This window comes from Undibacterium sp. GrIS 1.2, assembly GCF_040544435.1.
In the GTDB taxonomy this organism is placed as follows: domain Bacteria; phylum Pseudomonadota; class Gammaproteobacteria; order Burkholderiales; family Burkholderiaceae_D; genus Undibacterium.
On sequence record NZ_JBEONP010000011.1, the window covers coordinates 56920 to 114278 of the forward strand.

Annotated in this window: 49 protein-coding genes (1 of these 49 running past the window's edge); 21 read left to right on the forward strand and 28 right to left on the reverse strand. The window is 47.2% G+C overall.

The features are described from left to right. Positions 1–483 carry the 3' portion of a 2-oxo-4-hydroxy-4-carboxy-5-ureidoimidazoline decarboxylase gene (gene uraD, locus AAKU61_RS06730; protein WP_354330710.1) on the forward strand. Its footprint begins 36 nt before the window's first position, so the window shows 483 of its 519 coding nt (coding positions 37–519); the start codon falls outside the window, past its left edge; it ends in the stop codon at positions 481–483. Positions 484–560: 77 nt separating this feature from the next. On the opposite strand, the gene AAKU61_RS06735 is transcribed toward uraD, so the two are convergent. Both AAKU61_RS06735 and AAKU61_RS06740 read right to left on the reverse strand, forming a co-directional pair. After that, positions 561–1049, reverse strand: a complete 489-nt coding sequence (locus tag AAKU61_RS06735) for a hypothetical protein (RefSeq protein WP_354330712.1) — start codon at positions 1047–1049, stop codon at positions 561–563. A gap of 142 nt (positions 1050–1191) precedes the next feature. Next, complete coding sequence (locus AAKU61_RS06740) at positions 1192–1695, reverse strand: SRPBCC family protein (protein WP_354330714.1); 504 nt, start codon at positions 1693–1695, stop codon at positions 1192–1194. A gap of 243 nt (positions 1696–1938) precedes the next feature. Between AAKU61_RS06740 and AAKU61_RS06745 the strand changes: the two genes are divergently transcribed. Continuing rightward, complete coding sequence (locus tag AAKU61_RS06745) at positions 1939–2667, forward strand: hypothetical protein (RefSeq protein WP_354330716.1); 729 nt, start codon at positions 1939–1941, stop codon at positions 2665–2667. Positions 2668–2741: 74 nt separating this feature from the next. On the opposite strand, the gene AAKU61_RS06750 is transcribed toward AAKU61_RS06745, so the two are convergent. The 10 genes from AAKU61_RS06750 to AAKU61_RS06795 all read right to left on the reverse strand — a co-directional run bounded on the left by AAKU61_RS06750 (position 2742) and on the right by AAKU61_RS06795 (position 11608). Continuing rightward, on the reverse strand, positions 2742–3521 hold the full coding sequence (locus tag AAKU61_RS06750) for a hypothetical protein (RefSeq protein WP_354330718.1): 780 nt from the start codon (positions 3519–3521) through the stop codon (positions 2742–2744). A 494-nt stretch (positions 3522–4015) separates the two neighbouring features. After that, a complete protein-coding gene (locus AAKU61_RS06755) occupies positions 4016–4219 on the reverse strand; it encodes a hypothetical protein (RefSeq protein ID WP_354330720.1) in 204 nt (67 codons plus the stop codon). Then, positions 4216–4398, reverse strand: a complete 183-nt coding sequence (locus AAKU61_RS06760) for a hypothetical protein (RefSeq protein WP_354330722.1) — start codon at positions 4396–4398, stop codon at positions 4216–4218. The genes AAKU61_RS06755 and AAKU61_RS06760 overlap by 4 nt, the downstream gene beginning before the upstream one ends. 72 nt (positions 4399–4470) lie before the next feature. Further along, positions 4471–5118, reverse strand: a complete 648-nt coding sequence (locus AAKU61_RS06765) for a hypothetical protein (protein ID WP_354330724.1) — start codon at positions 5116–5118, stop codon at positions 4471–4473. Then, positions 5087–5758 (reverse strand): hypothetical protein, encoded by a 672-nt coding sequence (locus tag AAKU61_RS06770; RefSeq protein ID WP_354330726.1) that lies wholly within the window; start codon positions 5756–5758, stop codon positions 5087–5089. Before AAKU61_RS06770 ends, AAKU61_RS06765 begins: the two co-directional genes overlap by 32 nt. A gap of 160 nt (positions 5759–5918) precedes the next feature. Continuing rightward, entirely contained in the window at positions 5919–6395 is a 477-nt protein-coding gene (locus tag AAKU61_RS06775; protein WP_354330727.1) for a 3'-5' exonuclease family protein, read from the reverse strand. Positions 6396–6397: 2 nt separating this feature from the next. After that, complete coding sequence (locus AAKU61_RS06780; RefSeq protein ID WP_354330729.1) at positions 6398–6625, reverse strand: antitoxin VbhA family protein; 228 nt, start codon at positions 6623–6625, stop codon at positions 6398–6400. A gap of 26 nt (positions 6626–6651) precedes the next feature. Beyond that, entirely contained in the window at positions 6652–9258 is a 2607-nt protein-coding gene (locus tag AAKU61_RS06785) for a DEAD/DEAH box helicase family protein (protein ID WP_354330731.1), read from the reverse strand. Continuing rightward, a complete protein-coding gene (locus tag AAKU61_RS06790; RefSeq protein WP_354330805.1) occupies positions 9255–11318 on the reverse strand; it encodes a DNA methyltransferase in 2064 nt (687 codons plus the stop codon). The genes AAKU61_RS06785 and AAKU61_RS06790 overlap by 4 nt, the downstream gene beginning before the upstream one ends. A 68-nt stretch (positions 11319–11386) precedes the next feature. Then, positions 11387–11608, reverse strand: coding sequence for a DUF6471 domain-containing protein (locus AAKU61_RS06795; protein ID WP_354330733.1), 222 nt, complete (start codon positions 11606–11608; stop codon positions 11387–11389). Positions 11609–11720: 112 nt separating this feature from the next. Here AAKU61_RS06795 and AAKU61_RS06800 point away from each other — a divergent pair, with 112 nt between their 5' ends. Further along, positions 11721–12743, forward strand: coding sequence for an IS1595 family transposase (locus AAKU61_RS06800; protein WP_354330735.1), 1023 nt, complete (start codon positions 11721–11723; stop codon positions 12741–12743). A 10-nt stretch (positions 12744–12753) separates the two neighbouring features. Here AAKU61_RS06800 and AAKU61_RS06805 read toward each other — a convergent pair whose 3' ends face one another. Further along, positions 12754–13188, reverse strand: a complete 435-nt coding sequence (locus AAKU61_RS06805; RefSeq protein WP_354330736.1) for a hypothetical protein — start codon at positions 13186–13188, stop codon at positions 12754–12756. 46 nt (positions 13189–13234) lie between these two features. Next, positions 13235–13975, reverse strand: a complete 741-nt coding sequence (locus AAKU61_RS06810) for a hypothetical protein (protein ID WP_354330738.1) — start codon at positions 13973–13975, stop codon at positions 13235–13237. Between the two features lie 259 nt (positions 13976–14234). On the opposite strand from AAKU61_RS06810, the gene AAKU61_RS06815 reads away from it, so the two are divergent. Both AAKU61_RS06815 and AAKU61_RS06820 read left to right on the forward strand, forming a co-directional pair. Then, positions 14235–14741 (forward strand): (2Fe-2S)-binding protein, encoded by a 507-nt coding sequence (locus tag AAKU61_RS06815; RefSeq protein ID WP_354330740.1) that lies wholly within the window; start codon positions 14235–14237, stop codon positions 14739–14741. Beyond that, positions 14738–17041, forward strand: coding sequence for a xanthine dehydrogenase family protein molybdopterin-binding subunit (locus AAKU61_RS06820; protein WP_354330741.1), 2304 nt, complete (start codon positions 14738–14740; stop codon positions 17039–17041). The genes AAKU61_RS06815 and AAKU61_RS06820 overlap by 4 nt, the downstream gene beginning before the upstream one ends. A gap of 264 nt (positions 17042–17305) precedes the next feature. Here the strand turns inward: AAKU61_RS06820 and AAKU61_RS06825 are convergent, their stop codons facing one another. Beyond that, a complete protein-coding gene (locus AAKU61_RS06825) occupies positions 17306–18418 on the reverse strand; it encodes an NADH:flavin oxidoreductase/NADH oxidase (protein ID WP_354330742.1) in 1113 nt (370 codons plus the stop codon). A gap of 320 nt (positions 18419–18738) precedes the next feature. Here AAKU61_RS06825 and AAKU61_RS06830 point away from each other — a divergent pair, with 320 nt between their 5' ends. Together AAKU61_RS06830 and AAKU61_RS06835 are read left to right on the forward strand one after the other, a co-directional pair. Beyond that, positions 18739–19791: a catalase family peroxidase gene (locus AAKU61_RS06830; RefSeq protein ID WP_354330743.1), complete on the forward strand. Its 1053-nt coding sequence runs from the start codon at positions 18739–18741 to the stop codon at positions 19789–19791. Positions 19792–20071: 280 nt separating this feature from the next. Further along, on the forward strand, positions 20072–20551 hold the full coding sequence (locus tag AAKU61_RS06835) for a hypothetical protein (RefSeq protein ID WP_354330745.1): 480 nt from the start codon (positions 20072–20074) through the stop codon (positions 20549–20551). A 128-nt stretch (positions 20552–20679) separates the two neighbouring features. Here AAKU61_RS06835 and AAKU61_RS06840 read toward each other — a convergent pair whose 3' ends face one another. Together AAKU61_RS06840 and pobA are read right to left on the reverse strand one after the other, a co-directional pair. Then, entirely contained in the window at positions 20680–20967 is a 288-nt protein-coding gene (locus AAKU61_RS06840; protein WP_354330747.1) for a hypothetical protein, read from the reverse strand. Between the two features lie 223 nt (positions 20968–21190). Continuing rightward, the gene (pobA, locus tag AAKU61_RS06845) at positions 21191–22372 is read right to left on the reverse strand and encodes a 4-hydroxybenzoate 3-monooxygenase (protein WP_354330749.1); all 1182 of its coding nucleotides are present in this window, start codon (positions 22370–22372) and stop codon (positions 21191–21193) included. A 177-nt stretch (positions 22373–22549) separates the two neighbouring features. Between pobA and AAKU61_RS06850 the strand changes: the two genes are divergently transcribed. The 5 genes from AAKU61_RS06850 to pcaCD all read left to right on the forward strand — a co-directional run bounded on the left by AAKU61_RS06850 (position 22550) and on the right by pcaCD (position 28273). Continuing rightward, the gene (locus AAKU61_RS06850; RefSeq protein WP_354330751.1) at positions 22550–23575 is read left to right on the forward strand and encodes a helix-turn-helix domain-containing protein; all 1026 of its coding nucleotides are present in this window, start codon (positions 22550–22552) and stop codon (positions 23573–23575) included. A 282-nt stretch (positions 23576–23857) separates the two neighbouring features. Next, a complete protein-coding gene (gene pcaH, locus AAKU61_RS06855; protein WP_354330752.1) occupies positions 23858–24550 on the forward strand; it encodes a protocatechuate 3,4-dioxygenase subunit beta in 693 nt (230 codons plus the stop codon). 77 nt (positions 24551–24627) lie between these two features. Further along, positions 24628–25155 carry a peptidase associated/transthyretin-like domain-containing protein gene (locus AAKU61_RS06860; protein ID WP_354330807.1) on the forward strand — a complete coding sequence of 176 codons (528 nt, stop codon included), beginning with the start codon at positions 24628–24630 and terminating at the stop codon, positions 25153–25155. A 385-nt stretch (positions 25156–25540) separates the two neighbouring features. Then, positions 25541–26917, forward strand: coding sequence for a 3-carboxy-cis,cis-muconate cycloisomerase (gene pcaB / locus AAKU61_RS06865; protein WP_354330754.1), 1377 nt, complete (start codon positions 25541–25543; stop codon positions 26915–26917). 99 nt (positions 26918–27016) lie between these two features. Further along, complete coding sequence (pcaCD, locus tag AAKU61_RS06870; protein ID WP_354330756.1) at positions 27017–28273, forward strand: bifunctional 4-carboxymuconolactone decarboxylase/3-oxoadipate enol-lactonase PcaCD; 1257 nt, start codon at positions 27017–27019, stop codon at positions 28271–28273. Positions 28274–28366: 93 nt separating this feature from the next. Here the strand turns inward: pcaCD and AAKU61_RS06875 are convergent, their stop codons facing one another. From AAKU61_RS06875 to AAKU61_RS06920, 10 genes are all read right to left on the reverse strand, one after another. Beyond that, a complete protein-coding gene (locus tag AAKU61_RS06875; protein WP_354330758.1) occupies positions 28367–28993 on the reverse strand; it encodes a glutathione S-transferase family protein in 627 nt (208 codons plus the stop codon). A 32-nt stretch (positions 28994–29025) separates the two neighbouring features. After that, positions 29026–30288, reverse strand: coding sequence for a branched-chain amino acid ABC transporter substrate-binding protein (locus tag AAKU61_RS06880; RefSeq protein ID WP_354330760.1), 1263 nt, complete (start codon positions 30286–30288; stop codon positions 29026–29028). Positions 30289–30783: 495 nt separating this feature from the next. Beyond that, a complete protein-coding gene (locus tag AAKU61_RS06885; RefSeq protein ID WP_354330762.1) occupies positions 30784–31092 on the reverse strand; it encodes a hypothetical protein in 309 nt (102 codons plus the stop codon). 52 nt (positions 31093–31144) lie between these two features. Then, entirely contained in the window at positions 31145–31528 is a 384-nt protein-coding gene (locus AAKU61_RS06890) for a DUF7668 domain-containing protein (protein ID WP_354330764.1), read from the reverse strand. A 424-nt stretch (positions 31529–31952) separates the two neighbouring features. Beyond that, positions 31953–32903 carry a ketopantoate reductase family protein gene (locus AAKU61_RS06895; RefSeq protein WP_354330766.1) on the reverse strand — a complete coding sequence of 317 codons (951 nt, stop codon included), beginning with the start codon at positions 32901–32903 and terminating at the stop codon, positions 31953–31955. Positions 32904–32971: 68 nt separating this feature from the next. After that, positions 32972–34534: an efflux transporter outer membrane subunit gene (locus AAKU61_RS06900; protein ID WP_354330768.1), complete on the reverse strand. Its 1563-nt coding sequence runs from the start codon at positions 34532–34534 to the stop codon at positions 32972–32974. After that, the gene (locus tag AAKU61_RS06905) at positions 34531–37764 is read right to left on the reverse strand and encodes an efflux RND transporter permease subunit (protein ID WP_354330770.1); all 3234 of its coding nucleotides are present in this window, start codon (positions 37762–37764) and stop codon (positions 34531–34533) included. The genes AAKU61_RS06900 and AAKU61_RS06905 overlap by 4 nt, the downstream gene beginning before the upstream one ends. Continuing rightward, positions 37761–40910 (reverse strand): MdtB/MuxB family multidrug efflux RND transporter permease subunit, encoded by a 3150-nt coding sequence (locus AAKU61_RS06910; RefSeq protein ID WP_354330771.1) that lies wholly within the window; start codon positions 40908–40910, stop codon positions 37761–37763. Before AAKU61_RS06910 ends, AAKU61_RS06905 begins: the two co-directional genes overlap by 4 nt. Continuing rightward, positions 40907–42355, reverse strand: coding sequence for an MdtA/MuxA family multidrug efflux RND transporter periplasmic adaptor subunit (locus tag AAKU61_RS06915; protein ID WP_354330773.1), 1449 nt, complete (start codon positions 42353–42355; stop codon positions 40907–40909). The genes AAKU61_RS06910 and AAKU61_RS06915 overlap by 4 nt, the downstream gene beginning before the upstream one ends. A gap of 564 nt (positions 42356–42919) precedes the next feature. After that, on the reverse strand, positions 42920–44497 hold the full coding sequence (locus AAKU61_RS06920) for a methyl-accepting chemotaxis protein (protein ID WP_354330775.1): 1578 nt from the start codon (positions 44495–44497) through the stop codon (positions 42920–42922). A gap of 469 nt (positions 44498–44966) precedes the next feature. On the opposite strand from AAKU61_RS06920, the gene AAKU61_RS06925 reads away from it, so the two are divergent. The 3 genes from AAKU61_RS06925 (at position 44967) to AAKU61_RS06935 (ending at position 49463) form a co-directional block, all read left to right on the forward strand. Beyond that, positions 44967–46226: an ATP-grasp domain-containing protein gene (locus AAKU61_RS06925; protein WP_354330777.1), complete on the forward strand. Its 1260-nt coding sequence runs from the start codon at positions 44967–44969 to the stop codon at positions 46224–46226. Between the two features lie 417 nt (positions 46227–46643). After that, on the forward strand, positions 46644–48755 hold the full coding sequence (locus AAKU61_RS06930; RefSeq protein ID WP_354330779.1) for an alkaline phosphatase family protein: 2112 nt from the start codon (positions 46644–46646) through the stop codon (positions 48753–48755). Between the two features lie 21 nt (positions 48756–48776). Next, positions 48777–49463: a hypothetical protein gene (locus AAKU61_RS06935; RefSeq protein WP_354330781.1), complete on the forward strand. Its 687-nt coding sequence runs from the start codon at positions 48777–48779 to the stop codon at positions 49461–49463. 95 nt (positions 49464–49558) lie between these two features. On the opposite strand, the gene AAKU61_RS06940 is transcribed toward AAKU61_RS06935, so the two are convergent. Then, positions 49559–50617 carry a stealth family protein gene (locus tag AAKU61_RS06940; protein WP_354330782.1) on the reverse strand — a complete coding sequence of 353 codons (1059 nt, stop codon included), beginning with the start codon at positions 50615–50617 and terminating at the stop codon, positions 49559–49561. Between the two features lie 543 nt (positions 50618–51160). On the opposite strand from AAKU61_RS06940, the gene AAKU61_RS06945 reads away from it, so the two are divergent. From AAKU61_RS06945 to AAKU61_RS06970, 6 genes are all read left to right on the forward strand, one after another. Next, the gene (locus AAKU61_RS06945) at positions 51161–51853 is read left to right on the forward strand and encodes an IS6 family transposase (RefSeq protein WP_354330784.1); all 693 of its coding nucleotides are present in this window, start codon (positions 51161–51163) and stop codon (positions 51851–51853) included. A 656-nt stretch (positions 51854–52509) separates the two neighbouring features. Further along, complete coding sequence (locus AAKU61_RS06950; protein ID WP_354330786.1) at positions 52510–54282, forward strand: TnsD family Tn7-like transposition protein; 1773 nt, start codon at positions 52510–52512, stop codon at positions 54280–54282. 120 nt (positions 54283–54402) lie between these two features. Beyond that, positions 54403–55377 (forward strand): HAD domain-containing protein, encoded by a 975-nt coding sequence (locus AAKU61_RS06955; protein ID WP_354330788.1) that lies wholly within the window; start codon positions 54403–54405, stop codon positions 55375–55377. 1016 nt (positions 55378–56393) lie between these two features. Further along, on the forward strand, positions 56394–56636 hold the full coding sequence (locus tag AAKU61_RS06960; RefSeq protein ID WP_354330790.1) for a hypothetical protein: 243 nt from the start codon (positions 56394–56396) through the stop codon (positions 56634–56636). A 90-nt stretch (positions 56637–56726) separates the two neighbouring features. Further along, positions 56727–57032 (forward strand): hypothetical protein, encoded by a 306-nt coding sequence (locus AAKU61_RS06965; RefSeq protein ID WP_354330792.1) that lies wholly within the window; start codon positions 56727–56729, stop codon positions 57030–57032. A 90-nt stretch (positions 57033–57122) separates the two neighbouring features. Beyond that, positions 57123–57302, forward strand: coding sequence for a hypothetical protein (locus tag AAKU61_RS06970; RefSeq protein WP_354330794.1), 180 nt, complete (start codon positions 57123–57125; stop codon positions 57300–57302). The last annotated feature ends 57 nt before the right edge of the window (positions 57303–57359 follow it).

Here is a 57359-nt window from a genome sequence, read left to right on the forward strand (position 1 = left end):
ATGGACCGCGCCGAATTTATCCGGCTGCTCGGCGGTATCTTTGAGCACTCGCCCTGGGTGGCAGAGAGAGCTGAGCCGCATCGCCCGTTTGCCTCAATCAATGATTTGCAAAGCGGCATGGCAGACGCTGTACGCAGCGCGGAGTTCGGTATGCAATTAGCCTTGATTCGCGCCCATCCAGAGCTGGCTGGCAAAGCTGCAGTGCGAGGCGAACTCACTGCAGAATCAACCCGGGAGCAAAGCGGCGCGGGCTTAAATCAATGCAGTGCTGAAGAATTTGACCAGCTGCAAACATTGAATAACGCGTACAACGGAAAATTTGGTTTCCCGTTTGTGATCGCAGTGCGGGGACACGACCGGCAAAGTATCATCGCGCATTTTACGCGTCGCTTAGCCTCAGATCAGACCACCGAAATGCAAGAATGTCTGGAGCAGATTATTCGTATCGGTGGTTTTCGTTTAGCGGATATGGTGGCTGCTTAGGCAGTCGATTAGGTAGTTGTGCGCAGTTGATTATACAGTTGATTAATTGCGCCCTCAGGCTCAAGCTGAGCGTCTGATTAATCAGGCTTACGAAATTCGTTTTCTATCCAGGTTGTTGCGCTGGCTTTGGTCAACTTAAATGTCGGCGCAACACGCACTTTGGCGAGTTCAGTATTGTCCGCATCATGTGCGCTCAGCATCGCGTAGGGATCGTCGTCATTCGGCACGATATCCAGACTAATTTTAAAGTCAGCCGTGTCGGTGCTGACCATCAGACTCTTGTGCAAAATGGCATGTAATTGTTGCTCGTGACGGCGAATGACTTCGGATGCAGTTTTTACCAACGTCCCAAATGCATTCGCATCCAGTGGCTTAGGATTTTTTTTATCGCGTCCCATAGTCCAAGGGCCTACCAGCGCAGGTTCTGGTTCACCATCTTTGATCATCGCCACCGCCCAACCTTCGTCATCCTCATTCTTGATTACGCGCGCAGTCCAGCCCTTATCACGCCACAGCCGCGGCTCTTGGGTTTTGCTATCGCTATCTTGGTTTATTTCGTCAGACATAGTAGGTATCGGTCGTATTTGAAGCATAGGTGAATGGCATTTGAACCATCGCATTTAATCCATTCGATTTAAAACAGCGGACATGCCGGTGAATCAAAGCTAGGGAGCGTATGCTAGCCGATTTTGCTTCGTCGCGTGAAGCTTAAATCCGCTTCATCGCAGCCACCAGCTGATCCAGCGCTTTGCCCCATCCTTCGTGGAATCCCATTGCCTCGTGCGCCTTGCGATCTTGTTCATCCTTGTGAAGGGCGATAGCGGTGTACTTTGTCCCGGTGCCGTGTGGCTCAAGCAGGATGATGGCGGTCATCGCCGGGCTGGGCGCTGAGACCAGTGGTCGAAACCCCGGTCCGATAGCGCTGGTCCATACCAGCTTTTTGTTTTCGATTATTTCGAGGTAACAACCCACATTAGGGAATGACTGACCTTCGGGAGATTGCATCTCTGTTTTGAAGGCACCACCGGGACGCAGATCAATTTCACATGCAATGGTTTTCCACGGCACCGGTGTGAACCATTGCGTAATCATCGCCGGGTCGGTCCATGCGCGCCAGACCAGTTCGGGCGGTATGTCAATAACACGTTCCAGTATCAGATCAAGTGCCGGATCAAGTTTAGGATGGGATAAATATTGGGAAGGGGAGTTCATGATCCTGGTGCTCCTGTTTAGATGACTATTGGGGTGGGGGGTATCGACTTTTGTTATGATAATTTTGTATTTTGATTGTACAGCTAGAAGTTCTGGATTTTAGTAGTCCAATCATTCTGCGGCTTACAGGCCAAAAAGACTTGGAGAGGCGCACTTTAACTGGACATCTATAATTTAAATTTGCCATGATTTTTACAGTATGCTGTTTACTTGATTTACACAAACAACCATCCGGGCGTCCTCATGTTGAAGCGTTTAGCAATGGCACTAAGTATTTTGATGACTTGTGGAACGGTAATGGCGGAGCCGGGTTACTACTTCGTGTCGGTGTACGACAACAAAGATCAGAAGTCAGTTGATTTCCGTTATTGGACGACGAACTTTCCCGGACGGGGACAAACGATCTGGCCCGAGCTGGGTTTTGGTTATGGCGTGACGTCACGCTGGTACACCGAGGTTTATGCCAGCTATATCGGCAGATCAAGATCCGATTTAAAGCTCGATAGCTGGAACTGGCAAAACGATTATCTGCTGACGCAAGGGCAGTATCCGGTTGATGTTGCCCTGCATACCAATTTGACTCGCGGGCATGATACTGACGAAGGCTACACATTAGAGCTGGGCCCCGCAATGCAAACCGATTTTGGGCGCTTGCAAGTAAACGGAAATGTGTTTTTAGAGCGGACTTACCGTTCGGTGGATGGCGGCGCAACGCAGATGAAATATCAGTGGCAAACCAAATACCGCTGGAAGCCGATGTTGGAATTAGGCGTGCAGGGCTTTGGTGAATTAGGCGACTGGGACCATTGGGCATCCCGCGATCAGCAATCCCATCGCGCTGGACCAGCGCTATTTGGCAGCGTGCCCGTGGGTAGAGAATCCAGCATTAAATATCAGGCCGCATATTTGATCGGATCGATTTACGGACGTCACGGTTATATGTTCACATCTCGCATCCAGTACATATTTTGAGGCACCGAGGGCGTATCGGATTACATACTTCTTGGAATCGTAATACCGCAGGACTGGTTTGGAGCCAGTCGGATTTAAAACGGCACACTCACAATCGCCTTTAGCAGCCAACGGTCGGACACTGTCGTTAGACCGCGCCCGATACCCAAATTCAGATCCCAGCCTTTGATACTGGTATCGATGACGGCATAGATGGTCTGGCTCTGTTGATTGAGCTGCCCAAGATGCCGGACTGCGCCTATTTCGTTATAGCTCTCTACACCAATATCAAAACCCTGATCGGTTTTATATGCAATTTTAGAATCGATTTCTAGGCTGGTCGGGCTGGGCGCTGGACCTGAAATTTTCCAGTCGATGTTCGCATTTGCCGCTAGTGTCCACCGATCTTTACGATAACCAAAAATACCTTTTAGCTCTGCATTCCAGGGATTCTGGTCGATATGTTGATTCACTCGACCGACTTCCAGATTTGCACCGTAGAAAAAAGGGGATGTTGCATCTTTATCGACCAGATACTTCATGCGGAGTTTTTCGCCATCGACATTCGAGCCGCCATGGGCGTCCCGCGATGTCAAAATATATGCACCTAATTCCCAATTTTTAGTCAGTCCGTAAGAAAATTCTGGCGTCAGTCTAAACACATGGCGTGGCGGCTGTGCGCCTGAATAATCGGGTGTGCCATTTCCCGAGATCACATAGTTGTTATGCAGATCCAATCCAAACTCGTGCGGATTATTGATCTCATCCATATAGACCTGGATTTCTTCCGGTGCAGCGTTGGCTGTCGGGGGAACAGCAGCCAAAAAAGCGCTGCTAAGCAGGGGGAGTAACAAGCTGTAGTGACTGAGTCTCATCGAACTTTTCCAGGTTGCAATCGTAAAGATATTCTTACTATGTAGAGCATTATTTGATGGCTGGCATCTATTGTAGAGGTAGATTGGAGAAGAGTTTTGCTGGCCTTTTTGCAATCTTTTTCGCATTGTTCTTCCCTTGATAACAAGCTTTTTTGCGTCTACATAGTATTTCGAAGAAGGTCTGTATCTTCGTTGTTGACATAGTAGTTAGCCGTCGTATGAAAATATTCCGATGAAGATTATTGTTCGTCTCTACTGTGGCGCATGTGTTGCTGCTTGGTCGGTCCACGTATAGTTATCAATCAGCATCTGATTAAAATCACTTCTCAGTTGTTTGTCTGCACTAATTACTGAAGAAATCGGATTTATGCGGAATTATGTAGCAACCGCACAAGCTTAATAATCAATGACTTAGGATGTTTTTCTGCGCTAGAGTCACCACCATGCGCTGCGCCGCTCAATATCGCCAGAACAAAAACCAGCTTATTTTTGAATTAAAAAAGACGTTCTGCAATTGCTTTGCGAACTTCCTCGGTCGTCGCCATTTCCTTCACCCCCTGCTGCATTCGATTGGTCCACGCTTCGATTTCTGAATCAAGGGGATTGACTTGCGGCCTGTCCATAGGTGTATTCAGAAATCCGCCCGAAGTCACGTTGTTGGTTGAGGTGCCTTGTGAGGCGGTGTTTGATCTTTTCATGACGGATGATTGGGTAACTGTTTTTTGGACTCTATCTGATCCACACGCCGCTTCACTTCTTTTAGCGACTCTTCAAAACTGCCAGTAAATGCTTGATTCCATCGTTTTATTGATATTCCCAAAACTAATGAATCGTCAGTCAAAACGCCAGGTGATTGAAATCTGCGTATTGTAGTCATGGTATTTCCTCACAATATTGTTAACCCGGATTCTGGCCTTTGCTCTGGTCGAGGTTTTGCATTCATTTAGCGCTAGGGTACATCCGGTAATGGCGGACAAGTTAATTGCGTGTCATACCCTAAATAGTAATAGCCTGACCATATCAAATTACTCTTGTATGCCAAGCCACTCCATACGGTAAATTGTACTCCTTCGGCAGTAGAGCAATAATTGAAGGTGTTTTTCCGCCCGTTGCCGCTCAAGTCCAATAATTGTTTTTCGCTAATGGCAATATCTTTACCACTTTTGATGATGCCAATTCCAAGTTCAATAGTTTTTTTTGAAGAGACTGTATAAAAATTTGTGCCGCCTTTGAGGTTGATTACTCTACGGTCGGCAAGCAAGGCATGGCACTCGCTACCGTCAGTTGTTTTTTGAATGATTTTTGCATGAATTATTTTTTGCTTATTTTCCAAGCCGACGATGATCAGTGTCGTGCCGCTGACGATGTCGGCGTTTTTAACCGCAAAACAATGACCATCCAGCCAGCCAATTAAATTCTCCTGGATGATTTTATTCTTTACTTCTTGGGCATGTATTGTTGCGGTGCTGCCAGCAGCATATACGATGAATAATAGAGCCCGAAAAAATATACGGACTAGGGTTTTCTTTTTGGCGGCGACGAAAATATTCACAATGACATTCACTTTATAGTCCATCAAACGACCAATGTGGCGCATCGTTTTTCAGCTTCTTTACGCCGTAGGAAGCACCTATCGAATGCAAAACTGTATTTGCATTTGCGTTGGCCATATACGTCACCGAAACTTCTGTGTTGTCTTTTTTCTTGACTTTGATTTGCCCTGTCCAGGTAATGTCAACATCAATTGCCTTGCCTTCGATATGATTGCTGGTTAACGATGGTGCGAGAATACTTTTTGGCGGAACAGCCAAGCCGAAACCGGCTACCATTTCATGCGCTCCGGCCTTGCTCTTTTTAAGGTCGCCATGATCCCATTCTATATCGACATCCTGCATCTTGGTTGCGTCGGATGGCTTACATTTGCCCAGATATATTTTCCAGCACCAATGAAAAAGGTAGGCTCGCTTAGCGCTTCGCTGCGTCGTTGAAACATCCAGCGATGCACCGGCATCGGTCAAGGCTTTAAAGAATGCATTAACATTGGTTTTAAATGAGGCCTCCAGATCGATGATGTTGGTACTGTTTTTAGCATTATCGTCGGCCCAAGTAACCCAATATTTTCCACTTTTTGTCTTCTCTCCGGTGGATGACGACGATGTCATCCCCAGAAAGCAATAATCCCGGCGTGACAAGTACGGCGGTAGCATGGTCAGCGGTCCCGGCAAGGGAGAGCGCATTTGACACATTGTGCCTTCGTCTATGTCTTCACTTGTTGTGGAACAGAGCGGACCTGGGATTCGATATCCAACCATGTGGGTAATTCTCCGTTTATTTGATGAATGGATGATTGAATTTTACTGTAAGCGAAGGCTGTTGCACACCCAATAAGCGCTACTCTCACTGCGTTGTATCCATCTCGGCTTTTTTTCTATTAAATGCGTGGCAGTTGGCTTTGGCATCATGCAGTGCATGATGATCCTTGATGCGATTGTCGATAAAGTACATCTGTAATGCAACTTGATCGAGATACCTGTAAATGTTTTTGCCGCGCAGCCATGCCGGAATTTTGTAGTCCATCGCGTGACAAAACAAGCGCCAGTCACCTACATAATCAAAACAAATGATCGGCGCTTGCTGGGCTAACTGCTCAAGCCACACCCTCAAGCGGACTTGCAATTCGACCACCGAACATTGCGCCTCCGGCACCTTGCCAAGCTGTGGCAAGACCGTCGCCAATACAAAATCATTACACTTGCTTTGATCAACTGGCAGTTCGGCATAAAATTCATGCTGGCCGCACTCAGACACCAAGCCGATACTGATCAATTCCGCATTCTTGAAATCAGTGAATTCGGTGTCGATAAAAATTAGCATGGTCAGTGCGCGTCTTTCGGTGTTTTAATATCCTGACCTTCCGTGCGCTGTGCGTTACGTGCGAATGCCGCATTCCAATCCAGCATGTCCTCTATCGTGATGTCGCCCACGATGAACTTGCGCTGTAGTTCCAGCAGTTGGGCATTCGGCACGAAGCCAGACAACCGCATGTTAGCGTTCGCCTGATCGACGCTATGCTGGCGCTGTTCCTTGGTTGTTGGGTTAATCATGCGAGTCGCAGTACGGTAACCACGCTTTATATAAGTTCCTCAAACGCCTCTTCAAACTCAGGTACACGTTCAATGCTGTTATAGAACGGCATGCCCCACACAACGTATGTCTTGTTTGAAAATAACTGTTCCAAATCATAATTGGCTTTGATGCTGGTAAGGAATCGTTCTTTCCATTCATCAGCTTTAAGCAAGTGCGCGCCCTTTGGCTCAATAAATACTTGGTAATGCATAGTATCAACTTTTTCTTTACCGATTAGGTATAGAATAAAATCTGGCTCCATGGCTCTACCATCGTCAATAGCATAAATTTTGAAATGTTTTTCGTTACGTATCAGGTATGCCTCAGAATATTTTCTTTTAAGCTCCTTGTAGCGCTTGTCAATGTATTGAATCAGTAGCTTCTCTTCGGATGTGCCGAAACAATCATCAAAAGCAAACCATGCTCTGGTAGTAAGATCGAGGTGATATGCAGTTTCAGCGGCATCGTTCATTGAGCGACCAAATTCCTTGTCTCCGCCATCATCAAGCATGAAATTCAATGTCTTATCAGTGAAGACGGATCGCATCATTTGGGGAGTAAATTTCTTACTGCCTTTGTATTCCACTTTATCAGATGCAATTACATCAGCGATTGAGGTCAATATCTGTATTGTTGAGTCCAGTTTTTCATCCGGGCTGAGATTTTCTACTTGCTCTGCTAAGCCCGACACTTCTACCTTGACTTGCCCAAGGTAGTGTTCTGACGTGATGAATTCACGGATAGATTTCAGATTCGGTAAATATTGCTTGAGGTTAGAAAATTCGTAGAACTCCAATCGTTGTATCGCCTTACGAACAATCGTTTCTCCAAAATCTGCAATGTGATAATCCCTGCTCGTTTTATCGGCACCCTTGTCTCCACCTTGGATTTCAAAGGCAACAGTGCTTTTAGTGTAGCCAGTACGTAGAGAAATTTTATGCGTCTGTTTTATGATGCTGCTATCAAGTCCTTTGATGTCTTCCCGGTTGTATTTAATCCGTTCATTCAAAAAAATATGTCCAGCTTTGTATAGTGAGGTATTCAAGAAAGACTTTTTTAAACGGACTTTTCGCTCTCTAGTTTCCTTCGCCTTCATGCCGATTTCTTGAAGTGCTGTATTGAGTTCCTGAATGTACTTTGGGTTGTAAGCACTATGATAGAAAAGCTCTTCACAAATTCGAAGTTCATTCTCTAAGTCTGAATCGAATTTCCGTTCATACAATGGCTGTTCTGAGGAAAGTTGGAAGGGGCAGTATCGCGCGCCACGTCCGATCAACTGAGCTTCGCTCATGGTTGTCTTGCCGACTTTTCCATCTTTGCTATCCCGAGTATCGTAGAGCCTTACGATGTCGAAGAGGTTGAGGACATCCCATCCTTCGTTAAGCTTGTCTACGGCAAAGACGGCACGATACTCATTGCTTTCCAGGGAGTTCACTGCGATTTGCTTGGCTTCGCTTTCTTCTTTGCTGTTGACTGATATAAGTTTCTCATCAGAGAAATCCTCTTGCAATTCTGCAATCAGGTTTATCAAGCTGATGTTGTTGGCATCAAGGTAGTCAAATATTTTAAGGATCGTTGGCTCACTGCTTCGTTTTTTGATGGCCGCAAGCGTCGCCGGTTTAAGCTTCTTGATACCATCCTTGAACTCTTCAAAGAAAGCCTTACTGAGGTTGATGGTCTTCGACTTAAAGAGAATCACTGGTTTGATGTGCTGCTTGTTTTTTTCAAAAATCTTTCTGCGATACTGACTGAGCAGAACTGCTTGAATCGCACGATCAAACGGCGGCAGGTCTGCCTGCAATACTTTAACTTCCTTGGAATAGCCGTCTTTTCGAAAGTTTTTGAGTGGGTAATGAAAAAGTAATTTAGGTTTGTATTTCGCACTCAGATTTTCATCGCTAAAATCCACGGTTGCAGTGAACTCCAACAAGACATTCTGTGGGTTAGCACGAAAAATTCGTTCAACGGTGCCTTCCCATGACATCACCTCAAACAATACGTCTTGATCGGTTTCTTTCCCCTTCTTGGTATCGGCATTGATGTGGTGTGCCTCGTCAGAAATCAGCACGATTTTTTGATCTTCGAAATCGTCATAAGTGATGCTGTTCTCTCTCGGAACATTCAAAGACAGGTGCAGACCTTGTATGGTTGAGAATACGATGTTGATGTCATCCGTGTTTACGGATTGGAAGTTTTGCACTTCTCGAATATCAACCCGCTTGTCACCAAAACTAATAGTGTCGTCAAACAGATATTTTTTTGATTGGGTATTGAGAAAATTGTCTTTTGTTTTTTCTATGATGTTGCTGTTGTTGACGAAGAACAGAAAATTCCTGTATCCCTTTTCATAAAGGTAGGAAATCAGCCCCGCCATCATCAATGTCTTGCCGCTGCCAGTCGCCATGTGCAACAACAATTGATGGTTCTGCCGTGGCTTTCCATCGAAGGCTTCCTGCCAGTAGTTCACGAAAAACTTGAAAGCTTTTTCTTGGTATGGGCGTACCGGGAATGCAGGATTCAGGTTGCTAGTGATAGATGCGGGCAACTGGGTATTCTCAATATATCGTTTCCCAAGTTCCTCAGTGAGCATCTGGTAAAGTTCAATGGTCATGCTTTCCCCAACTTGAAGAACTGACTGTTGAACGCTTTATCCGACTTGCTGATTCCGTAGGATTTATCATCAATTTCACTGAGGGGAACGTATAGTAGATTTTTGTCCATTACATCCATGAGAAATTGCTTTTTGTGTCTTATGGACAGGGCTTGAAAGTCATCTTTTTTGTCGTCGATCAATTTGACGTTTACTTTGTAAGACAAGAAGGCCTTGTCCTGCATGTCTAGCCATATTGCGATAAGTTCGTCGTCAGTGTCGGCAGCTTGCACGCTTTCCACATAAGTCTGATTGGCTTTGGCAAGTTCGCAATAAAGAAATTCACCTCCGCCCTGCCACTCAACTAACTTTGAAATACCGGTATTGTCCCCATCCACTACATTCATTAAGCGTTTCTTGGTAATGGTGTCGATGTAATCCATTTGCTCGATACCGATATATCGCCGCCCCATTTTGTGAGCAACCGCACATGTGGAACCAGATCCCACAAAAAAATCAACCACAAGATCATTTGGCCGGGTTGCCAGTTCCAGTATTTTTGAAAGCCACACTTCAGGCTTCTTGCCATTTCGGAAATCGACACCGCCTTCATGACGACAGTTGCCAAAACTTTCGGCCATCTGATAAAAATTAGGAATCGGCAGAAATTTTGTTTTGCTTCCGCCGTCACCTCGTCTATGTTTTGGCATACCTTGATAATATTTCCCCTTCGTCGCATTCGGGCGTTTCGGACCTGTGAAGTATCGATGGGACAATCCATCGTCTCCAATTCCTGGTACTTTATAGAGCGATCCGAGACCATCCATTTCGGATCGGCCCTCAAGGTAATCACGAAAGAAACGTCCTGAGCTATTACCATCAAGAATTTTGCCGCTTGCCCAGATCTCTTTTAAACCATCTTCGGAGGCGAGTGCTTTATGAATTTCATATGTCCCCTGCTTAAAGACATGAACCTTCCGTCCGCCAAGTTCAATCTCTTTAGGCTTGCCTGTCTCCACAATCTCCCAACAAAAATCAGCCTTGGAATATTCTTCCTGCTGCTTATTGAGTGTGCTCAGCGCGGAACGCCCGTACACAAGTGTTGTCTCAATAAGTTTTTGAAAATTCATATCTTCGACAAGAGTTTTGCCTTCAAAACGCACTTGAACATACATGTTGATAATCGCATTTTCCTTGCCGAAAACCTCGTCACATAAAACCTTCAGGTACGGAGCCTCTGTGTCATCAATCTGAACAAAAATAAGCCCGTCCATACGCAATAAATGCTTTGCAATTTCTAGGCGGTTTTTCATAAACGTCAGCCATGTTGAATGATTAAAGCTGTCGTTATACTTGAAGCTATCTGTATCTGTGTTGTATGGGGGATCGATATAAATTAATTTTACTTTCCCCTCATGCGTTTTCTTGATTGTATGGAGAGCCAGTAGGTTGTTACCTTTGATTAGCAAGTTGTCTTCGCCTGAGATACTGCCTACTGATACTTCACCATCTTCGCTGTATCGCTTCCAATTTAAGAGAGCTTTGGGCGAAAGAAGTCTGTCTATCTGATCAGGTGCAAGCACCTCATTCCAGAAGACTTCATTTCTTTTGGAATCATCTTTGTCTTGTCCACCTTCAAGCACGCAATCCTTATAAGGCCAAGCAAGAACAACCTCTTTCGAATTGCTTAGGTATTCGTCGTCAGAAACCAAACCAATTTTATTTTTGAATGCGGTATAGCTATCTGGTAAAAATTGTTTGTTGCTGACTAACCGCTGAAATTTAATTTTGTCAAAAACAAAAATGTCGCCGACAACTGAAAAAAAGTGGTGCCTCAGGTTTTCACTATCGAGCAATAGTTTTAGGAGTAGGGGATCAAGATTCAGAGCAAGCTCTGTGATTTTATTTTTACTGAGTCGTCCTTCAGAAACTAAACGATCATCAGGCAATAAAACCTCAAGCAGTTCTTCAATCAGATTGAGATTGTTTTTCGGCTTGGCTTGGCTTGGCTTGGCTTGGCTTGGCTTGGCTTGGCTTGGCTTGGCTTGGCTTGGCTTGGCTTTCAAATTATTTTTCGGCATTTTCACTTTTCAAGTTTTATTTCACTTAGATGCGATTTTATTTATATATGAGTAAATCAGCACGCTGTTTAGTCGTTAAGCCGGATAGTATTGCACCCCAAGACATCAAGGCACTGAATTAAAAATACCGCAGAAAATTTACCGCGACTGATCTTATTTGCGATGTTCTCCGGCGTTTCTGCAACGCCTATCTCAGCCAATTTGTCAGTCAGCTCCTGATATGTCACTTCACGGCGTTTGAGTTCTGCCTTGAGCAGACCCTTCACTCGGCTTTCCCAATCCTGCTCCATCGTAGTTTCCCATATTTAATGATTTATATCATCATACACGATAGATTTGTATTGACAAAATAAATCAAATAGATCATCATATACAGTATGTTAATCACTATGGATGATGTTTATGACCCAACATTTTCTTCTTTCAGCAAAAGCCCGCACCCTGTCGGTACGCCGCGTCTTCGAGATGAACGACGAGCAGACATTTAAGGTATTTAAGAAATTGCGCTGGGGCGACAGCAAAGCCGTCACTTGCCCTGCCTGCGGTGTCGTCCATGAACACTATTTCATCGCCACCCGCCGCCAGTGGCGTTGTGTGGACTGCAATCACACATTTAGCGTGACCAGCGGCACGATCTTTGCATTTCACAAGTTGCCACTCAAGATGTACCTGGCGGCGATTGCAATCTACACCAATGCGGTCAAAGGTATTTCAGCTTTGCAAATGGGAAGAGATTTAGATGTGCAATACAAAACTGCCTTCGTGCTGACCCATAAAATCCGTGAGTCCTTGATGGAACAGCGCGACACTTCGCCACTCACAGGCGAGATCCACATGGACGGTGCCTACGTCAACGGGCATGTTCGCCCAAAGAATAAGAAGGAAGATCGAGTTGATCGCCGCCTGGTCGAGAATCAAAAGCCCGACAAGCGCTGTGTGTTCGTGATGCGTCAGAAGGTCAGCATCATTGGCGATACGATCCAGGGCGCAAACAAAACCATTTCATTTGTGATTAAGGCAGAGAACCAAGCTGATGTCGGTAAGCTGGCTGATTTGTATGTACAGAAGGGTTCTGTGATTTGCGCAGATGAATCCACGGCCTACGATGGCCTGCATGCTAAATTTGATACGCGCCGTGTCAACCATGCCGTTGAATACCGTAGCGATGCCGGAACCACGAACAATCTGGCAGAATCTTATTTCTCGCGTTTCCGCCGCATGCAGTACGGTCAATGCCACAAGTTCGGTAATCTGTACCTGAACAACTATGCGAATGAGGCGGCGTACCGCGAAGACACTCGCCGCATGAGTAATGGCGATATTTTCGATGACATTTGCACGAAGTGTGCTGCGACACCGACCAGCCGGGACTGGTGCGGATATTGGCAGGGCAATAAGCGCGTAGCCGAACTGTTGGCGGCTTGAATCAACCGGTTCAGATAATCACCCATTTCATCGCGCCGTGTTCGTCATTGGCCTCTACCTGTTCAAGCAATTGACCGTCCTGGCGATGCAGTACGGCGATGACGTTCTTTTGAATTCGTGCGATTAACTCTGCACTGGATGCAATACCTTTGCGTTTGAGTAGGCGGTCGGTGATTTCACGGCTATTCAACGGCTTGCCAGCTTCGCGCATGGCGTCTAGCACCATACGCTGCGCTTCTCCCTTCGCGAAATACTGATTGCGCTTGTTCGTGCGCTTGGCTTTGACGGTGCGCAGGTCAAATTCTGGCGCGAATAGCTTGATGCTGCCATCGAGGTGCGATAATGCGCCTTGCAACCGGATGATTTCTGTTTTGAATGAGGCGATTTGTCCAGCGACTTCGGCCCGCTTGGAGACTAGCCCGGATACAACCATTGATTCTGCCATTTGACGCTCCTAGAAAATGATGATTTACTAGAGCGATTGTAGGTTTTTAACTCAGGAAAAGCTTTGTGCGGTTGCTACATAATTCCGGATTTATGCGTATATTTGTATCTGTGCGAAGACGGATTCCATCATGGATCAGATAATTTAGATGACAAGTATCAGCAGGTACATAATCACAATAAAGTATAAAAGGATGTCCATCTGGTGTTGTATAGATAGCCTCATCGGCCTTATAAATTCCTGTTATTAATGCACGCCGTGGAGAAAGGTCAAAAACGTGGCAAACTAAAAAGTCTTTTGTTTCTCGTCCGCAAATCGACTCTCCCCCGCGTTTATTAGTTACTATCTTTTCTAGCTCCCGCTCATAGTTAAGCGCGTAAGAATTATCAACATCTTGGTACAACCCTCCAAGCCCGGAAACACCTACAGAGGAAATTTGGATGGGGAAATCAAAACACCCTTCTGGTTCGCTCGGGTTGGGCGGAACAGGTAAGTCAGCGGCATTTTCTTTTTGTATTAAATGTATGAATTGAAAACTAAAAAGATCCTCTATTTTGATTCCTAAAACAGTGCGATCAAACGCCAGATAAATTTTTCCATCGCCACCTCCGCTGCAAGTCTTAGGATCATATGAAACTTTTTGATATGCAGCTTTTCTTTTTTGATCTTCCAAATAAGCTACGCGTTTTTGTTCAGCTTGTTTTTCCTTTTCGGCGTTATAAACCCACAAAACCCCGAACAAAATAAGAATGACAAGCACCACCCGTTTGCTATTTTTTTTCAACATATTGTAGATTTAGTTCTTCAAGTGAGAACACGGTTAGTAGCGTATGTTTAGTTGTTACGCAGTTAAAAATCGTGAGAATAGCTTGATTGCCTAGCCGTCACCACAAAGAATTAAGGTTCTCAGATATATCACTATTCTGAGGAAGTGATGAGTAAGCCGGTTGCCAATGTAACCGATTGTATCGCTGGTATGGAGTGCCGCAGAAATAAAAGATAGATTGCGTTAGGATACCTATTTCCCTCCTCAAGCCGCCACTGCCATGAGCAAATATACCCTGAACATCAACGGCCAAGCCCGACCTGTCGAGCTGGAACCTGACACACCCTTATTATGGGCTTTACGCGATAGTCTGGATTTGCCGGGCACCAAATATGGTTGCGGCATGGGACTATGCGGCGCGTGTACGGTACATATTGACGGCGTGCCGACACGATCTTGTGTGACACCGGTGTCGACGCTAGGACATAAAAAAGTCACCACGATCGAAGGCTTGGATGCCAAAGCCATGCACCCTTTACAGCAGGCATGGCAAGAGCTGGATGTGCCGCAATGTGGTTACTGTCAGGCGGGACAAATCATGACCGCTGCGGCCTTGCTGAAACAGCATCCGCAACCTAGCGATGCAGACATTGATAGTGCGATGACAGGCAATTTATGTCGCTGCGCTACCTACGTCAGAATCAGAGCGGGCATTCACCGCGCGGCAGAGATATCTGCTAACTCTTCTACTGCATCAGTGGCCAAAAAAGAGAAAGTCAGCAAATGAAAACCGCGACATCACAGCCAATCACAAATACTGCCAACCCAGACGATCTGGAACTGAACGGACGTCGTCGGTTTTTACGTAATTCCATGATCGCCAGCGGCGGTCTGATGCTGGGGTTTTACTGGAATCAGTCCAACAGCGCAGAAGGCAAAGTTGCCAAGCCTGATGCACTCGCATCGGCAGATTCAGCGGCGGATTTTGTCCCTAATGCATTCATCCGCATCGCGCCCGATGGTGTGGTGACATTGATTTCTAAACAGCCGGAGATCGGTCAGGGGATTAAGACTTCCTTACCGATGGTAATCGCTGAAGAGTTGGAAGTGAATTGGAAAGATGTGCGCATTGTGCAGGGCGATCTGAACCCGGCGTATGGCAGTCAAGGTGCAGGTGGTTCTACCTCCACTCCGACTAATTACACGGAATTCCATCGGTTAGGTGCGACCGCTCGCACCATGCTGGTGTCCGCCGCGGCGCTGACCTGGGGCGTACCTGCCAGTGAATGCACGGCGGAAAATAGTATGGTCACGCATGGTCCCAGCAAACGCCAGCTTGGCTATGGCGCACTGGTGGCGAAGGCCGCCACGCTGCCAGTACCCGATGCGAAGCAAGTGGTTTTAAAAGACCCGGCAAAATTTAAATTATTAGGCACCCGGATTGGCGGTGTCGATAACGGTGCCGTGGTCAGCGGCAAGCCTTTGTTCGGGATTGATGTCAAGTTGCCTGGCATGGTGTACGCCGTGTTTGTAAAGTGTCCCGTGTTTGGTGGCAAAGTCGTCAGCGCCAATCTGGATGCTGTCAAATTATTGCCCGGTATCCGCGATGTGTTTGTGGTGGAAGGCAGCGGCAGCGTCAACGCCTTGTTACCTGGCGTTGCGATTATTGCGACATCCACCTGGGCTGCGTTCAGCGCACGCAAGCAGCTAAAAGTGGTGTGGGATGAAGGTAAGTTCGCCAGCCAAAGTTGGGACGGTTTTGTCGCCGAATCCAAAACACTCTCTAAGCAAGCTGGCGCAAGCACTCTACGCAAAGACGGCGATACACCTGCAGCCTTAAAAGTGGCGGCGAAAACGGTGGAAGCAGCGTATCAATACCCGTTTATCTCGCATGCCAGCATGGAGCCGCAAAATTGCACTGCGTGGTTTAAGCCTGCTGACGGTAGTTTGGAATTATGGGCGCCGACCCAAAATCCGGCATCGGGCCAAAATTTGGTGGCGACTACGCTGAATATTCCCAAAGAAAAAATTAGCTTACACCTCACCCGCAGTGGCGGTGGGTTTGGACGTCGCCTGAGTTCGGACTATGTGGTCGAAGCCGCTGCGATTGCACTCAAAGTGCGAGCCCCGGTCAAACTGACCTGGTCGCGTGAGGATGATTTGCAGCATGATCATTTTCGCGCTGGCGGTTTCCATTTTTTACGTGGTGGGCTGGATGCAAAAGGCAAGCTGGTCGCCTGGCACAATCACTTTGTGACTTTTGCCAATCGTGTCACTCGGGACGGTGCCAGCGTATTGCAACCTGGTAGCGGTGGTAGTTTGAGCGGTGATGAGTTCCCCGGGCGCTGGGTAGAAAACTGTCTTTTGGAACAAACCGCGATTGAATGCGGTATTCCCATGGGACCGTGGCGCGCACCCGGCAGCAATGTGTTTGCCTGGGTTTTCCACAGTTTTATTGACGAGCTGGCGCATGCTGCTGGCCGTGATCCGGTCGCGTTTCGTTTAGAGATTTTGGGAGATAAAGAAATTGTCCCCGGTACTGGCGAGCGCGGTCAGCCGTATAACGTAGGACGCATGAAGCGCGTGCTGCAAGAAGTCGCGGACAAATCCGGCTGGGGCAAAAAAACCTTTGCACGTGGTCAGGGGCAGGGCATCGCCTTCCACTTCAGCCATCGCGGTTACATCGCAGAAGTTGCTGAAGTAACGGTATCAAAACAAGGCGAATTGAAAGTTGACCGGGTTGTTGTCGTGTCAGATATTGGTGCACAAATCGTCAACCTGAGCGGTGCAGAAAGTCAGGTACAAGGCTCAGTGATTGACGGTTTGAGCACGCTGATGTATCCCGAACTGAACATCGAAAAAGGTCGCATTGTACAAAGCAATTTCCACGAATATCCCTTACTAAGGATCGCCACAACGCCGCCAAAAATTGAGGTTCATTTTTTAAAAACCGACTTCCCAGTCACCGGTTTAGGTGAGCCCGCTTTTCCACCATTAGCTCCGGCAGTGTGCAATGCAATTTTTGCCGCTACTGGCAAGCGAGTACGTCAATTGCCTTTGAGTCGGGTGGATTTGAGCTGGAGTTAAGCATAACTTGATATGAATACTCTGGTAGGGTATTTTTAATCGTCCAGAGAATCATTGGGTAATCAGGGTTTTTTTGGATATTCAAGGGGGAGTATATTGATTCTTGCTGTCTTGCAGGCAGTTTTTGTTAGTCGTTAAGCCTGTACTTTGCTAGCTTCACGCTTCCTCTCCCGCTAGCGGGAGAGGAAAGTAATACTAAATTCTTGCGTAACGCAGGAGATATTTTTTGCGGTGTTACTAGCTGTTCCTAGCTATTCTAAACTGTTAACGCGATCCAATTTTGACATCGCCAAACAAGCTATTCAGCCCCCTTGGTTGTGAGCGCCAGTATTGTTTTGGCGCTTCTACTTGGGCGCCTAATTCTGCTGCAGCATGCCAAGGCCAGTGTGGGTCAAACAGCATGCCGCGTGCTAATGCCACCATGTCTGCCTGACCTTCGGCTACAATCGCTTCGGCATTTTTTGCGTCAGTAATCAGGCCGACTGCGATGGTAGGCAGGCCGGTTTCTTTGCGCATTTTTTCTGCCATCGGTACTTGGTAATTGTCACCCAGCGGGATTTTTTGTAATGGTGAGATACCTCCGCTGGAGACATGTACAAAGTCGCATCCCAGCTTTTTCAGCGCATTGCCAAACACCACGCTCTGATCGATATCCCAACCGCCTTCAAGCCAATCTGTGCCGGAGATTCTGATCCCAACTGGCATGCTCGCTGGCACCGCTGCGCGAATGGCTGCAAACACTTCCAGCGGGAAACGCATTCTGTTTTCTAGCGTGCCACCGTATTCGTCAGTACGATGGTTAGCAACAGGCGATAAAAATTCGTGCAGCAAATAGCCATGTGCCGCATGCACCTCAATTGCATCCAGCCCCAGATTGTGTGAGCGCTTGGCGGCGGCAACAAAATTTTGGATGATACGTTGCATGCCTGCTTTATCTAGCGCAATTGGCAATGCTTCTCCTACATTTTGCGGGATTGCCGACGGTGCAAAAGTCGCCCAGCCACCGTCCGCCTCGGATATCAACTGGCCACCATCCCACGGTGTATGACTAGAGGCTTTGCGACCTGCGTGCGCGAGCTGGATCGCTACCGGCATATTGGAATAGGTACGAATGGCATGAATCACTTTTTTCAGCGCTGCCTCATTGCTATCGGACCACAAACCCAAATCTTCTGGCGTAATGCGACCTTCGGGTTCGACTGCCGTCGCTTCGATAATCAGCAAGCCTGCACCAGATAAAGCCATGCTACCCAAATGGATCATATGCCAGTCGGTGGCGTCACCATTCTTCGCTGAGTATTGGCACATCGGTGCAATCACGATACGATTTTTTAATGTTAAGGAACCGACAGAAAAAGCGGAAAAAAGTTGGGACATGGAGTGACTCCGTCTAGATAGTTTGCAGTGCAGGATGTTGATGTAACTCATCAGCGGAGTTAGGTAAATTTCCGTTCGCATCGCCATTGATGCTGACAAGCTTATTTGAGTATCGCGCAAATTATAAAGTGATATTGCAAAGTGCATTGGACGCACGACTTTTAGCTGCTCAGCGCAATTCTGGAATCTAGTCCAAAATAATGCGAACATTAAATCTCAAGCTCCACACAGAAGTTTTGTGCCCAATTTTTAACTCCATACTTGCCGTTCCCGCCAGCCAAATTTATACCCACTTTCATTAATCAAGAAAAGGAAAAATCATGCCAGCATTATTGAGATCGACTTCATTTTCTATCACCGCAATGACGCTTGCTGTAATAGCACTGACTACGTTAAGCAGTTACACCAGCGCGAACGCACAAACAGCCGCCGCACCTGATGCATCCTCAAATAAACCGGTAACAGAACAAATCGTCGATTCTCTAACCAAGCTGGCAGGAGGTCCGCATGCGGGTTATCGCGCCAACCATGCAAAAGGGATTGTCACTATTGGTGAATTTGTGCCAGCGCCAAGCGCCGCCAGCATCACCAAAGCGGCGCACTTACAACGCACCGCCAGCAAAGTCACAGTGCGTTTTTCTAATGCGTCTGGCGTACCAAATATTCCGGATGCCAATGGCAACGGCTTCCCTAAAGGTATGGCAATCCGGTTTGATTTGCCCAAGGGTGTCAGCACAGATATGGTGGTGATTTCTACTAATGGTTTTCCTGTCGGTACGCCGGAGGATTTTTTGACTTTCCTTAAGGCGATAGAGGCCAGCGGACCCGGTGTTGCCAAGCCAACGCTAGTAGAAAATTTCTTGGCAACACACCCTGCAACGCTTAAGTTTGTCACCATGCCTAAGCCCGCTCCGGTCAGCTTTGCGACCCAGGCTTTTTACGGTGTCAATGCATTTAAATTTACCAATGCAAAAGGGGAAAGTCATTTCGGTCGTTACCGAATAGAACCACTTGCAGGGCAACAATTTTTGAGTGCGGAAGAGACAGAAAAAGCGACACCAAATTACTTGATGGATGAGCTGCCAGTCAGGTTAAAAAAAGAGCCAGTCAAGTTCCGTATTTCTGTTCAGCTGGCAGAAAAAGATGATGCCATTAATGACGGTACTCAAGTCTGGCCAGACACCAGAAAAATCGTCGAGTTAGGTACGCTGACTTTGCGTTCGGTACACGCAGATGGAAGCAAATTTGAAAAAGGCACGATGTTCAATCCACTCACTTTACTGGATGGGATTGCACCATCTGATGATCCGATTTTGTTGGCAAGACCTGCGGCTTACGCTGTTAGTTTTGGCCGACGTTTGAGTAATCCATAAGTAATTCATAATCCGCAACCAAGATTATGAATCGGATATGAAAATGACTAGCTATTTCGCTAGCGTAGCCTTGTTTTAAGTACTAGATTAGGTTTCTAACCTATAGGTTTTACGATAAACAGAAACACCCGCCGCAGAGAAGTAAAGTTGGTATTTGCGTTGTCTACGGCGAGTTATTTTCTTAAATTTACGTAAATTATCGTAAAGAATTGTTTTATCTGTTAGAAGCTTGTACTGACCTGCTGTCGAGATGAAATTCACCTGAAACTTGGAGAGCATCATGAGTAAAGTGCGCGTAGTCACAGCCTTTTTTTCTGGTTTGTTTTTGTATAACGTTTTCGTCTATTTGGGCGGCATGCTATCTGCTATCCAGATTCCCAACGGCTATTTTGATTTTTTTGGAAGTCAGCATAAGGTGTTGGCATTGTTCGTACTTGAGGCCACGACGTTTGCTTTCCCATGCTTCCTTCTTTCTGCAATCTGGTCTTGGATCACACTTCGTACGCTATCTCCGGTACGTGACGTCGCGAAATGGTGTTTTGGCGGTATTCTTTTTGGCTGGCTATATTGGCAAGCAAAGTTTATTTTTATCGTTTTGCCAGAGCCAAATTTAAGCTCAGTAGTAGAACTTCTTGCCGCATCGCTGGTGACACCGGTTTGGACAGTGCTGAATGTGTTAGCCGTACCTTTGGGTTTTATCGCCGCTGTATTGCTCGCGATAAAAAACGGCAATTTGGGTCCAAAACCTATGCAAGCATGAATGTCGGTTGCAAATAAAAATGCCAAACTGTTTTCACAATTTGGCATTTTTAAAATAGTTAAATTTGACAGCTGATTCGCACTAGCTATGAATCAAGATCAATTTCCTTACCGCGACGAGCAGATGGCTTATTGAGGAACTGCCATCAAATGTCTGGTATTTTTGCCGCTGCCTGTGACAGAGCTGTTTGTCTGTGATTTAGTTGCAATTTCTAGACCAGGAGGTGGCAATCTCCGGCTAAATTGTTCTGCTACAGATTTGTCTGCAACAGATTTGTCTGCAACAGATTTGTCTGCAACAGATTTGTCTGCAACAGAATTCAATGCCTTCGCAAACGCATCTTGAGAAGAAACATATAACCGCAATGCAAATGCGGCGATGACGAAAGCGATTGGCAAGTATTCAATGATAGACATAACGGGCTCCGTTGGTTTGCAGTAATGATGCAGTGCAGCATATCGCGGAGCCAGTTATAACGCTAATTTCATTTCGCCATATCGACTATTCAAAATTTGAATATCTTGGCTTATATCTCGACTTATCTTTTAGCTTGTATTCCGGTTAGTGTCTCTTGATGTTGAGCTACGTTAGACCGCTTGCCAGTACTACTTACTCATAGCAGTTGTTCAAAGTGCTTTCTCAAAGTACTTTCTCATAGGGCAGGCCAACATAATTTTCTGCGATCGTGGTGCGCCCTGCTAATGAACTGGTGTAATACTCCAGCTCTGCCGATTGCATTTTCTGTGCAAAAGGGTCATCGGAGAACTTATGCAGCACCGACGTCATCCACCAGGAAAAGCGCTCGGCTTTCCAGATGCGACGCAGGCAGAGTTCTGAGTATTTTCCAAGGATATCGACCCGACCGTCGTGATATGTTTTACGCAGGCAGTGGTACAAAGTGTACACATCGCTGGCGGCCAGATTAAGTCCTTTTGCGCCCGTTGGCGGAACAATATGAGCAGCGTCACCGACTAAAAACAAGCGTCCGAAAGTCATTGGCTCGGCGACAAAACTGCGCAGCGGCGCGATACTTTTTTCGATCGAATCGCCAGTCACCAGATCTGTTGCGACATGGGCAGGTAAGCGAGTTTTTAACTCATCCCAAAATCGCTGATCCGACCAGTCCTCTACTTTGTCATCCAGCGGGCATTGCACGTAGTAGCGGCTTAATACGGCGGAACGCATGCTGCACAAGGCAAAGCCGCGTTCATGGTTGGCGTAAATTAATTCATTAGCAACTGGTGGTGTGGCAGATAAAATACCCAGCCAGCCAAAAGGGTAGATGCGTTCAAAGGTTTTGATTGCATCCACTGGAACAGATTTGCGCGATACGCCATGGAAGCCATCGCAGCCTGCAATATAGCCGCAGCTTAGTTCGATGTGTTCTCCGTCTTTGGTAAATGTGACGCGTGGCTTATCGGTATAAAAATCATGTAACTGCACATCGCTGGCTTCGTAAATACTCAGTGCCCCTGCATCTGACCGTGCCTGCATCAGGTCCCGCGTTACTTCTGTCTGGCCATACACCATCACGGTTTTGCCATTGGTTAAGGATTTCAGATCGATGTGTTCATTGCGTCCGTTAAACGCCAGCGTAAATCCCTCATGAATCTGACCTTCTTTATCCATACGGGCACCTGCTTTTGCTTCCCGGATCAGATCAGTCGTACCTTGTTCCAGCACACCTGCGCGGATTCTTTGCAACACGTACTCTGGCGATTTCGCTTCCAAAATCACCGTGTCTATACCTTGTAATTGCAATAGCTGACCGAGCAATAGTCCCGATGGACCAGCGCCAATAATTGCGACTTGGGTTTTCATTTTAATGGTCTCCGTTGTTATTCATCATGGCGTCATTGCATGGAATTACGTCGCCATTTTTTTACTATGATGTTCCTGTAACGGATTATTTGAAATGGATTTATTTATTTATAAATGGTACTTTTGGCAGATTAGGTACCATTTGAAATTTTTCTTCTGAACTATCTTGAGCGTTGTATGACAGAACAAAAAAGCATCCCTATCTACAAGTTATATGGCGAAAGCGATCCATGGCCAATGGCCGATATGGTGCACTGCGAGTCAATTGCAGCACGTAGCCGCTTGCACAATTGGCATATTGCAACACATCAGCATAATGGCTTATTCCAGATTTTATATCTGGTAGCGGGCAGTGCAAAAATTCAACTGGATGATCTTCAATATGAAATGAAGGCGGGGCAGATTTTGATGCTGCCGCAGATGTGCGTGCATGGTTTTAAATTCAAACGCGATGCCATCGGGCATGTGGTCACGATTGCTTATCCGCTGATACAAAATTTGATGCAGCAACTGAGGCCGCAACTAATGCAGAAACGGATGCAAAAAATGCCGCAATCGATGGGCGAATCACGACTGCACGCTAGCGACACAATAACTAGCATCAACAACATCAGCGCGTTAACAGTCGCCAACATTCATGCATTAAAAAACGATGAAGAGAGTCGGTATATTCAGGCTGCGTTCACGATGCTGGACAATGAGTATCGCGGCAGATTGCCGCATCGCGCCCAATTGATTGAGTCGCTGCTGGCGAGTATCCTGATCTGGCTGACTCGCAGCGAAACGGTAGCTTTAACACCAGCAAATGCGCTGCAAAAAGATCGCCTCCAAAACAAGCTCAGTGCCGCGGTATTAAGCCAGACCTCTACCCGGCGAGGAACGCATTTTCCACGTTTTTCTGAATTGATTGAGTTGCACTACACGACGCATCAAGCAGTTTCTTATTATGCCGATCAGCTTGGTATTACGGCAGCCCATTTAAATGCCTTATGTCGCCAGACGGTCGGGCAATCGGCGCTGGGTTTAATTCATGAGCGCCTAACATTAGAAGCCAAGCGTAATCTGGTCTACACATCGATGAGTATTAGTGTGTTGTCGTATACGCTGGGGTTTTCGGACCCGTCTTATTTCACTCGATTTTTTAAACGGCAAGTGGGATTGTCTCCCAAAGAGTTTAAACAAAAAGTAGGAACGAGTGCATGAGCGATATCTAAAAAATGGTGGCTGAAGTTTGTGTTTTTCTGATGCAAATCAGATGGAACACCGCATGTATTCTTGATGAAAATAATGAGTCGTGCGTACATCGCACATATTTACGAGATTGCGTCTTTTTTGGAATCGTCCGACTTGATCTTTATTCCGTCACGATCTATCTTTCTGCATGATCTTCTGCTCTGCCAACCTAGTCAGAGCGATCAACAATCGATGATGCATAGACATCCAGGCACTTAAGCACTTAAGCCAGACAAAACATAGGAGCACGCTGTGAAGTTTGATTCCGTAGAGGCGGGACTGTACCCAACCCTCATTTATCCCTCATATAAATCCACGATCAAACGTGGCCCAACGCAAGCGGCATTGCGTATCGTCGCTGCGGAACCTGTAGAGACCAATATCACCGTAAGCCCTAGCTTGATTTTGCCAAATGATATGGATCTGACTGCGCATGGTCAAAGCCAGCCCTTGGGCGAAAAAATTGTGATCACTGGTCGCGTTTTGGATGAAGATGGCAAGCCAGTACGCAATTCTTTGCTGGAAGTATGGCAATGCAATGCAGCAGGACGCTACTGGCATAAACGTGATCAGCATGATGCGCCGCTTGATCCTAATTTTTATGGCTTCGGCAAGATGCTTACGGATGACGACGGGCGTTATCGTTTTGTGACCATCAAGCCTGGTCCTTACCCTTGGGGTAATCATCATAAAGCCTGGCGGCCTGCGCATATTCACTTTTCGCTTTTCGGCAATGTGTATGCGCAACGTCTGGTAACGCAGATGTATTTTCCTAGCGATCCTTTGTTTGACTACGACCCGATTTTTCAGAGTATTCCCGATCTGGCAGCGCGTCAGCGTTTGATCGCCCGTTTCAGTATGGACGAAACGGTGGATGACAAAATGCTGGGCTATGAATTTGATATTGTCTTGCGCGGTCGCGATGCGACGCCCATGGATTTGTAAACAGGTTGGGCAGACTAGGAAACGATATGACATCAACGATAAAACAAAGCGGTGCGTTGGCTAATACAGCGTCTGACATGAGCGTATTGCTGACCACTTCACAAACCATCGGTCCTTTTTCGCATGAGGCATGGCGCTGGGCGGTGGATGCAACTGCACAGATGAGCAGTAGCGCACCGACCATCACGATCAGTGGCGTGATTTACGACGGTGACGGCACGCCAATGAATGACGCGATGATCGAGGCTTGGTTGCCCGGCAGCGCAAGTGTGGAAGCAGCGCATGCGATACCGGGTTTCCGGCGGGTGCCCAGCGCTGAAGACGGTAGTTTTCAATTTACACTATCGATGCCACTGGCAACAGAATCGGCGCAACTCGGGCAGCCAGCCATGTTTGTGACCGTGTTTGCGCGTGGCTTGGTCAAGCATCAATTTACTGCGGTGTTCCTGGAGGACGATGCTGGATTAGCTGATGCGCCGATTCTGACGCAGGTACCAGCAGAGCGTAGAATCACTTTGATCGCGATCAAACAGGCCGAGCGCAGTTACCGTTGGGATATCTGGATGCAGACAGATAAAGAGACGGTCTTTTTTGACTATGTGTAAGTGGTATTGATGCTGGTATTGGTGTGCTGACCAGAGATGGGCTGCGGGCTGATTTCGGGCGATCTACTGGCGATGATTTAATAGCAAAATTCACTGACAAAACCAATATACTCCCCACGTTTTTATAGAAATATTCCGTATTGTCCAGATAATATATGGACACTTAAATATACATAGGTGGAGTATATTAAATTAACTTTAATGCTGCATCAGCAGATTCGCACTTAAGCTGACTTATCTGAACTTAGGAACTGACTTACGTTGATGCTATTTTTGCGCAAGCCGTATAGTAATTTCGATCTGGTTTTGCACCAGGCTCTCATACCAATTGAGCGTACTAATTAAGCGTACCAATTTAGCCAGTCATAAATCAAAGTAGAGATCAATGAGCGTATCGATTTTTGAACATTTTTTGACCACGCCGGACATGATTGCTGTGTTCGATGATGCTGCCATTGTGCAGGCGATGTTGCAGTTTGAGGCTGCGTTGGCCAAGGCTCAGGCAGCCGAGGGCATCATTCCAGAAACCGCCGCACGCGATATCGCCAGCGTCTGCAATGCGCAGCTTTACAATATCCCGGTGATGGTCAATGCCAGCCGGCGCGCAGGTAGTCTGGCAATACCATTGGTGAAAGAACTGACCAAAACAGTCGCGCTTTATAGTGAAGAATCTGCCACGCATGTGCATTGGGGCAGCACTAGCCAAGACGTGATTGATACCGCCATGGTGTTAGCTACCAGGCAGGCAATCAGCTTAATTGAGCGCGACTTGCAAGTACTCATCCAACGCTTGATACAACTGGCAGCGCAGCATTTGCACACGCCCATATTGGCACGAACTTTAATGCAGCCTGCGCAAGTTACCAGTTTTGGCTTCAAACTAATAAGCTGGCTTGCACCCTTGGTACGCGCACGTGAGCAGTTGCGTCAGACTGCCACCCGCGCCTTGGCTTTGCAACTCGGCGGTGCAGTCGGCACGCTAGCGGTGATGGGGGCAAAAGGGCCAGCGGTTGCTGCGCGTATGGCGGTAGATTTGGGATTAAGCCTGCCGCCAGCAGCCTGGCATACGCAGCGCGATGAATGGGTGCGATTGGGTCTGGAAGTTGCCGTGCTGGTCGGCTCACTGGGCAAAATTGCCACCGATCTGAGTCTGCTAGCGCAAGGCGAAATTGCAGAGCTGGCAGAGCCTTCGGGCAAAGGTCGTGGCGGTTCATCGGCGATGCCGCATAAGCGTAATCCTGTGTCTTGCATGATCGCCTTAGCTGCAGCAGCCAGAGCGCCACAACGCGCCGCCGCGCTACTGGCGAATATGGGGCAAGAACATGAACGTGGCTTGGGCAACTGGCAGGCCGAATTAGCAGAATGGCCTAGCTTATTTCTGAGTGCGCATGGCGCGGTCAATGCCTTGTCGGAGGCGATGGCGGGTTTGCAAGTCGATAGTACCCGCATGCTTGAGAATATCGATGCACTACAAGGACTGGTGTTTGCCGAGAGTATTTCTATTTATCTGGCGGGCGTAATCGGTCGTCCAAAGGCACACAGCCTGATGGAAACTCTGACCCAAAAATCAGTCGCCGACCATATGCATTTGCTGGATGTCGTCACAGAGGTGGTGCGTAACGATGCCCGTTTATCCGAAGTGATTGATCTGGCTATATTACAAAAACTGTTTGATCCGCGTGTAGCAACCGAAGGCGCCGCGGCGCTGGCAAGTACGCAACTGGCGGCATTGCGGCAGGGCGTAGCAAGTAAGCATATTTAGTAATGATGGCCTTACGCTGATGATCATAATTAACACGGATGTAGCTGATTTTGCGTACATCTGCCCACTTACTTTAACTATTTTTCCCACATAAAAACGATGAGCTACGACCCACTGAATCATGATCTTGAACGCGGTTTACAAAACCGACGCACTATTCTGGGCGATGCTTGGGTTGATCGCTCTATCAATAATGCGAATAGCTTCAACGCTGAATTTCAGCAGTTAATTAGCCGTTTTGCCTGGAATGATATTTGGGGTCGTCCCGGACTGGATTACAAAACCCGCCGCGTCATCGTACTGGCAACGACGCTTGCCCTTGGTCGCTGGGAAGAGTATGAGTTACATCTGCGTGCCGCCTTGCTTGGTGCGCCCGACAACCGCTTGTCGCCAGATGAGTTAAAAGAAGTCCTAATGCAATCGGCGATCTATGCAGGCGTACCCGCAGCCAATACCGGCTTCTCATTGGCACTGAAGATTTTGCGTGAAGTCAGTACAGAGATAGGCTACGTAATAGAACCGCTCTCACCGTTTGAAGTCAGTCATCCCGGCTCAGGTAAGCAAGGGCGGACTAATAGCAAGCCAGCCTTGCATTACAGCGTGCGAGAAGCACGTAATGGTAAAGTGCCCCGTCATACGATAGTGCTAAGTCACGCCTTGGGTTGTGACTTAACGATGTGGGATCAACTCGCTAATGTGCTTGCGTCGGATTGCCGCGTCATTTGTTATGACCATCGTGGGCATGGCAGTTCTGACGCGCCCTTGGGGCAATTTAGTATGGCTGATTTAGCCGACGATGCCGCTAGCTTATTGCGCGAATTAGATACTGGGCCGGTGGTGTGGATCGGTTTATCGATGGGCGGGATGGTGGGGCAGGAGCTAGCTTTACGGCACCCCAGTTTGCTACGCGCCTTAGTGATTGCTAATTCCACCTCGCAATATACTGCCGCCGCGCGCGACGTCTGGGCTCAACGTATTGCTACGGTACGTGCTCAGGGTATAGAGGCGATTGCAGATGCCGTGATGGCACGCTATTTTCACGAGGATTTTCGCGCTGCTCATCCTGCAACGGTTGCCCGTTTCCGTCAGCGGGTAGTTACTACAGATGGCGATGCTTACATCCGATGTTGTGATGCAGTTGCTAATGTGGATACCACTGATCGCTTGTCGCAAATTACTTTGCCATGCCTGGTGATCGCCGGTGTGTCAGATCAAGGCACGCCAGTAGCAATGGCGCAGATTCTGGCAGACGGGATAGCAGGCGCTTCACTGCATATTTTAGACAATGCTTCACATCTGAGTGCTATAGAACAGCCAGACGCATTTGCACAAGCGGTGACACAATTTTTGCGCTAGATTTGAGGTAGGTTTGGACTGGTAGCGAAAGATAAAACCGCCAGAGTAGAGTAACTCTGGCGTTATGCTTAATTAAAAAATGTAGACTCCTATTCAGGCGCCCAGCGTATAAGCACCGCCACGCTCTAAAGCACGAATATATGCCGGATTGGCATGCAGCCGTTTGGCATACTCTTGCAGATTTGGATATGCGCCTAGCATCTTGCGTGCTTCAGCAATTTCCACAACAAAACTGATTTGAATATCGGCAGCACTCAGTTCATCTCCGAGCAAATATGCTTGGTCACCCAATTCCGCGCTGATGTAGCTAATGTGGTTATCGATCTCGCTGCTGATCCGCGGTCCCAATGGTGCACCAGCTTCACCTAAACGACCAACATACAAAGCCAGCAAGAGCGGCAACATCGCAGAACCTTCAGCAAAATGCATCCACTGAGAGTATTTGATATAAGCCGCAGTATCTGACTTTGGTCGTAGACGACCATTGCCGTATTTATTGACCAGATATTCAATGATGGCACCGGACTCTGCTACCACTAAATCATCGTCAGAAATGACCGGTGATTTACCGAGAGGATGGATGGCTTTGAGCGCTGCAGGTGCTAACCGTGTCACCGGATCGCGCTGATAGTTGATGATGTCGTAATCGACTCCCAGTTCTTCTAACAACCATAAGATACGCTGCGAGCGAGAGTTATTCAGGTGATGGACTTTGATCATAGTAGTGCTCGTTTCATTAGTTGCTGAAGAGGTTATCTGGTAGGCCGCTTCATCTGACATGAAGTCGGTTGCGAGGCCACAAAGGTATCAATTTTTTGCTCAGTTTTCCAGCCAAAGCCAGTATTTTCCTGATCAAATTTGACATCCTTGCCGTTCGTTTTTACCCAGTTAGTAATGTAGATCGGTTGCTGCGCCTGATGATCCGATTTACGCATTTCTACATTACCGTTATAGCTTTTGATCGTCATGCCTTCCATCGCAAAAGCGACTTTGACCGGATCGGTTGATCCGGTATCTTTGATCGCCTTAGCTAACATGGTGATGGCGCTGTGACTAGACATCAGCCAGTAATCTTCATTGTATTTCTTCTTAACTGCTTCAGCCATATCTTTACCGGCAAACACCTCATTATTGATATTCCAGTTGCTAACATTTTTAATCCGGTCTACACCCGCAGCACCCATTGCAGTCGGTACACCAGTAGTGTAAGCGGTGTAGGTATAAAAGTTGGCTTTGAGATCAGCGTCTTTTGCTGCTTTAATCAATAACGCAAGATCATTGCCCCAGTTGCCGGTGATGACCGCATCGGCACCCGAGGCTTTGATTTTAGCGACATACGGAGAGAAATCTTTGACGGTAGCAATCGGGTGCAAATCATCGCCGACGATCTGAATATCAGGACGTTTACGCTTCAGATATTCTTTGGCGGCGCGGCTGACCTGGTGCCCGAGTGCGTAGTTTTGGCCGATGATATAAATTTTCTTAATACTAGGGTCTTTCGCTAAATAACTCGTCAGCGCTTCCATCCGCATGTCAGAGTTTGGCTCAAAGCGGAAATGCCAAAAACTACATTTGCTGTTCGTCAGGTCTGGGTCTAGCGCCGCAAAATCCAAATACACAATTTCTTTACCCGGATTACGTTCATTATGTTTGTTGATGGCATCAACCAAGGCCAGCGCCACCCCTGATCCGCCGCCCTGAGTGATGTAATGATAGCCCTGATCAATCGCGATTTTCAGTTGAGTCAGCGACTCTTGTGGACTACCTTTCCCATCGAAGCCTACCATTTCTATCGTGTTAGCCGGTCCCGCCCATTTTTCCTTATTCGCAACTTCAGTCACCATCTGAAAATTTTTCAAGGCAGTCTGACCCGTAGGTGCGAATGTTCCCGACAAAGCATCGATAAACGCAATTTTGACGTTCTCTGCATGTGCCGCCGGAGCCAGCAGGGCGGCGATTGAAAGCGAAACTGAGGCAGATATTGCTTTCGCAAAAGGACGTAATTGATAGGCCATGGGTGTCTCCTGTTGGCTATTGAAGCTAGGATCGGCATCAGCCTGACGTTATGAGATCGACAGGTCGGATACGCTTAGATTTTTAGAAATTACTTGCCGTAAATTGTCGCGCCATTTGATTAGTGAGAGATTGAACTTCGTGCCAACGTTGTCCCAAAATCAAACGAAGATACAGCTTAGGACGATGTGAGGAATAACGCGAATGATTTCTGTGGATGATCAGGTATGAATCGTATGCATAGTCATTTAGGTCATCGTTAAACCTCTATTACGATGATCGATGGAAATTACTGGCATAGATGTCGACGTCTAGCGCTGATTATTGAACGCTGTACGGGGTTGGTGTCGGATGACTCAATGATGGAAAACCCGAATGCTAATTACGAAGGTTTTTTTCACCGGCGTCTTCAAACCTTGTATGACCGAGTAAATACTGAAAATTCGGACGCGTTGACAGGACGCATCAATAGACCGCTTAGTGTCGACTGCAGGCAATCAGCTATCAATTTTTGTATCTAAATCCTTTCCCACCGCTTTATTTGCTTGTGGGAAAGCAGCATTAAACTCATCCTGCCCGCGGTCATCCATTTTTGCCTTTTCTTTTTTAAATTCTGATTCGGCTAGTTGTTTAAACGCCGGAGAAATTTTCAAGACAATTGGAAATAAAATTAAAAAAATAACCAATCCCCCAAAAAAAACTGCGAAGGCCTCAGCAATTGGCAGTATCCAATAAAGTATCCCGACAATAGCAGCCAGAATGTAAAACACAAATTTAAGAAATATTGAAACTATCCTATCAAACAAATTTGATTCCTTTCGAAATTTGAGCTAATACGCCACTGGCCGGTTTGTGCCGTCACGGGACACAAACAAAGTGCACCTCAAAAATGTGATCCGTATCTTTCTCGTAAACACGCGCTTCCAAAACCAAGTCACTGGCTCCTTCCTCTACAGTGTACAAGTCAATCAATACATCCCAGCGATTACCCATCCATTGACATACAGATGTACTCCAAGTCTCTTCAGACAGGTCAACCAAATTCGCACCGTAGTTTTTAATGCTTGCAGTAATTTTTGATGCTTTTTCTGAAGAGACTGCGGTAACTCCATTAATGCTACCGACTAGACTTAAATCACCATTTTTTATAGCGTGCACGATGTCTGAAAATACGCCTCGCCAAGCAGATGGCACTGGTCTCTGGTTCATATCGTCTTTTACAACAGGTTCGAACGCGCTCATTGCTTTCCCTCGACCGTGCATTTGTCGTAAATATTGGTTTCAAACTAAAACCCAATCGCTATGTCAGCAAAGTGCCGAAAGCGGAAGTCCAGTATGAGCGATCTTTTAAATATTTGCATCACGAGGTTTTCACTAACTTGACGTACTTTTCACGTTATTTGTCATCCGAAAGTTGGCGAGTATTCAAAATGGTTTGTTTGTTCGTCGAGAGCTTCTAAAAAACCTTTAACCGAGATGCAGCGCGAGGCAAAGTTACAACCTAGACGCTGCAATACGTCGCTATTGGGAGGGTTTGCAAAGAGGCGATGCGCTCGAGTATGGGTTTTTTTGAAATTCCCAGTTGCAAGTGTCAAATGTTTATGCGCGCCCTAGAGCATAAGTCTTGGAAGTCCGAATAAACAGGGGAGGTTGACGGGGTACTATTCTATTTTGCCGTGTCTCTGGCATCGATCATTTTCATCAGGGCGTAGATCGCCTCCAGTACTGGCATGGACACTTGCTCGCGGCGTCCTGCCCGGACGACGTTGCCTAGGATGACTTCTACTTCCATCGGACGACCGTTTTCAAAATCCAATGCCATGCTCGTTTTATAGGCAGGGCCATTTTTGGTACGTTCGATGAACTGGTCGACCATTGCTACTGGCAAGGGATTGTCGGTTGCAGCCGCGACTTCGATTACCTCCAGCATGGCTTTTTTAACTAGTGCTTTGCCTTCGTCAGGTCCCAGAATAGACGCCGTATCGAGTACGCCGCCGAGTACAGAAATCGGGTTAAACACCGCATTCCAAACACATTTATGCCAGCGCCCTTTGACGACATTGTCGGTCAGCGTCATTTTAATACCGTCACGTTCCAGCAAGCTTGCTAACAATTCGCAGCGCGATGAGATGCCACTGGGATAAGTGCCGAATGTTAAGTCGCCCAAGGCATGGTGCTTGACTTTGCCTGGCGCAACGCGGCTGATCTGGACGTACGCAAGTGCGCTGATCAGTTCATTGTCGGGGAAAGCCGCAGCGATTTCTGCTTCGATTTCAACCCCGTTCTCGATCAGAACGATGGTGGTATCGGGACCGACTGCATCTTTAATCATTGCGGCTCTGTCCACGCCATGTACGACTTTGACGCTGAGGATCAGATAATCGGGCCAGCCACCCTGATAGTCCGCCGTGTGTTGTAAAACTTGCGCAGGTGTGAAATGCATCTGACCGAGTGAGGGACTATCGATATCAAATCCATGTGATTTGATTGCATCAAAGTCGGAGCGACAAACAACCGAGACATCTGCGCCTCGCTCTGCGAGCAGCGCACCATAAAAGCTACCAATTGCTCCTGCGCCTACGACCAATACCCTGGTTTTTTCTGATGATAGAGTCAATTTATTTCTTTCGTTAGAGTTGGAACTTACGTAAATTGAACAGGCAGAAATCGGTGCTCAAGCATTGATTATCGGCTAGTTATTTTATCCATCGCGCTATTTTTGTTCGCTTCTGCATCGAGTCCCTGCCAGCCACCGCCCAAACCTTTGAGCAATTGTACTGTCGCGCTCAATTGGCGTCCGCGAATATTGATCTCGCTGCTTCTGGCGTTTTGCTGGGTTTGCTGTGCGCTCAAGACATTCAGATAAGGTACAGTTCCCGCACGATATTGATTCGTAACTAAATTGAGGGCGACGTTGGCAGACGCTACAGCTTGTTTCTGTAAATCGGCCTCGCGTTGCAGCAAACGCAATGCGACTAACTGATCTTCCACTCCTTGCAATGCGGTTAAAACAGTTTGTCGATAATTGGCGGATGCCTGATCAAAGCTTGCTCTGGCCTGATCGACGGCAGCTTGCTTGGCACCGGCATCAAAAACGGTTAACGCAAGGCTAGGTCCAAGCGACCAGAATTGATGTGCGACATCAAACAAGCCAGACAAATTGCTGCCACGATAACCCGCATCGGCGGACAAATTCAATACCGGGAATAAGGCTGCTCTAGCTACGCCAATACTGGCATTGGCTGCGGCAACTTGTCGTTCTGCCGAGGCAATATCAGGGCGACGCTCTAGCAAGCTGGCTGGCAATTCAACAGGAATACTCGGCAGTTGAATCGCTAACATTTGCGCACCGGTTTGCTCGGCCTCTGGTGCCAGCGAAAAACCAGTAGCGGGTTTGCCAAGCAAAGCAGCAATCGCATGTTCGAGCTGAGCAACAGTGATTTGATTGTCAGCGAGCTGGGTTGAGGTAGACAGCCATTGGGTTTCTGCCTGTGATACATCCGACTTTGTTGCGACACCGGCGGCATAGCGATTACGGGTTAACTCCAGCGATGATTTATAGGCGGCGACACTTTCTTTGAGCAGGGTGTCTTGAGCTGATGCGACCCGTAGGGAAAAATAATCTATCGCTAATTCTGCCTGCAAGCTCAACCGAGTATTAGCTAAATCCGCGAGACTCGATTGTGCGGTGAGACTTTGGGAATTCGCTTGCTGCCGCACACGTCCCCAGATGTCGGCTTCCCAGCTTAAAGTGCCACCCACTTGCGTGCTATTGCTAATGTTGCTCCCAGAGCTGGTTACATTATTACTTGAGCCATTACTGGCGCTATTGCTGCCACTACTATTACTACCGCTTGCAGAACGGGTCGCGCTGGCTTGCACACCAATCGTCGGGAAAAGACTGGCGCGGGCTTGCTGAGACAAGGCAGAGGCTTGCCTCCAGCGTGCTTGCGCAATGGCCAGGTTTTGATTGGACGCTTCCAATCCCGTCATTAACTGATCGAGCATAGGATCATTAAATTGTTGCCACCAATTGCCTTTATGCGCATCATCCGATGGTTGAGCGAACTGCCAGTTGGCCGGCAAACTTTCTTTATATTGTGCAGGCAATGCCATGTCGGGACGACGATAGTCTGGCGCCATATTGCAGCCGCTCAAGCTAACTAGCACAGCTGCAATGGCAATGGTGAGTGTGCCAACCGTAGCCGCAGAGCGCGGACAGAATGTAGACGTAGCCTTTAGTTTCATGATGGCAGTTTTCCAGGAATCAGGTTAGGGCGATTAGTTTGCGCAGTCGCGGGATCAATGTAGTTGTCAACGTGATTGTCACTGCGGTTGCCACTGAGCTTATCTAAGTTTGGATGACGCCAGCGCTTAAATTTAAGACGCAGACAATCGAGTACCAGATACATGACAGGTGTGGTGTACAACGTGAGCCATTGGCTAACTAGCAGACCGCCGACGACGGCAATGCCCAGCGGGCGACGTAGCTCAGCACCGTCGCCACTACCAAGTGCCAGTGGCAGCGCCCCAAGCATCGCTGCAGCAGTCGTCATCAAAATGGGGCGCAAGCGTAATAGGCATGCCTGATGAATCGCCGTTCTAGCATCGAGGCCATCACGCTTCTCAGCGACGATGGCAAAGTCAATCATCATGATCGCGTTTTTCTTGACGATACCGACCAGCAAGATCACACCAATAAAGGCAATCACACTGAACTCGCTACCGCATAACATTAAGGCGAGCAAGGCGCCTAAGCCGGCAGATGGCAGGGTGGATAAAATCGTAATCGGATGGACCATGTTTTCATACAAAATACCCAGCACGATATAAATTGCCAGCAGCGCCGCCAGAATCAACATAGGTTGGTTGCTGAGGGAATCTTGGAAAGCTTTCGCACTCCCCTGGAAAGTCGCCCGGACTGTATTTGGCACACCTGCGTTCATCAATGCGACATCAATCGCCTGCGTCGCCTGACTCAAAGAGACATCCTGCGCCAGATTGAATGAGACGGTGGATGCTGCGAACCCGCCTTGATGATTGACCGATAGCGCCGTGTTGGCACCCTTCCATTGTGCTACGGCAGACAAAGGCACGATGTTGCCCTGCGCTGTCACCAGGGTAATCTGGCGCAAGGCTTCCGGCCCTTTCAGATAGGCTGGCATAGCTTCCATCACGACCGTATATTGGTTCAGATCCTGATAAATATTGGATATCTGACGCTGACCAAATGCATCGCTCAAGGTCGCGTCCACCATTTGCATATTTAGCCCCAGCCGCGCTACTGCGTCACGATCAATGACCAAACGGGTTTGAATACCTTTTTCTTGTGCATCGGTATTCACGTCGGTGAGTTCGGGTATTTGTGACATTGCTGCGCGGATGATCGGTTCCCATTTTCTGAGCAGATCGAGATCATCTGATTGCAAGGTATATTGATAAGCTGCGTCACTTTGGCGGCCGCCTATACGGATATCACTTGCTGCCTGGAGGAACAAATTAGCACCAGCGATGCGTCCTAATTTTGGTCGTAAGCGATTCAGAATCACATCCGCAGAGACACCGCGTTCCTTCAACGGTTTCAGCACTACGAACATAAATCCACCGTTACTGCGGGAGCCGCCGGTGTAGGCCATGACGTTGGCAACAGCCGGGTCGTCTTTGACAATGGTGACTAGCGATTTGAGCTTTTCGCTCATTGCAGCAAACGAAATACTCTGATCCGCCTGCACACCTCCAACTAAGATGCCGATATCTTGTTGTGGGAAAAAGCCTTTAGGAACGATCACATACAGCCATACGTTAGCCGATACCGTAATGAAAAAAAGTAACAGCATGGTTTTGGTGTGATTGAGTGCCCAGTTCAAAGACTTGCCGTAACCAGCCTGCAGCCTGTTCATACCATTTTCTAGCCACACCGCCATCGGTGCAAACCAGGCGGATATTTTTTGCCATCCCCGTTTGTTTTTTTGCTGCTTTTCTTCTTCGCTTAATTTTTTCGGTTTGCGTAATAGATAAGCGCACATGACCGGTGTCGTCGTTAGCGATACCACCATAGAGATTAATACTGCCGCCGATAAGGTCACTGCAAATTCTCGGAAATAGCGACCGATAATTCCGCCCATTGCCAGAATTGGAATAAATACAGCGACTAGTGATATCGTCATCGACACTACCGTGAAGCCAACTTCACCTGCTCCGCGCATTGCGGCACGGATTGGTGAATGTCCTTCTTCGATATGACGCATACAGTTTTCCAACACCACCACTGCATCGTCCACTACAAAACCTGTGGCAATCGTCAATGCCATCAAGGATAAATTATCCAGGCTGTAATTCATCAAATACATCACCGCAAACGTACCGATGAGTGACACGGGTACGACTACCGCAGGGATTAATACAGCACTTGGGTTACGTAAAAATAAAAATACCACCAGCACCACCAGACCAACAGAAATCGCCAACGAACGTTCGACCTCATGCAAGGATGCACGGATGGTCGTTGTACGTTCCAGCGGCATATCAATATCGACATTGGCTGGTGCAGTAGCGCGTAGCATAGGCAAGATGGCTTTGATCGCCTCTACCGTATCGATAATATTGGCGCCCGGCTGACGGAAGACTTGTAGCTGTACCGAGGGCTTTTCATTAGTGACACCTAAGTTGTACAAGTCTTGCTGCATGTCTTTGACTTCAGCTACATCGCCCAGATAAATGGCGGCACCGTTTTGCCAGCGGACGATGATTCTCTTGTAGTCATCCGCTTTTTTTAATTGGTCGTTGGTCGCTACAAACCAGCTATGCTCGCCATCATCCAGACTACCTTTTGGGGTCGCCACATTTGCTGCAGAAATAGCAGTGCGCACGGCTTCCAGTGACAGACCCATGCGGCCAAGTTCTGGCAAATTGACGCGTACCCGCACAGCAGGTGAAGCACCGCCGCCAATATCGACATTGCCAACGCCTTTTACCTGGGCGATACGCTGTGCCAGCAAGGTCGATGCTACGTCATACAATTCACCACGACCAAGCTGATCAGAGGTCAGCGATAAAGTCAGAATGGGCTGATCAGCCGGATTCACTTTGCGATAAGTCGGGTTGCGCGGCAAACTACTCGGCAAGGTACCGACCGATGCATTGATTGCGGCCTGCACGTCTCTTGCAGCACCATCAATGTCGCGTGACAAATCAAATTGCAAGGTAACGCGGGTAGAACCCAGTGAGCTTGACGAAGTCATCTCGGTGACCCCGGCAATCGAGCCTAGAGCACGCTCCAACGGCGTAGCGACGGTCGCCGCCATGGTCTCCGGACTAGCGCCCGGTAGACCGGCTGAGACTGTAATGGTAGGGAAATCGACTTGCGGTAAAGGCGCTACCGGCAACTGTAGCATGGCAACGCCGCCTGCCAATACCAAGGCCAGCGTCAGCAAGGTAATCGCAATCGGACGACCAATTAAAATACGTTGGTAGCTCATGGTGTCGTCGGCGTATCAGTTGCAGGCTGGGATGGTGAAGCTGATGATGCTGGCGATACTAAAGATGCAGATTTTTGCTTTGGCGGTTTACGCTTTTGTACTAAGCGATCAAAGGCAAGATAAATAACTGGCGTGGTGTACAAGGTCAGGAACTGACTGACAATCAAACCACCGACCATGGTCAGCCCCAGTGGATGACGCAATTCTGATCCCATACCTCTACCTAGCATCAATGGTAAAGCACCTAGTAAGGCAGCTAAAGTGGTCATCAAAATCGGGCGGAAGCGCAGCAGGCATGCCTGATGTATCGCGTCCAAAGGTGACATACCTTGATTACGTTGCGCGTCGAGTGCGAAGTCAATCATCATGATCGCGTTCTTTTTCACGATACCGATCAACAGCACGATGCCGATGATGGCAATCACACCCAATTGATTGCCGCTCACCAGCAGTGCGAGCAAAGCACCGATCCCTGCGGACGGTAAGGTCGATAGAATCGTCACAGGGTGAATAAAACTTTCATACAGCACACCCAGCACGATATACATCGTGACGACTGCCGCCAGGATGAGCCAAAGTTGATTAGACAATGCTGCCTGAAACGCCAGCGTCGCACCTTGGAAATTAGTTCTGATAGACAAAGGTAGACCTACATCGATCTTCGCTTGATCAATCGCATCGACCGCCTCACCTAAAGATGCATCGGGCGCCAGATTAAAAGAGATGGTTGCAGCCGGGAACTGATCCAGATGATTTAAGACCAGTGGAGTGGGGCGTTCACTCACTCGTGCAATCGATGTTAGTGGCACTTGCACACCGTTATTGCCGGTAAGAGATAGCATTGATAGTGCATCAGGGCCTGCTTGAAATTGGCTAGGTACACCCAGCACTACACGGTATTGATTTGACTGAGTGAAGATAGTCGATATTAGTCGCTGACCGTAGGCATTGTACAAAGCGTTGTCGATAGCAGAGACAGAGATACCTAGGCGGGATGCCGCATCACGGTCGATTTCAATATACGCTTGTAAGCCGTTATTTTGAAAATCTGTTGCCACATCTTGTAACTCCGGCAGCGTATTAAGTTTATCCAGTAGCTTTGGTATCCATGTCGCCAGATCGGCAGAGCGGGTGCTGTCAACGGTAAATTGATATTGAGTACGGGTAGTCCGGTCTTCAATACTTAAGTCCTGTACTGGTTGCAAATACAAGCGGATGCCCGGTACTTTTTTTGCCAGTTCTTGCAAACGTTGGATCACCGCAGGTGCGCGATCCCGGCTTTCTAAGGGCTTGAGATTGATCAGCATGCGACCACTATTGACCGTGGTATTCGTGCCATCAACACCAATCAATGAGGACAGACTTTCTACTGCAGGGTCTTCTAGTAATGCTGCCGCCATTGCTTGCTGACGATCTGCCATCGCGCTGAAAGAGATGGACTGTGAGGCTTCGGTTGTAGCCTGTATAACGCCTGTATCTTGGGATGGAAAAAATCCTTTTGGTACTAACATATAGAGCAGAACCGTGACGACCAGTGTGGCAGCTGCGACTAAGAGGGCTAATTTTTGCCGGTCTAATACCCAGCATAAAGTGCGGTCATATCCTGCAATAACCGAGTTGATCGCATTACCAATTCCGCGCGAAATACGTCCCTCTTTTTCTTCATCATGTGCGTGCAGCCAGCGCGATGACATCATTGGTGTTAACGTCAATGATACGACTGCGGAAATCAATATCGCGACTGCTAAGGTGATAGCAAATTCGCGGAATAAACGGCCTACGACGTCGCCCATAAACAGCAAAGGGATCAGCACTGCAATCAGTGAAATCGTCAAAGAGATAATTGTAAAACCGATTTGCTTCGATCCTTTGAGTGCCGCTTGCATCGGCGTTTCACCTTCTTCAATATAGCGTGCGATATTTTCTACCATCACAATTGCATCATCGACCACAAAACCGGTTGCAATGGTCAGTGCCATCAGGGTCAGGTTATTGACGGAAAATCCCGCCAGATGCATCACACCAAAAGTACCGATCAATGACAGTGGCACAGCGACAGCGGGAATGAGGGTGGCGCGCGCGCTGCGCAAGAAAATCGCAATCACCGCAATCACCAGTAAGATCGCAAAAATTAATTCCAGTTGCACATCATTGACCGAAGCACGAATCGTGGTGGTGCGGTCGGTCAGGGTGACCAGTTCTACCGCGCTAGGCAAACTAGCGCGCAAGGATGGCAGTAGCGCCTGAATCCGGTTAACTGTCTGAATGACGTTGGCACCTGGCTGACGCTGCACGTTGATGATGATGCCCGGGGATTTATTTGCCCATGCTGCCAGACGGATATTTTCAGCGCCGTCCACCACAGAAGCAACATCAGAGATACGAATCGGCGCGCCATTTTTGTATGCAATCACGACGTTGCGATATTCTTCCGCCGATTTCAACTGGTCATTGGCATCTAGTGTGGATGCGCGTTCAGCACCGTTAAAACTCCCTTTAGCCTGAAACACATTTTGTACCGAAATGGCGGTACGGATATCGTCCAAAGTCAGACCACGTGCAGTGACTTCGCGCGGATTAACTTGCAGCCGAACGGCAGGTTTTTGTCCACCGCTTAAGGTCACCAGACCAACACCCGGTAGTTGCGAAATTTTTTGCGCCATGCGGGTATCGGCCAAATCCTGCAACTGCGTTAAAGGCAAGGTACTGGACGTCACTGCTAACGTCAGAATCGGTGCATCTGCCGGGTTGACCTTGTTGTACACCGGCGGTTGCGGTAAGTCTTTTGGCAACAGGCTGGCGGCTGCATTGATTGCTGCCTGGACTTCTTGTTCCGTCGTATCCAGACTCAGCGACAAATCAAATCGCAGCGTAATACTGGAGCCGCCGCCAGAGCTGGCTGACCACATTTGCGTCAAACCCGGCATCTGCCCAAACTGGCGCTCAAGCGGCGCAGTGATGGTGGAGGCGATCACATCCGGGCTAGCACCGGGGTACAAAGTACTGACTTGAATGGTCGGATAATCGACTTGCGGTAATGCTGCTAAAGGTAATTGGCGGTAGGCCAGCAAGCCGGACAACAATACCGCCACCATGCACAGCACCGTGGCGACTGGCCTCTCAATAAAGATGCGTGAAATATTCATTGTGGACGACCGCCAGCTTTCTGTTCACCTTTCTGCTCATTTTTGTGTCCATCTTTTGGTGCTGTATCAGTGTTCGCAGTTCCTGACGTACTTGCTGCAGAACTTGCTACAGAACTTGCAGCCGATGCTCCAGCAGAGCCAGCGCCATCAGGACGTTTTCCACCGCGATGTTTTCCTCCTGGTGCTGCTGCCGTTGGTACGACACGTTGCGCCACTACTTGTACTTTCATCCCGTCAGTTAAGCGGTCTGTGCCGTCAACGACCACTGATTCGCCTAGCTCGACACCTTTAATCACGGCGACAGATTTTGCATCCGCAGCACCGGTTTCGATCTGGCGCAGAGTGACGGAGTTATCTGGTTTGGCGACATACACATAAGGGCCGTTAGTACCTTGCTGCACAGCCGTCAATGGGATCAGTGTGACGTTATCGAGTTTCTTCGTGACTAAGCGGATATTCACAAATTGATTCGGGAATAAGCTGTCATCGTCATTGGTAAATTCTGCTTTTAGTTTGATGGTGCCAGTCGTTGTATCAATTTGGTTATCCACACTTTTAAGCTTGCCGGTACCCAGCATTCTGCGGTTGTCTGCACTCCAGGCTTCTGCGATTAAGGGCTCTGTCCCTTTCATACCTCTGATCACGGATGGCAAACTTTGTTGGGGGACTGAAAATACAACGCTAATCGGATTGACTTCATTAATCACCACCAGACCGTTTGCATCCGAAGTCTGCACCAGATTGCCGACATCGACTTGGCGCAGGCCGACTTTGCCAGCAATAGGCGCAGTGACTTTGGTATATCCCAGTTGTAATTGGGCTTGCGCAATCGCCGCTGCGTCGGATGCCACAGTCGCCTGATTTTGTGCTACCAGCGCTGCTTGAGTATCAACTTGTTGTGATGCGATCGAGTCTTGTGACAGTAAAGTTTTATAACGAACCAAATCCAGTTTGGCGACATTTAACTGCGCCAGATCTTTGTCGTATTGGGCTTTGGCGCTATCGCGCTGTAGCTGAAAGGTACGCGGATCAATCTGCGCTAATACCTGTCCTGCTCTCACACTTTGACCTTCTTGAAAAAATATTTGCTCTAAACGACCAGACACTTGCACACGAACTATCGCGGTATTCCGCGCCGTTACTGTACCTAGAGCATTGACCGAAATATCCATACTGCCACTCACTGCCGGACTGGCAACGACAGTGGTGATGCCTCGCTGCCGTCCTCCTGGGCCACCAGGCCCTCCAGGTCCACCCGGTCCGCGCCCAGTTTGGGGGGCACCTTCAGCAGCCGCGCCTGTGGTGCCCGTCGCCGCAGGATTGCGCCAATGATTCCAGCCAAACCAAGCCGCCGCAATCAGGGCAATGACGACTACCAGCCATAAAAACCATTTACCGTTACTGGCCGAGCCGGGGTTTTTTCCCTTGCTGAGATCGTTATTCATATTGCTCATTGAAGTCCTTTTAGGGCGGAGGATTTTTTAAGAATTTTTGAAAGTAATTTTTACACGCAATTTCGCACGTAATGTTTAACGCAAATACCAATGTCAACAAACCAAAGTATGCCCGTTGCAAGTTTGGGGCAGAGTATTGCATCAACCTCAGGTAAAAGAATTTCCCAGAAGTACCAACTTGTAACAAATTATATTGGCGTGATGACACCTGTCTTCTAAATGTAACCCGCCGATGAAGTTCAGAGACTGACATGGTCCTTATTATCGTGTGAAGAAGGTATGGCTGGTCATGTCGCTAGCTGATATTTTATATACCCTACCCCTGTATTTTTAATGTGTCCATAGGATCATTGGGCAATGACCAGTATTTTTATTAAAAATCGGGGAGTATATCTAGTTGAGATTTTTTGACCTACGAAGCTTACTCATAGCTATGCTTGATTTTGCTCGTTGTGTTTTGGAAGCGCTTACTTTCGTGCGATCGCGTCGTGACCAGTTTTGTCAAATTGCGTTATCGCACGAGAGTGCGCCTCAGACTCGTGTGTAAGCCAAGACTTAAGCTGATATCGCCGTATATCTATGCGCTGCATCAAGCTTGAATATGCTGACGACGGATGCCAGGTTGGCTGCCTGTTCTTGCATGGATTGCGCTGCGGCGGCGGCTTGCTCTACCAGTGCGGCATTTTGCTGCGTGACTTCGTCCATTTGCGTAATCGCCAGATTGACTTCCTCGATGCCGGTACTTTGTTCATTGCTGGCAGCAGAAATTTCTGCAACGACGTCGGTGACGCGGCGCACGCTGGCGACGACTTCTGCCATCGTCGTGCCAGCTTTTTGAACTAAGGTGGTACCGGAATCGACTTTTTGTACAGAATCGTCAATCAGTGATTTGATTTCTTTGGCTGCCGCCGCGCTGCGCTGCGCCAGATTGCGCACCTCAGAGGCGACTACCGCAAAGCCACGACCTTGCTCACCCGCGCGGGCGGCTTCGACTGCGGCGTTTAAAGCGAGAATATTGGTTTGAAACGCAATGCCGTCAATTACGCTGATGATATCGACAATCTTTTTAGATGATGCGCTGATCGATTCCATGGTAGCGATCACTTCGCCGACAACTTTGCCTCCATCGGTAGCAATTCCGGATGCTGATTGGGCAAGTTGATTGGCTTGACGGGCATTGTCGGCATTTTGCTTGACGGTAGAAGTTAGCTCTTCCATTGCAGAGGCAGTTTCTTCAAGCGAGCTGGCTTGCTCTTCTGTACGGCTGGATAAATCTAAATTGCCGCTGGCGATTTCGGATGACGCTGTGGCAATCGTATCTGTACCCAAGCGTACCTGCCCGACGACATGCAGCAGGCTGTCGTTCATGGCACGAAGTGATTCCATCAGTTGGCCGGTTTCGTCGGTACTTGAGGAGACGATAGTGCCAGTGAGATCACCCTCGGCTACCCGTTTCGCAATGCTGACAGCTTCGTTTAACGGCACAGAGACAGTGCGCGCAATAAACATCGCTAACATAATCCCAATGATGATCAGCGAGATCAGTATGCCGATGATCAGCGTACGCGATAGGACATAAGCTTCGTCTGCTGATTTATTTGAGGCGTTACTACCGTCCGTATTAATTTTGATCAGCGCGTCGATTTTTTCTGTTGCGTCACGAAATAACTTACTAGAGTCGGTACGAAAAATCACCCGAGCCTCATCTTTTTTTCCCTCACGGGACAGAGCAAGCATTTTCTTATTTGTGCTTAGATAGTCTTCTATAGTTTTTTCGAGTTCTGGATAGATGCGTTTTTCTTCTGTCTCTGAAACTAAGGCTGCATAAACTGCCTGCTGTTTTCGAAATATCTCCAGCCGGGTCGCCAATGATTTTTCGGTCGCGGTCATTTCAGATTCCTCAGCAGACATAATGTGGGTGGATTCAGAAATACGAAAACGTGCAAGCGATGTTTGCATTTGTCCGCCAGCCGTGATGCTAGGTAACCAATTGGTAGCAATGTCAGTTGATGCGTTGTTGACCTTAACAAGTTGCGCTATCGAGAAAATACCTAAAAAGCAGGCCATTACAATGACGATGGCAAAACCTAATATCAATTTTTTACCAATTTTTAAGTCATAGAACCAGTTCATAGCGCATCCTCTTGTGGGTGAATTTTTCAGGCTTAGCAGTGCAATTACATTTTAAAAAGTAAGAGACTAATCAAGACCTCAATTACATTGCTCAGTTAAGGTAATGAGGTGATAGCTTCTTACGGTGCATCTAGTTTTATAGTGCAATTGAGAAACGCCTAAGGTACAAAAGTGTACCACCACCATTTGAATTTGATGTTGTAGTAATGCTATAAAAATCATCCTTAGAATTGTCGCAAAAGCGTTTTGAGAGAGTAGGATGAAAAGCGTTTTTTCTAATGCCTAAGTCGTTAACGATAACTTATTTTTAATATACTCCCCATTATTTTTATTAAAATTGCCTTATTGTCCAGTTATTCTATGGGTAATTAAAATATACTAGATACGAGTATTTATTCATCAGTAGTGGATCATGAGTATTGCTTTAATACTAAAACCACGAGTTCATTAAGATAACGGAGTGGTCGCCTTGGTCTTGATTTCTTCGCCTCCTGACGATAATCCGCCGTTGCTCGGTTTGGCATGCCTGATGCGGATGGCGCACAACGGTATTGATCTTTCGCCCTATGTCCGTCGCGCTGCCAGCAGCCCGGATGACGCTACTATGCTGATGAGCCTGGCGGTATTCTTTCAACTTTCTGGTAACACGCCATTGGCGCTGGAATTACAAGCCAAGGCACTGGGCTTGAGTCAGCATTATCGAATGGCGGCACCCAGCGGTCATGTTGCTTTAAGAATGTTGGTGCTGTTGCGCGCGGGCGAAATGATGGACAACACGCCTGTCGATTTCTTACTGGAGGGATCAGATATCGCTGTGGATTTGATTTATCTGGGAGACAACCTAGCGTTTCCTGAGTCAGTCCCTGAGCACGACATCTTGTTTGTGGCCGTCAGTCAATCGGATCAGAATAATCCGCTTTTACATCAGATCAGCGCTAAGTTAAAAAATTGGCCTCGCCCGGTGTTAAATCATCCCGTACGTATTGCCGTACTATCCCGCAATGGCGTCAGTGATCTGCTGGGTGCTACCTTGTCAGCAGCATCGTTGAGGATTCCAGTGTCGCTACGCTTGTCACGTCAGGAATTGCAACAATTTGCGCTTGACTACGCCGATACCAATTCTGCATTAACAATCAAGCTTAAATTCCCACTGATTATCCGTCCGCTAGATTCCCACGGCGGCAAGGGACTGGCAAAGCTGGATAACGTCAGCGCGATGAGCGCTTATTTGCAAGCACATACTAGTGAGTCATTCGATGAGCTATTCTATCTGGCAGCTTATGTTGATTATCGTAGCCAGGATGGATTGTTTCGTAAATATCGGGTCGCCTTGATTGATGGCCATCCTTATATTTGTCATATGGCTTTGTCAGACAATTGGGTCATCCATTATATGAATGCAGGTATGGAGGAGAGTGCTGCCAAGCGCGCTGAAGAATCTCAGTTCATGGATGGCTTTGATGAGAGCTTTGCGCAGCGTCACCGTGTAGCATTTTCTGCGATAAATGAGCGTTTGCAGCTCGACTATGCCGTAATTGATTGCGCAGAAACCCAAGACGGTCGGTTGTTGATTTTTGAGATAGACAATACCGGCTTTGTGCATGCTTTTGATGCAGCTGGCGTCTTCTCTTACAAATTAGAGCACATGAATAAACTCTTTGTCGCCTTTCAAACCATGTTGTTGAAGAGATCGAAAATAGATCTACTGCATCCTAAGGCTACGCTATAACTACCAATTGATCATTGCTACTCATCTCCGCAAGACCAAACTACAAGCCTAAAAATAGACTAAGAAAATAAGCTCTATTACATCTCTGTCAGTTTTAATTGTAACAATTGTTACATTTTTCATTAATTTGTCATGTCAGCGTCACTTCACTGTCATTCGCACTCTTTAACATTGCAACCTCATTAATGTTGTTTTGGCGGTGTTTTTGATCGCGTCTTTGCCCACGTTTTCTTTAGACGTTTTTGCTAATTCGTTCTTACCAAATTTTATCCAATTAAATGTCAGCCTCAACTGTGCGCTTTCCTACGCATGCTTTGCGTACGCTTACGATGCCTGTACTTGCATAGCTGGTTGTTTTGCTGATGTTTATTTTGCTGTTATTTATTTTATTCATCATCAACTTCAAGAGATCCTATTATGCGTCAATCTGTATTAGTTCTCAGCCTGGCAGCTGTACTTGCTTCGCTAGCTGGTTGTGGCGGTTCCAGTAATGTTGCCAGTGCTCCTGCAACGCCTCCTCCAGTGACACCTGCAGTACAACGCACCATCATCATGGTGTGGGATGGATTGCGTCCAGATTCAGTCAATCCAACCGACACTCCTAACCTGTATGCCTTGCGTCAACAAGGTGTGCAATTTGCCGATCATCATTCGACTTATCCAACCTTCACAATGATGAATGGTTCGTCTTTTGCAACCGGTTCTTTTCCAAAAACTAGCGGTTTCTACGGCAATACATTCTGGACGCCGCCACAAGCTGGCGCTACTCAAGCTATTCCTGTTGGCAAGTCAGCAGCAGGCAATGCTCAGGATTATCAAGATCCGGTATTTACAGAAGATTACGCTGTATTGAGCACGCTCAATGATTATTACGGTGGTCAATTATTGTTAGTCAAAACCTTATTTAAGACGGCACAAGATGCAGGTCTGAAAACAGCCACTATCGGTAAATCTGGCGCTGCGTTTATTCAAGATCTTGGTCGCGGCGGGATTTTTCTTGATGAGAACGCGGTATTGCCGCAATCTCTGGTGACCGATTTGCAGGCTGCTAATTATGCTTTACCGCTGAATACGACCTTTGCTTATCCGGCTGGCACAGTGACGCTCAGCGCCACTAACGGCAATCCAACAGCGCGTGCTGGTGCATTGACGTTTGCCTTACCAAATGGCCTGCAAGCCAAAGATGCGACCGATACAACGCAAGGCAATCCAGAAGACGCTGCCAACAAATACATGATGAACATTTATACCAGTTTCATCTTGCCGAAAAAATTACCAGACTTGTCTTTAATCTGGTTCCGCACACCAGATAATACTGAGCATGCTTATGGACCAGGTTCAGCTAATTACCGTAAAGCGCTGGCATCACAAGATACGCGTTTGGGTGAATTGCAAGCTGGTTTGAAGGCAGCTGGTTTGGATACAACGACAAATATTATTGTGGTGTCTGATCACGCACACAGCAATGTATCTGGCCCAACCAGTTTGTTCCCATTGCGCGCAATCAACGCAAGCACAACAGTGACCAGTGGTGTAACCAATGCGACGCTGGGCGCTAAAGATTCTGTTACTGGTTTCTCAGTTTCTGGTGATGTACGTACTGCCGATTTATTGACATTTGCTGGCTTCAAAGCATTTGATGGTAACGGTTGCAGCACGAGTGCCATGTACGGTATTAAATCTGATGGCAGCAATGTGTATAACGTCGGTGTCGACACCACAGGTACTTTGTGCGGCACTACCAACGCTAAATATCAAGCAATCAGCGCGACTTTAGCTACACCGGTTGCCAGTTTTAAAGTACCGGCAACATTGCCAGCCAACGGCATCGTGATCGCGGCTAACGGTGGCTCTGATTACCTCTACATGCCAGATCATGATCTGACTACAGTGACCAATGTTGTGCGCTTCTTGCAATCACGTGAAGAATATGGTGCGATCTTTGTTGATAGTCGTTACGGTGCGATTCCAGGCACATTGCCGATGGCGATGATCAATCTGGAAAACAGTGTACGTTCCAGCAAAGGGCAGCCGGATGTGGTGGTGAGCTTCAATTGGGATTCGCAACAATTAGTCAATGGTTTGCCAGGCATTGAGTTTGAAAGTACCGGCGGCAATCGCGGCATGCATGGCAGCTTCAGCCCGATCGATGTACATAATACCTTGATCGCCAACGGCCCGGCTTTCCGCACAGGCATCACTATCAGCAACCCAACCGGTAACGTAGACGTAGCACCCACAGTTGCTTATATCTTGGGACAATCTATGCCGCAAGCCGATGGACGCGTGCTCAGCGAAGCATTACTTAAACCTGCGACGACATCTTCATTGGTAGTAAAACCATCGATCCTGAATCCGACCACACCATCCACAGGACTGACTTTTAAACTGCCTACTGATCCAACCGGCGTTACCATTGATACTGCATACAGCAATGGCAGCTACTCAGTCAATTTAGTCGTAAAAGACTTGACCATCGATGGTAAAACTTACCGTTATTTTGACTACGCACAAGCAGTTCGTAACTGATCTATTCAATACTAATTATCTATGAAATTGATGCAAGTAAAATCGTTCAACACGGTGAGCCCGCGCCTGGCGCGGGTTTTTTTTATAATCGCAACAACTGTATTTGCCGCGAGTAGTCAGGCTGCCGGACTAGATTTTGATAAAACCTTCAATGACAAAGGTGAGTCACGCCAGTTGCATTACCAGGCGACTTATTCGTTAGATGGAAAAACACATCAAGTTGATATCTGGCGTGACCGCAATCAACAACTAAAGCGCCGTACCGACGACGCCGTCGAGACATTTATTTTTAAGCCAGCAAAACAGACAGAATGGAGCATGATAGTGCTTGATCTCAAGCGCAAGATCCGCACAGATATTGATCGTACTAATTTATATCGTATCGGCCATTTCACTGACTGGTTTAGCCTGTCGCATTCCTTAAGCAGACCAACGGCGCAATACCAACTGAGCACTACCACAACGCCAGTACTGGAAGAGAAGCCGATTTCAGCCTGCACCTGGTACAGCCTGAGCCGCAATAATCAGGAAAGCAAAATCTGCTGGAGCAAAAACCTACACTTACCTTTAGTGATTGCTGACCACAACAATCAAGTGCAATGGCGTGTGACTAACGCGAATACAAAAAATATCGCCGCCTCAGCGTTTCAAATTCAAGATCAGGGGTTTGTACGGAATAATGCTAACGAGGATATTCAAGCGGATTGATATCAATTCAATTGATGGTTAAATTGGATGTCGAACAGTCGAGCGGTCATTGTAGAAACAAAAAAAGTTCGCAAGCGGAACTATTGTTTATAAAATTAGGAGAAGACCATTGCGCCGGTTTTAGGCTCCCAGAAATCAACGGACGATGAAGTCATCGAATCTCGGAACAACAGCTCAAACTTCGATGGTTCAGGTAGCAATTTTTTCAGAGTCTGGACGACGCGAAGCAAGCGGAAGTCGTTTTCTGGCGCATCATCACAGGTATCGTTGATACAAAAAAACGGTAGCTCGCCAAAGTTGGCAAGTAGAGCATCGAACTGTCGTTTGGCATGATTGTCGCCAGTATTTATATGCAAAGGATCTAATACTATTTGTTGGGCAACCCCTATGTGTACCATCCAGCGTGGAACTAGATCGGGAACGATTGCGGGCGATCGCCATGAGCGGAATGTTGTTGAACGTACCCGTTCGAATAATTCTGGTGCAATTTGTTCAAGCGCAAACATTGCACTGCGGAGCATGGGACGGGGGGAGTGCGAATAAACGCGGGGATCATGACTGTAGGTCGAATAGCGCTGTGAGAGCCAATTCCTCGATAGTATTGACGCATTGACCAACGCCGACTCATCGGGTTGTAAGACTTCATAGTCTGGTATTGATTTTGTCTCAGAAAAAATTCTCAGACAGTCACCAAACCACCAATCAATATCGACTTTCGCACCGAAAAAAACATCGTCGTTGAGATAGATAAATTTTTCTGACAAGTCAGGGATATGATGCAGGTAAGACTCTATATGACCTGAGTCAAACACCGATCCTGCCATGTTCGGAATCAAATCTCGATGATTAATGATAGTGATGTATTCCGACGAACGCAGCCATGATGGAGTCTGATCATCGCTGATGATATAAACGTGACCGTGCTCAGGAAAAAACTTTTCCAATGCGCGTAGGTTGAATAGCAGCTCTCCGTTGTCGCGATATCTGCCAGCCGTGTTTCCGTGCGCTGCTAACTCGTCTGGATTTTCTATTATCCAGTGAGCATACGCCTGCTCCCGTTTTATTTGCCACATCGGATCTGAACCGTCTACCCATAAATAGACAATATCGATTTGTTCCGAAACCTTACGTGCGTCGTTCATTAAGCCAGCCATCTTTCTATCCGTATTATTTTGAGTGGTACACGTTCTATGCGAGCTCTTGCAGGACTTGTCAGACTAGCTGCATCGAAACGACAATTGTCCTGTCCATACCTAGAAGATTTAGTCGTCGATATCCCTAAGTCAAAGAAACTCACGGTTCAATTTAAAATTCGAATGATGTTGACAGTTACATCGCGTTTCCATATCCGGAAGACGCGCTATGAACGTGATTCATTGCGATGTAATGATTTGTTCGTGTTGTAGGCACTGACAAATGAAGTGAGACTGCTAAAGTCCAAAAGAAAAAGGGCTGCAAATAACTGCAACCCCTTGTATCTTATGGCTATCCTTCCCTGATATTAATCAAGTCGTTGCGGAGTAGCAATCAAATCAAGCAGACGAAGGTTAACAGCGATTGCCGAGTTTCACAAGAGTTTTCGAGCCTAAACTAGCGGGTCATAGAATAGACAGGACACGAGGACGGTTCTGTCGCATTAGTGAGGTTAGTGGAGCCGATGAGGTAAACTGCGATGCCCAAACGCAGGAAAAATTGACATGATCAGCTTCAAAGGGATGCGCTTTCCGATCGATGTGATCTTGGTGTGCACCCGGTGGTACGCCGCTTACCCGTTGAGCTATCGGCATCTGGAGGAAATGATGGAAGAGCGCGGCGTGTCGGTCGATCACTCATCAATCAACCGCTGGGCTATCCGCTTTCTGCCGCTCATCGAAAAGATGGCGCGCAGATATAAGCGCCCGCTTGGCGGCAGCTGGCGTATGGATGAGACATACATCAAGGTGAAAGGCGCTTGGAAATATCTCTACCGCGCCGTGGATAAGCAGGGCATGACCGTGGACTTCCTGCTGACAGCCAAACGCGACATGGCTGCGGCAAAGCGCTTTTTTAACAAAGCGATGGGAGCGAACGGGGATCCTGACAAGGTCGCAATGGATAAGAGCGGAGCCAACAAGGCTGCCATTGATGCGATCAATATTGGCCGCGTTCAGCCTATCGTTGTGCGCCAGGTCAAGTATCTCAACAACATCGTTGAGCAGGACCACCGCGGCATCAAGCGGATAACCAAACCGATGCTTAACTTCAAATCTTTTCGATCGGCCAGCGCAGTGCTCGCTGGCATCGAGCTCATGCACATGATTCGAAAAGGTCAGTTTGACACTGATGGTCTTGCGGACCTGTCATTTGCGCAACAATTCTATGCCCTGGTAGGACAGGTCCGTCCAGCGTAAAGGTACACCCTCGTCGTGTCTGCAAGAGCTGGTCTCAGCTAAACAACGCGACAGAACCTCCAAGAGTCTAAGAAGATTGCTTTCGATATCAGAAAAAGTGTGGTGAAGGCGGCCAGATTTGATGCCCGGAATGCGGGCAACACGGCCCTGAGATGGAACATCGTAAATAGTTAGCCAGGGCAAATAATCGATGCCGGTGCCCTGGCCGCGCCCTTCCCTGAGGAAGCGCGCATGTTTTGCCTCGTCGAATTCGTATCTACGCTTTGCCATGACATAGGAATTTGAATGCAGTAGCTTAGAATAAATCTTCTAGCGCATGATGCAACTATATTATTAATGTAAAGACTTTATTAGCTATGTAAAGACTTTATTATTAAGAGACAGGTCATGTTCGCTCGAAATATACTTCGGAACACTCCACTAAGCCTGGCTTAACTTCTTGTGAACCCGTGCCGCAAATCTTTCCGGCTAAAGATCAGAACTTCCATCAGTGTTCAATATTTCTAGTGAATCGAAAGATAATTAACTTCAGAACACAAAAAACGCTTTAGATTATTTCTAAATTGAGACGTTTTTTTTATCCTTGGCATGCGACATATTTTGATGCAGTATCTACTTTTGAATGAACATTCACCGATGGATTTGCATCTACGTAAATGCCAAGTAGCCAATCAGACCTCTTTCCATTAGCGGGAATTCCGAATTGGCTTCCAAACGAACTTCTATTTAGTTTAGGAAGTCGATACCACCTATATTCAGCGAACTCCAGATCATCAGCAACGTGCAATCAACTCTTTGGAGCCCCTAGAGCTGGTTATCAACATGATTTCCCGTGCCGCATTGAAGAGTTTGCTCGTCGGTCAGGATATTCAATAGGAAGTGCTATTGAGATCATTCGTGAGCACACAATCCTACCTTTTTACCTTCCATTTCGACCGGTATCCGATCAGGAATTGGCGATTTTTTCAATGAAGAGCGACACGGTTCAATCTTTGAAATACCGTCTTGGAATTTTGACTAGCCGTTTTCGAGCTAACCATCCGTTAAAAGCTTGTACAGAATGTATTGAGGCTGACAAAAAGAATCATCATATCTCGTATTGGCATCTGGACCATCAATATCCTGGAGTTTGGACTTGCCCCACTCATCGAATACCTCTTTTGGAATCTTTGGTCAAATCGAATGGCGTTGGGCGATTTCTTTGGTATCTTCCCAGTGAAGATATTCTGACTTCAGCATTTACTTTCTACACTAATGATTTGGTATCTCAATCACTAATCGAAATGCGTGCATTTTCAGAAATAGTTCTGGCATATAGTTATTTACCCGCTGGCTTTCATTTTGATGCGCAACGATTACTTGATACTTACCACGAGGGGTTAAAGAATCATGGCCTAAAGAAAAATAGTGGACAACTAAATTTAGTCAAAATAGGACGGTCATACTTTCAAGCGACTTCGGTTTTACGTGCCACTAATTTGTTAATTGGATTTCCAGAAAATGCACACCAAGCGGAAATGCAAATGAATCGCATGTTGCGGTTGCCACGGTCTGGAACGCATCCATTGAGACATCTTCTAATAGCTAAGTGGCTATTTCAAGACTGGGATGACTTCATGCGCACCTACTCTAAAAGCACTGGACAATTGCAAAAGGCGATATTCGAATTTCCGGCGACTGTGTCAACGGAAACGGCGCAGCTAATCGATATTCGGCGTGAGCAATTTCTGTCGCTATTAAAGACTGAAAAGCTTTCAATTACTAAGGCCGCAGCACGGGTTGAAATTGACACTTCCACCGGCATGGTTTGGGCCACAAAGGCAGGAATTGAAATTTCGCGACGCCCGAAAATATTAAAAGAAGAAATCCGGAAAAAATTAGTTGCAGATTTACGTATTGGCTTAGAAAAACAAACTGTCTCTGAAAAATATTCTATTTCAATACAATTGGTAACAACAACTCTACGTACTGAAGTGGGATTGCATCTTTCTTGGCAGGTGGCTCAACAAACAAATCGATTAATGAAACATCGTGCAGAGTGGGATGCTTTAGTAAATGAAAATAGAAATTCAGGGCTGAAAATCATACGAGCATTGGCACCGGCTACCTATGCATGGTTGTATCGAAATGATAGGGAATGGCTGCGAGATAAAACTTCAAACCTGGCTTCTGCTTTGCGTGGAAATTATTCATCTATCGACTGGGACAAGCGAGATCAGTGTCTTGCTAACGAAGTGCGACGCATTGCGTTGGCTCTTTATGACAGACATAGGTCTCACAAATTACATTTATGGGAGATTTATCAAAAATTGCCGGAATTGAAGGCGAAATTGAAATCGCTCAATAGATTGCCATTAACCAAAAGCGCAATTGAATTCGCGCTCTTGGGGCAAACCAAGAAACAAAATTTAGATGGTGGGTTATTTTAATTCTCCTAGACTGTGCGACCTTGACACGATAAATCGAATTAAGCACGAAGTTGAGATTGATGGCGATGTGGATGCTTATAGGATGGGAAAATTTGATATGTTGATGGCATTGGAATTGGTATGATTCTTTTTTTGGACTTCGATGGTACTTTGCATCCTTTAAGCAGGGAATTTGGTGCGCTATCGCAGCTTCCCCAGTTCGAGAAAGTCATGCGTGACTTCCCCGATGTCCAAATTGTAATCTCCAGCGCTTGGCGCACCGACTATACGTTGCCAGCCATTCGTAGTTTTTTTTCCGATGCCATCGGCAGACGCATCATCGATGTGACACCGTGCTTGGACAGCGTGTTGACAGAGGACGGGAATTTTCATCTACGGCAGGTTGAGATCGAGCGCTGGCTGGCCGCAAATGGTCGAGAGAAGGAAACATGGGTGGCGCTGGACGACACCAGCATCCTGTTTCCCGACGGATCGCGCAATTTGGTGTGGGTGGACGGTGATCGTGGATTCAACGAGTCGACTGAGATCGAGTTGCGCAGGCGCTTAAATGAGAAAGAAACGCAAAAATGTCAAACAGCGTTCAATATTTACCACCTGTCAGCGTCCAAATTTTTCCACTTTATCGGCTTGTTCAGAACGATTTTTGCTGTGCTTAAATCGGTAAGAATCGTTCCCGGTTTCCACAGCTATACATTTGAAATGGAGGTACTGCCTCAAGCTGAATCTCTTGCAGTCGCTTTGGCGCGACATTTTGAGTCTTTACACGACCACCGAAAGAGTAGTACGCATCCAGCTGAACACTGGCACATTGAAACTAGGCCAACCCAGGGAGTGCCAATACAAGTTCTTGCCGACGTTCTTCATGCCTGGGTGTTCGAAATGGAATATTCGCCAAAGCTTGGAGATGATCGAGCTTGGGTGGGCAAGAACATAACCGAGAATCTTGCACGAAAATTGGTCGCGCAATTTGACGGCGAAGTAACGGTGCACGAGGTTCTCAGTTCTCCTACTATGTGGTATGAAGCTCACTGGCGGGACTTCGCTATTTCGAGCGGTGGTCGAAATTTCCTTCTTCACCTGGGAGTCACGGATTGAACCCTAACAAGACACTCGACTGGGAGTCGCCCATGAAGAAGTCACTTTTATTTACACCTTTGGCGGCGACCCCGTCAGTTCTGCGTTAGAAGACATGAGACACAGTTCCACTAATCTGAGATACACCAAGATTCTCGCTGTAGCCACATTACTGGCTATTGCAAACATCATTCGGCTCAGCCTTAATCCAGACAACTATTTCTTCTACAAGTCGGACGATCGTCTCGACTGGACTCATCCGACATTGCGTGTGACATTCATTTGCCTCATCGTGATAGCTGAAGGCCTATTTGCCTGGCTCACATTATTCGGTCCAGTTCCAAAAAGTAATTTGGCAAGGCGTCTTACTGGACTTATTCTTTTTGTTCCTTGGGTAATGCTTTCATCATTATTCGTTATTCACGCGCCAGTCCACATGCTCTTTCATATTCTCTGGGCTTGGGCAATTGCCATTTGCTTGCTCATAGGTGTCATTTTTTCTTTCGTAGGCACTGAAAAATAAAATGATGCCTTCTAACTATTCATTCAAGCGGACAGCTGCCCCGAAATTTGAGTAAACTGATGTTATCAGCGGTGGCTGCCGCTCAATTCAATCGTTAGGCGTCGTAAATGGCTGGATCAATCATCATTGCGCAGAACGTTATTCTTGGGTTCAACACGGTGGCCTTTCACTATATCGTTGAGAAAATACGATCTCACTTTGACGAGAATAGAAAGTTTGTAATGGAGCGCATATACGAACCTCTCGATGAAGGAGGGATGACGTTTATCGATATTAGTGTTGCTAGTACAGATGAATTCAGGGAGTTCTGTGGTGCTACAGCTAGATGTCGATCTGAGTGCAATGCGAATCCGACTGCATATGATGTATGGTGGGATAGGCTTTGGGAGATGCTTTCAGAGGATTCGAGATTCTATGCCTAACATGACTTTCGAAAATGACGCGCGAATATTCGCCTTCTTAACATTTGCTGATTGGCGCGCGCGCCTTTCAAATCAACGTTAGGCATCAACGCATGACTATTTGGAAAACTGTTGGTGTAGTGGTTGAAGGTGATCACATCAATGTAAGTGGTGTTAATCCATGGAACCACGAGTGGAAAAAAAGTGAACAAGAACTCGTGCAACTCCCACATCCAAGCCATCCTCACCAAATGCACACAATGGAAGTATATGAAATTGAAACCGCAGGCCGATATATTTTATTTGCGGCAGGCGAGTTGTCTGCGAATGTCTGGGGGTTTTATGTACCAGCCTAACAGGTCAATCGACGGAGAATCGCCAATGACTATTTCACTTAAATTTTTGACCGTCGTGGCGATCCCGTCATTTCGGCGTTAGGCATCAGCATGAGTAAACCATGGACTGAGCGGCACGGAGGTATTTGGCTCAATAAAGCCAGCACAGTAGATCAGCTCGTTGTTGAAGAATATGATTCCGAGAGAGATTCCTTTACTCTGATATGGCAGCGTGCTTCTGACGGCCATTTTCAAATCGAGTATCTAGTGAAGGGCAACGCTAGTAGTGACCCACAATGGTCATTGCCGTTCTGGGAAAATATCGCTGGTCAAGGAATCTATGGTACGTTATCTGACGCCCAAGCAGACTTAAAAGCCATTGTGAGTGGATACCGTCAAAGAGCTATTGATACCTAACCGGACGATCGATAGGGAATCGCGGATGATAATTTCAGTATTTTTTGAACCCATGAAGGTGATCCCTTCATCTCTGCGTTGGACATCAAAATGCATCCACTAGTCATTGAATATCGTGCGTTACCGGCAAGCACTGATCATCTTCCAGATGATGGTCTGAACGACCGCAAACGGGTCCTTATCAACACGTTGGACACCGAAGCAAATGACAAAGACGTTTCCGCACTGCTCCGTAAGCGTCCAACGCTACCATCTATGAACAGCAAATAATTTCATGCACTGTCCAGACTGGATCATTTTGGAGAGCAAAGTATGTCAAGAATCAAA

Bases quoted from the DNA above. Each gene is read 5' to 3' on its own strand.
- AAKU61_RS06735 (WP_354330712.1), bottom strand. From the start codon at position 1,049: ATGTCTGACGAAATAAACCAAGATAGCGATAGCAAAACCCAAGAGCCG.
- AAKU61_RS06740 (WP_354330714.1), bottom strand. From the start codon at position 1,695: ATGAACTCCCCTTCCCAATATTTATCCCATCCTAAACTTGATCCGGCA.
- AAKU61_RS06745 (WP_354330716.1), top strand. From the start codon at position 1,939: ATGTTGAAGCGTTTAGCAATGGCACTAAGTATTTTGATGACTTGTGGA.
- AAKU61_RS06750 (WP_354330718.1), bottom strand. From the start codon at position 3,521: ATGAGACTCAGTCACTACAGCTTGTTACTCCCCCTGCTTAGCAGCGCT.
- AAKU61_RS06755 (WP_354330720.1), bottom strand. From the start codon at position 4,219: ATGAAAAGATCAAACACCGCCTCACAAGGCACCTCAACCAACAACGTG.
- AAKU61_RS06760 (WP_354330722.1), bottom strand. From the start codon at position 4,398: ATGACTACAATACGCAGATTTCAATCACCTGGCGTTTTGACTGACGAT.
- AAKU61_RS06765 (WP_354330724.1), bottom strand. From the start codon at position 5,118: ATGCGCCACATTGGTCGTTTGATGGACTATAAAGTGAATGTCATTGTG.
- AAKU61_RS06770 (WP_354330726.1), bottom strand. From the start codon at position 5,758: ATGCGCTCTCCCTTGCCGGGACCGCTGACCATGCTACCGCCGTACTTG.
- AAKU61_RS06775 (WP_354330727.1), bottom strand. From the start codon at position 6,395: ATGCTAATTTTTATCGACACCGAATTCACTGATTTCAAGAATGCGGAA.
- AAKU61_RS06780 (WP_354330729.1), bottom strand. From the start codon at position 6,625: ATGATTAACCCAACAACCAAGGAACAGCGCCAGCATAGCGTCGATCAG.
- AAKU61_RS06785 (WP_354330731.1), bottom strand. From the start codon at position 9,258: ATGACCATTGAACTTTACCAGATGCTCACTGAGGAACTTGGGAAACGA.
- AAKU61_RS06790 (WP_354330805.1), bottom strand. From the start codon at position 11,318: ATGCCGAAAAATAATTTGAAAGCCAAGCCAAGCCAAGCCAAGCCAAGC.
- AAKU61_RS06795 (WP_354330733.1), bottom strand. From the start codon at position 11,608: ATGGAGCAGGATTGGGAAAGCCGAGTGAAGGGTCTGCTCAAGGCAGAA.
- AAKU61_RS06800 (WP_354330735.1), top strand. From the start codon at position 11,721: ATGACCCAACATTTTCTTCTTTCAGCAAAAGCCCGCACCCTGTCGGTA.
- AAKU61_RS06805 (WP_354330736.1), bottom strand. From the start codon at position 13,188: ATGGCAGAATCAATGGTTGTATCCGGGCTAGTCTCCAAGCGGGCCGAA.
- AAKU61_RS06810 (WP_354330738.1), bottom strand. From the start codon at position 13,975: ATGTTGAAAAAAAATAGCAAACGGGTGGTGCTTGTCATTCTTATTTTG.
- AAKU61_RS06815 (WP_354330740.1), top strand. From the start codon at position 14,235: ATGAGCAAATATACCCTGAACATCAACGGCCAAGCCCGACCTGTCGAG.
- AAKU61_RS06820 (WP_354330741.1), top strand. From the start codon at position 14,738: ATGAAAACCGCGACATCACAGCCAATCACAAATACTGCCAACCCAGAC.
- AAKU61_RS06825 (WP_354330742.1), bottom strand. From the start codon at position 18,418: ATGTCCCAACTTTTTTCCGCTTTTTCTGTCGGTTCCTTAACATTAAAA.
- AAKU61_RS06830 (WP_354330743.1), top strand. From the start codon at position 18,739: ATGCCAGCATTATTGAGATCGACTTCATTTTCTATCACCGCAATGACG.
- AAKU61_RS06835 (WP_354330745.1), top strand. From the start codon at position 20,072: ATGAGTAAAGTGCGCGTAGTCACAGCCTTTTTTTCTGGTTTGTTTTTG.
- AAKU61_RS06840 (WP_354330747.1), bottom strand. From the start codon at position 20,967: ATGTCTATCATTGAATACTTGCCAATCGCTTTCGTCATCGCCGCATTT.
- pobA (WP_354330749.1), bottom strand. From the start codon at position 22,372: ATGAAAACCCAAGTCGCAATTATTGGCGCTGGTCCATCGGGACTATTG.
- AAKU61_RS06850 (WP_354330751.1), top strand. From the start codon at position 22,550: ATGACAGAACAAAAAAGCATCCCTATCTACAAGTTATATGGCGAAAGC.
- AAKU61_RS06860 (WP_354330807.1), top strand. From the start codon at position 24,628: ATGAGCGTATTGCTGACCACTTCACAAACCATCGGTCCTTTTTCGCAT.
- pcaB (WP_354330754.1), top strand. From the start codon at position 25,541: ATGAGCGTATCGATTTTTGAACATTTTTTGACCACGCCGGACATGATT.
- pcaCD (WP_354330756.1), top strand. From the start codon at position 27,017: ATGAGCTACGACCCACTGAATCATGATCTTGAACGCGGTTTACAAAAC.
- AAKU61_RS06875 (WP_354330758.1), bottom strand. From the start codon at position 28,993: ATGATCAAAGTCCATCACCTGAATAACTCTCGCTCGCAGCGTATCTTA.
- AAKU61_RS06880 (WP_354330760.1), bottom strand. From the start codon at position 30,288: ATGGCCTATCAATTACGTCCTTTTGCGAAAGCAATATCTGCCTCAGTT.
- AAKU61_RS06890 (WP_354330764.1), bottom strand. From the start codon at position 31,528: ATGAGCGCGTTCGAACCTGTTGTAAAAGACGATATGAACCAGAGACCA.
- AAKU61_RS06900 (WP_354330768.1), bottom strand. From the start codon at position 34,534: ATGAAACTAAAGGCTACGTCTACATTCTGTCCGCGCTCTGCGGCTACG.
- AAKU61_RS06905 (WP_354330770.1), bottom strand. From the start codon at position 37,764: ATGAGCTACCAACGTATTTTAATTGGTCGTCCGATTGCGATTACCTTG.
- AAKU61_RS06910 (WP_354330771.1), bottom strand. From the start codon at position 40,910: ATGAATATTTCACGCATCTTTATTGAGAGGCCAGTCGCCACGGTGCTG.
- AAKU61_RS06915 (WP_354330773.1), bottom strand. From the start codon at position 42,355: ATGAATAACGATCTCAGCAAGGGAAAAAACCCCGGCTCGGCCAGTAAC.
- AAKU61_RS06920 (WP_354330775.1), bottom strand. From the start codon at position 44,497: ATGAACTGGTTCTATGACTTAAAAATTGGTAAAAAATTGATATTAGGT.
- AAKU61_RS06930 (WP_354330779.1), top strand. From the start codon at position 46,644: ATGCGTCAATCTGTATTAGTTCTCAGCCTGGCAGCTGTACTTGCTTCG.
- AAKU61_RS06935 (WP_354330781.1), top strand. From the start codon at position 48,777: ATGAAATTGATGCAAGTAAAATCGTTCAACACGGTGAGCCCGCGCCTG.
- AAKU61_RS06940 (WP_354330782.1), bottom strand. From the start codon at position 50,617: ATGGCTGGCTTAATGAACGACGCACGTAAGGTTTCGGAACAAATCGAT.
- AAKU61_RS06945 (WP_354330784.1), top strand. From the start codon at position 51,161: ATGATCAGCTTCAAAGGGATGCGCTTTCCGATCGATGTGATCTTGGTG.
- AAKU61_RS06950 (WP_354330786.1), top strand. From the start codon at position 52,510: ATGCCAAGTAGCCAATCAGACCTCTTTCCATTAGCGGGAATTCCGAAT.
- AAKU61_RS06955 (WP_354330788.1), top strand. From the start codon at position 54,403: ATGATTCTTTTTTTGGACTTCGATGGTACTTTGCATCCTTTAAGCAGG.
- AAKU61_RS06960 (WP_354330790.1), top strand. From the start codon at position 56,394: ATGACTATTTGGAAAACTGTTGGTGTAGTGGTTGAAGGTGATCACATC.
- AAKU61_RS06965 (WP_354330792.1), top strand. From the start codon at position 56,727: ATGAGTAAACCATGGACTGAGCGGCACGGAGGTATTTGGCTCAATAAA.
- AAKU61_RS06970 (WP_354330794.1), top strand. From the start codon at position 57,123: ATGCATCCACTAGTCATTGAATATCGTGCGTTACCGGCAAGCACTGAT.